This window comes from Pedobacter suwonensis, from assembly GCF_900111825.1.
Lineage (GTDB): Bacteria > Bacteroidota > Bacteroidia > Sphingobacteriales > Sphingobacteriaceae > Pedobacter > Pedobacter suwonensis.
In genome coordinates this window covers 234046-291716 of record NZ_FOJM01000004.1, presented here as the reverse complement: position 1 = coordinate 291716, position 57671 = coordinate 234046, and the positions used below count along the sequence as shown (strand labels likewise).

Below are 57671 nucleotides of genomic sequence, written 5' to 3'. Positions count from 1 at the left end.
TGCCTGAAAAATGCTAAAGGCGTATAAATGAAATTACCTTTGCCGTATTTAGCATAAAGGGTTGAACCCTGAAGTGGCTCCTCGCCCGTATCGTGCATTTCAAAAAGCGTTTCGTATCTGGGATCCCATTGGTCAGGGAAGTAAGCACCACGTTCCTGCACCCAGCCTTTAAAATCTTCAGCAGTGATTTTATTTGGATAGTTCAGTAATTTATGGTCAGGTTTTAAAAACTTAACCGCTGCATTTTCTTCGGTTACCCTTTTACCACTGATGCTAAATGGATAAATACCAAAATCCTGCAATGCCATATCCTGTGTGGTATTGTACTGCATGACAATGGTTCCGCCGTTTTCTACATAACTGCGTAAAGCAGTTTGCCAGTTTTTAATTCTCTTTTCGGTATTGATTACCCTTACGCCGGTTACCACGGCGTCATAGCTTGCCAGTTTGACCGGATTTAGGATATCTGCCTCTGTCAGCACATCAACCTGTAAACCGGCCTGTCTTAAAAATTCGGGAATAAGATCGCCAGCCCCTTCGATATAGCCAATTTTTTTCGCCAATACTTTGATGTCTCCCTTAATTAACCAGGTAGTAGCCGGAACAAAATACTGAAGGGTTGGTAAATGCGGGTATTGGATCAATACCTGCCCTTTTGAATATTCATTTGTTTCTGATGAAAAAACTGCTTCTAATTTATTCTGGCTGGTTTTAATTTTAACTAAATCTTCAACAGGGATAACGAAATTCATCGTGCTCAGCGTATTCTCGCCCAAGTTAATCCCCTGGAAGGTTTTTACAACCTGGTTCCCTATTTTAAAAGTAATTCTCCCGTAATTGATATTCTTGTTGGCCCTTAAGCGAAGGCCGACATTTAAAGCTTCTTTTTCTTTTGCAAAATAAACAGGTTCGCTAAAACTTAAGTCTAATGCAGGGACAATTCTCAGTGCTTCTACCACATCTCCCTTAACAGGATCTAATTTTTTATAGGATAAAGGCAAACTGACCGCGAATTTTTCAGATTCGATTTTCAGTGTCAACAATACATTAACCGGCGATTGCATTTCCGGAAGCCCAATCAACGTATCATTCGGCACGCTAAATGTTGCTGCGTTTTTTGCAGGCTTGGCCAGCCAATAAGGTTCAGTAGGCGCAGCATCTGCCGGAATCTGGATTTTTCGTTCAATGGTAATCAGCGAATCATTTGCCAGCGTTCTGTTTAAATGATCTGTCTGGTTTAGCCAGTTTACACTTTCTACCTTTACAGGAGTAGCCGATCTTGAAATTAAGTTTAAACGGAAATTATAACTGTTGCCGGCAATGGCTTCAGGCTGATTGGTTACCACCTCGCCCATAAACCCTGCACTGCTTAAGATGATCTTATCGATCGCAGCAAGTTTATCTTTTCTTAATGCTACATCCTGCAATTCGGCAATTTTTCTTCTTAGCATTAATAGTCCGTGCAGGCTTTTGTCCGGCTGGTTATAATTAAATGATAACAATATAATATCAATGAGTTCATCAATATCGCCTACGCCTTTATCAGACCAGTTCATGTTTAAGCCATCAAAAAGAATTCTTTTGGCAGGATCGCCCAAAACATTGACAAAATATTCTGAACGTACACCGGCCACAGATTGTGTTCCGGCTCCCTGGCTTTTATGCAAACTTCTGCTTAATCCAGCCAACTCTCCATACCCCATTCCCAATTGAGCATCGTATTGTCCAACGGATACCTTTAATTGATTTTCGGCTGTTGTATTAACTGCACCAAACCTGAAGGTATTCCATAACAATCTTTTGGGCTGCCAAACAGCAACGTATTTCAGCTGTTCGGGAAACATATTTTTATCGGCGGCCGCCTTAAATGCTTTTTCGGCAACAACTGCAGAAGCTGCATGTTGTCCATGTCCTGCAGCAGCAGTCGGCGGGAAACGGCAGATAATTACATCAGGCCTGAATTTTCTGATTACCCAAACCACATCTGCGGTAATGCTATCGGCATCCCACTGTTTAAAAGTATCAGTGGTATTCTTCGAGAAACCGAAATCAATGGCCCTGGTAAAAAACTGTTGTGCGCCGTCTAATCTACGGGCTTCCAAAAGTTCATGTGTTCTGATCAAGCCCAATGCTGCCCCTTGTTCGGTACCCAAAAGGTTCTGCCCACCGTCTCCCCTGGTTAGCGATAAATAAGCTGTTTCTACATTCTGATCGTTAATCAACCACGACAGCAAACCCGTATTTTCATCATCAGGATGGGCGGCCAGATACAAAACCTTGGGTAGGTGTTTTAAGGTTTTAAGTTCTCTGTAAATCTCGGAAGATTTTGATGGACGAACCTGTTGCGCCAAACAAAACATTACCGGTAAGCATAGGGTGAATATGGCAGTTAATCTTTTGAACATAGTATTTGTTTTGCAAAATTCAAATATGCTCAAAAAGCTTTTATTTTGTTGCCTAAGAAACGAAAAAGGTACAAATTAAGTCGAGGATCAGGAGCCTTAAGCCAAAGTTTAAAGTCAAAAGCCTTTTACCGCCACCCATAGCCTCTATTTCTACAACATAAAGCATCCGAATGGAACTTACAACCAAATAGCTTATTTTATCCCCTCATCATCTTTCGTTATTTTTATTACTTAATATTGCAGTATAATTTTAACCTATGAATGGGATGGTCCTCATCATTGATGATGAAAAGAAAATCTGCAGTTTACTTTCCAGGATTATAGAACTGGAAGGCTTTAAAACCTTACAGGCCAATACCGGAAAAGAAGGACTCAAACTTTTAAAAAGCAATGAAGTAAGTATTGTCATCAGCGATGTAAAACTTCCTGACGTAAATGGTGTTGCACTGGTTAAAGATATTAAAGCTATAAAATCCTATGTAGAAATTATTAACCTCACCGCTTACGGAACAATTGCTGATGGGGTTCTGGCCATTAAAAACGGGGCATTTGATTACCTTGTAAAAGGCGACGATAATGAGAAAATCATCCCGCTTTTATACAAAGCGATGGATAAGTCTAACCTTCAGCGCAGGGTTTCTGATCTTGAAAACAAAATCGCAAAGAAACATAGCTTTGAAACGATCATCGGGCAATCTAAAACATTAAAGGAAGCTATTGATCTGGCTAAAAAAGTAAGCAAAACCGATACTACCGTTTTGTTGCTTGGTGAAACGGGGACTGGAAAAGAGGTTTTTGCACAATCTATCCACTATGAAAGCCTTAGGTCGGCAAAACCCTTTGTGGCCTTAAACTGCAGCGGATTTAGTCCGGATTTATTGGAAAGTGAATTATTCGGATATAAAGCAGGAGCCTTTACGGGTGCAAATAAAGACAAAAAGGGATTATTGGAAGAAGCCAACGGCGGTACTTTATTGCTGGATGAAATTGGAGAAATGAACCTGGATTTGCAAGCTAAGCTATTACGCGTACTCGAAAGCCAGACTTTTATTAAAGTTGGCGATACCCAAACACAACAGGTAAACGTCCGGATTTTAGCCGCCACCAATAAAGATTTAAAAGCCGATGGCTTATCAGGAAAATTCCGGTCTGACCTGTATTATCGCCTTTCCGTTTTTACCATTACCTTGCCTCCGCTCCGAGAGCGTAAAGCCGATATCCCTGCATTGGCGACTTACTATCTGAAAGAATTTGCAGATAAGGTAAATCGGTCAGTACCAAAAATGGACGATAAAATTTTATCCGTATTGAGCAGCCATAGCTGGAAAGGAAATATACGCGAGTTAAAAAATATCATCGAGCGTTTGGTTATTTTATCAGATGACAATGTACTAAGCGCAACTGCCCTCCCACCTGAATTCTTTGATTTTACACCCGTAGCAAATGAATATAACCTGCAGCAAATAGAAAAACAGCACATTCAAAAAGTGCTGATCCACACCAAGGGCAACAAAACAGAAACATCCAGGTTATTGGGAATCGGTTTAACTACACTTTACCGTAAGATAGAGGAGTATCAGATTAAAGAGGTTTGAAGGTTCGAAGGTTGTAAATTTTTCTCGTGCTGTCAGAGTTTCTAGTGCTGTCAGATGTTAACATCTGACAGAAGGTACAATATTTTAGTTAGGAACTTGATAATTATTATTTAATTAAAGTACTTTCTTTTAGACGATCTATCCATGACCGATTCGTCATGCTGAACTTGTTTCAGCATCTTTTTAGTAAGAAAGACACTGAAATGAATTCAGGGTGACGGCCGCTTGATCCAAAAGCCGATATAAATTACCTAGAGAGAATTTCAGTGCTGTAAGATGTTACCATCTAACAAAAGGTACAATGTTTTAATTAGGGAGTTGAAAGTTTTAAAAGTTGGAAGGTTAAAAATCCATCTGCTAAAATTCAATTAGAACCATTTTTAAGTTAGCACAAGCATCGAAATTTGGAAAGTTGAAAGATTTGGGCACGAATGGTAGTGCCCATTATCACTCTTCCATCATCCATTTTACATCAGCCTTAAGCGCCAAACCTGATCCACTTATCACCTTCATGTCCGAAGATAAATGAACCCGGATGCAGCATTTCAGCAATATCTTCGATCAGGGAAACAGCATTTTCGGCGGTCCGTTCTCGTTCTACGTCGTCATTTAATAAAATAATACGGTTGTTTTTTACCGCAGGCCAGTTCGCATCCATTACAGATGGTACTTCGCGCATTAAATCATTGAGCATTTTGCCAGGCTGATAATAAATGATGAAAACAGCACTTAATATATCAGCTTCCAACATTCCGCCTGCCAAAGCAATCTCTTCTGAAAGCAGATAGACGGGAGAATTACTTGCATCGATACAGGCTACAGGCACTTTATCCATAAATTTAGTCTTATGTTCTACCAGATCTAAACGCTCCTGCAATTCTTCCTGTTTAGCTTCATCGAGGCCAATAAATAAATCGTTTAAAAAAGACATCTGCATTAAATTTATTAATTTGTGCAAAAATAACATTCCTGATCGCATGAGAGGCTCATTTAAATATATATTTTGGTTTTTTTATGTAATCATCTGCATTTCATGTAAGGAAAATGCTCATCATAGCGACAAGAAAGTATTCAATATCAATCTCGATCAGGGTTTAACTTCAATTGACCCGGCTTTTGCGCGAAACCAGAACGCCATCTGGATGACCAACCAGATTTTTAATGGTTTGGTACAGATTGATTCATCCCTGCAAACCCTGCCCTGCATAGCCAAAAGCTGGGCGGTTTCGGAAGATGCACTTACCTATACTTTTAATCTGCGTAGCGATGTTTACTTTCATGACGACCCCATTTTTAAAAACGGAAAAGGCCGAAAAGTAGTTGCCAGCGATTTTGTATATAGCTTTTATCGGTTGATTGATCCAAAAGTGGCTTCATCAGGCGGATGGATTTTTAGTGATAAGGTAAAGGACAAGGGCAATTTTATTGCACTGAACGATTCTACTTTTCAAATTAAACTGGTACGCCCTTTTCCGCCCTTTATGAGCTTACTTACTACCCAATATTGTTCTGTTGTTCCCAAAGAAGTAGTAGAGCATTATGGTAAAGATTTCAGGAGCCATCCGGTGGGTACCGGCCCATTTAAATTTAAATATTGGAAAGAGGGCGAGATACTGGTGCTGTTAAAAAACGAACATTATTTTGAAAAAGATGTGAAAGGAATATCATTACCCTACCTTGACGCCATCAAAGCCAGTTTCATTACCGATAAACAAAGTGGTTTTATGAGCTTCCTGAAAAAGGACCTGGATTTTTACTATAATGTAGATGGCAGTTACCGCGATGATATCCTGACCAAAAGCGGAAAAATGACCTCAAAGTATAAAGGAAAATTTACGCTTACCAAAAGCCCTTACCTATGCACCGAATATGTTGGTATTTTGGTTGACACTAATCTTTCGATTGTAAAGAAATCGCCATTACGTTTTAAAAAAGTCAGACAGGCCATTAATTATGCCATAGACCGTGACCGATTAATTAAGTACCTGAGAAATGGCATTGGTGTTTCGGCCACATCTGGTTTTATCCCTAAAGGCATGCCCGGTTTCGATAGCCTGGCCGTCCGTGGATATGCCTATAACCCAAAACTTGCGGCTAAACTATTGGTGGAAGCGGGTTTCCCTGAAGGGAAAGGGATGGAAGAGGTTACCTTAAATACCACTACAACCTATAAAGATCTGATCGAGTTTATTCAGGGCCAGCTTACCGCCGTCGGGATTAAAGTTAAAATAGATGTTAGCCCCAGCGCCAGCCTCAGGGATCTGATGTCTAAAAACAGCGTCAATTTTTTCCGTGGCTCCTGGCTGGCCGATTACGGCGATGGAGAGAATTTCCTTTCTATGTTCTACTCTAAAAACAAAGTGCCTTACGGACCAAATTATACTGCTTTTTACAACAAAGAATTTGATCAGCTTTTTGAGAAAAGCTATTATGAAAGCGATAATGAAAAACGTTTTGAGCTGTACCGAAAAATGGACCAGATGGTAATGGATTATGCTCCGGTTATCCCTTTATTCTACGATCAATCAGTGGTGATGCTACAGAACAATATCAGCGGTTATTCTTTTAATCCACTCAGCCTGATGATTTTAAAAAGGGTAAGGAAAATTTGAAAAAGGAAATGTATTTCTTAAAAATAGCTGTAAACATTCATTGATTTGATTGGAGTATAACCAGTTTTATTGTTAATAGCAACAATTATCTTTAATTTTGAGTATGGATGCATTAATAGTTTACCCGGAAAACAAGGAACAGCTTACTGCTTTGAAAGCAGTAATAAAAGCGATGAAAATCACTTTTGAACAAAAAAGTGAGGTAATTCCTCAGGCGGTAAAAGAAGGCATCAAAGAGTCTTTGCAACAAGCAGATTCAGGTGATTTAATACCATATAATGGCATCAGGGAAATGATAGGCAAATAATGGCTTTAAGTATTTTCTACACAAAAAGAGCAAAAGAAACAATTACCTTAGTTTATTTTTTCATACAACAGAAGTTTGGAGATCGTGTTGCTGATGAGTTTATCAAAAAAACGGAAAAACGATAAAATTAATTTCAGAACAACCATATATGTTTAAAGAATCCTCATTCGAAATAAACGTTAGGATTGGTCTGATTACAAAACAAACTTCAATCTTTTATCGCGTTACTAATGACTCAATACATATATTATTTTTTTGAAACAATCTGCAAGAGCCGCTAAGTATTTAAGCGAAAATGAAAAAGCTTCCCGTTTTTGATCCTATCTTGCAGACACATCGTTATGTGTGTCCAACCTTATTTTGCTGCCCTGTTTTAAACCTTTGAATAAAACACAAAAGTCTACTTTTCACCCATCAACTTCCTTTTAAGGAAATCAGCCGTTGCTTCGCTTACTTTCAAACCATTTGAAAATTTCATCCAGTGGTGGGTATCATCCGGAATGGCCAAAAACTCAAAATCAAACTTTTTATCTTCAAAACGTTTAACGAGATCGACACTTTGGTTAAAAGCAACATTGCGGTCGTCATCAGCGTGGATAATCAATGTGGGCGAAGTCCAGGTATTTACATAGCTTGCCGGTGATGATTGTTCGGCTACTTTTGCTGCAAGTGCCGCATCCGGAGCTGGTTTTCTTCCTTCCTGATCTGAAGTAGTAAACCGGTTATTTACACCATGGATATCTACACCTCCTGCGAATAGTTTAGAATCTTTGCCAAGGGCGAGCGCGGTGAGGTATCCGCCATAAGAACCACCATAAATCCCGATTTTATCTTTGTTGATACCAGGCTGTGCAGCCAGCCATTCGCCGGCGGCTTTAATATCCTGATATTCTGACGCACCCTGTGCGCCTGCTTTTAAGGGTTTATGAAAATCATAGCCATAGCCGATTCCTAAACGGTAGTTTACAGACAGCACAATAAAACCGATATTAACCAAATACTGATTTAACGCATAATCTATCGAATAGTAATCCATCGGATTCCAGCCTAAAAACATCTGCCTTTGCGGTCCGCCGTGTACATAAATAATCGCCGGTTGATTTTTACCCACTTTTTTTGGCGAAAACAACTGGCCATAAACACTATTACCATCTGCAGCTTTAAAACTCACATGTTTAGGAATCACCATATCTTTCAGTGGAAAATCATTTGGAATGAGGGATTCTCCAATGAGTTCCAGCGCTTTTCCCGTAGTAATCAACGCAGGTAATAGTGGTCTTTCAGCAGTTGAACTCAGACAAAAAACTGTTTGATTGTCGGCTGCAATAACAGGATAGGCTTCTATTCCTTTGCCTAAAGTTAAGGCCTGCATATTCGCCTGATTAACTGAAACTTTATAAATATGCCTCCTGTCCATGTCATCTGCATCTTCGCCCTTATTGGCGGCAAAAACCAATGTTTTTTTATCGGCACTTAATTTAATGTTCTCTACAGCGAAATTACCGGGCGTGAGCAGCATGCGTTTTGATCCGTCTGGATTGATGGCATACAGATGCGGCCAACCGTCCTCATAAGAGGTAAAAACAATTTTACCGTCGGCCCATAATAGGTTCGTGCCACCATCAATTGAAGGGAAAGAACCACGTAAAGTTTCGGGGGCTTTCCAGATCATTTTTCCCGCACCCGTATTTACGTTTACCGTCCATATGGCCCAGGGCTGATGTTTCTTGGTTAAAATGGAGTCGGTTTCCCCACCAACACCGGGCGTTCTGATAAAGGCAATATCATTTCCATCCGGCGACCATACCGGCGTATTATCTTTAGAAAATGAAGGCAATAGCCATTTAACAGGTGTTTGCTGATCAGTATAAATCCCTAAAAAGGAGTGATCGCTCCGGTTTGAAATAAAAGCTATTTTTTTTCCGTCGGGCGACCATTTATAGGCTCCGTTTATTCCTTTGGCGTAAAACAGGTTTTTAGCCGCTGATGTCCCATCAACAGGACTGACCATCACCTGACCGTTTTTGGCAAAAATAACCTGGTCGCTATTGGGCGAAATTACCGGATTGTCGCCTTCGCCTAAAGTAACTATATCACCTCCCTCAAAAGAAACACTAAATACCTGCACTTTAGGTGCAATTGGTGATGAGTTTGCATTAACCGGCCCACCATCTCTGCCTCCATGATCGCCTCCACGCACAAATACAATCCACTTTCCATCAGCAGAAACAGATAAACTGGTTAGTTCCTGCCCATCATCTTCCACATAATCTGTGATTTTTACTGCCTTATAATCAGGTGCTTTTGCGGTGTAAATATTTCTTTTTCCTTGTTCGTTCGCGGCCCAGGCAATTTTAGAACCCCTGGGTGAGGCGACTAGTTGTGTAGGAAAGGGATAAGATAAAACAGATTTTAAGCTAAAAGACTGTGCGGATATATTGGAGGTAAAGAATAGAACCAGAAGGAAAAACAGTGCTTTTTTCATTTATCATATAGTTTGGCGCTAAGCGTATGGGGCTTAGCGAATAATGTTGGCAAATAACATTTGGCGAAAAGTATATTAAACGCTCTCCACCAAACGCCATTCGCTTTATCTTACTGATCCCACCATAAACGAGTTGTTCTTGGAACATCTATAGGTACATTGTTGCCATTTTTACTTCTTTCGCCTTGCGTATAATCTAACCGGCGGATGAATGTAGGAAGTGCTGCATTAGCAGGCATACCAAAATCTTTGTACTGGTAATCGAAACGGCGTGCATCATTCCAAGCTTCCGGATTCAAATAAGTAGCAATGTACTTTTCTTTAAAAATGAGGTCTTTGGTTAAGGCAGCCGCACCAACACTCACTAAAGGGTTTGCCAGATAAGCATCACGATTTGCTGCAGTAACCTGAAACTTATCCATATTGGCACTTATACCTGCGAGATATGCTGCATAAGCTTTGGTTTTATCGGTATTGAAATAAGCTTCAGCCTCTATAAATTTCAATTCAGCAAACGTAACGATGAATATTGGCGAAGTATCGCTGGTCCATGGGGAGTTTCTCGAAATATAACATTCATCTTTTGTCGTATTAGCCCCAGGCAACCTGTTACCTGCACCGTTTATCGTTCCTATATAAATGTTATTGATGGTTTTATCGGTAATCTTTTCTATACGGGGATCAAAAACGCTAAATGTCTTACCATTTAATGCATCAATTAACTGTTCAGAAAGCCAGCCTCCCAATGATTGTTGTGAATTGGATAATGCGACATTTGCCCATGGATTACGCTCTTTAAAGGTAGCCATAATGGCATCATCTGTATTAGCTGTAAAAGAACTGCCCAATGCGGCCAACACAGCCGTAGGGTTATAGGCACTGGTTTTGCTAATCTTATTTAATAACCTGGCCTTTAAAGCATAAGCCATTTTTAACCAGTTTACTCTTTCTGTTGTGCTTTTACCATAAATTAAATCGCTGGTTGGCGCCAATTTAACAGTTGCATCTGTTTTGGCAAGTTCCAAAATAGCTTCATCTAAAAGTGCTATGGCCTGATTATAAACATCCTGTTGTTTATCGTACTTCGGTGTTAGGTTATTGATATTAAAGGCTTCCGAAAATGGTGCATCTCCCCAAAGATCATTCACCAATGTGAGGTTATAAGCAATAAGTACATCAGCTACGCCTTTATATTCGCTTGAGTTTTGAGCTACAGCTAACTTTTTCATTTCATTGGCATCGGCCATAGCAAAATAAAGGGCATCCCAGGTGGTGGTGAAATCGATGGCCTGATAAGTATCACCAGCACCATTCGCGGCAGGATTAGCCGTATACTGCACATAAGGGGCCGTAATGCTTCCGATGAGATAATTGTTATTTGCTGCCTTATAAGTTGATGTGGCCAGTAAAGTACTTAACGTAGCTGTTGGCACTTGGTTCGGATTGTCGGACAGTGAATCAAAATAACTTTTTTTACAGCTTTGCAAACCTAGTGCTGCAATTAAAGCTGAGTACAATGTATATTTTATAATTTTTTGCATCGTATTTTTTTTTAAAAACCAACATTAAGTGTGAACATGATTGTACGGGCCGATGGATAGGTAAAACCAGCAGAACCATCGTTATTACTACCAGCATCATAAGAGCTTGATTCAGGATCAACTCCGTAATATTTCGTCCACAGCCATAAATTATTTCCGGTAACTGATAGCGAAGCATTTTTGATCGTTTTTGCAGGCAACCAGTTTGTTGGTAAGCTATAGGTTAAACTGGCAGAGCGCAAACGTACCCAGGAGGCATCGCTTACAAAAGGTTCAGAAACGTTACGGTAGTAAATGCGGTAATATCCTTCGCCATAATCAACGCCGTCAGGCCCTATCCTTTGGCCCATGTATACCGGTTTTGTATTCGGCTGACCGTTGGCCAGGACACCATCAAATACTTTTACGGTTCTTCTGTCAGCAGTATAATCAGGTAATCCGAAAGCCGAATAAAAATCTTCCAGCCAGTTGTATTTTTCAAATCCCAAACGTGCATCAAACAATACATTTAAACTAAAATCTTTGTACCTGAAGGTATTGCCCATACCGATAATATATTTCGGTTGCGAGTTACCCAACAGTTTCTGCTTTCCTCCTGAAATGCTAGGGAAACCATTTGCACCGATCAGCAATGGAAGGCTTTTATCAAGCACAACCGGATCTTCTGGTGTATTGCCATAATAGCGGTTAAAATAACTACCGTAAATATTACCATAAGGTTGACCTTTAATCAACTTCATGGTTACCCCGGCATTGCCATACCCCCTTGCGGCACCGTATACAATTTCTGATATTCCGTTAGGCATGCTCAATACCATATTCCTATTTGCAGAAAAATTAACATTTACATCCCATCTGAAATCTTTTGATACAATGGGTTTACCATTCAATACCAGCTCCACTCCTCTGTTCCTGATATCGCCTGCATTGATCGATTTGGTTACATAACCGACGGCAGACGACACCTGTGTTTGGATAATCTGATCCTTGCTTAATGAATAATAGTATGTTAAATCAAAACCTAAACGGCTTTTAAAGAACGACATTTCCAAACCCGCTTCATAAGTATTGGTAAACTCCGGACGAAGCTCGGAATTACCAAGATTTGGAGCAATTGTTAAACCTCCGGTACCGGTTGGCAAAGAAGTATAAGGTGTATAGCCTGTAAAGGTAGAATATTCTGATGCATCCTTACCGATCCTGGCATAAGATAAGCGCAATTTGGCCTGACTAATGGCAGCGGGTAATTTAAACTGATCGGAAAATACATAACTTAAACTGGCAGAAGGATAAAAAAAGGACCTGCTTGCCTTAGGAAGCGTTGAGGTAATATCATTTCTTCCAGTAATGGTTAGGAAAAGGTAATTTTTATAATCGAAAGTGGCCTCTCCAAAATAACCTACCAATCTTTTTTGTTTTAGTGTTTGCGTAGGGGTTAACACACCAGCATTCGCTAAATTAAAGAAATTATATACCCCAAGGATACTGCCCAAAGTACCCACATCTTTCGACTTACGGTCGTAGACTTCTTGTCCAATCCTTAATGTTCCGGTGATATCGTCAGTTAGTTTTGTATTAAAAGTGGCAACAAAAGTGCTGTTGATGGTTCTGAATTTGGTGTTATACTCTCCATAAAAGCCCTGCGCATTATCATACATGGCTTCGGTGGCATACATTGGACCACGTGCGGTGCGAACGCGGTTATCACCATAGGTATCCACCCCTAAACGGTAAGAAAAATTAAGCCATTTGGCAGGATCGTAACTCAAACTTGCCCCACCAATAAAACGGTTAACATCACCTTTGAACCTATTATTTGCAGTACCCCAAATCGGGTTATTGGTTCCGAAATATTTTTGTGATCCATCCGGATTCTGATAATCGGCAACATCATAGCGTGGCGACCAGTAAGCAAGGCTTTCGCCAAATCGATCTGCGCTATAGGTATAACCACCCGAATTGGTAAAATTCATGTTTACTGATGCCTTAAATTTCGGACTGATGGTAAAGTCGGTATTCAATCTTCCAGAGAAATTTTTGTTATCGGTATTCGGCATCATCCCCTTTTGATAAAGCTGCGAAATGGAAGAGAAAAATTTTATAGCATCGCTTCCGCCGGTAACCGATAAAGAATTTTTTACCTGCTGACCGGTACCAAATGCGCGGTCGTAGTTATTGAATAATTGATCGGGATGTGTTGGATCGATTAATTTTGCCTCGGCAATAGTTGGTCCCCAGCCTGGTCCGATACCACCCGGTGGATTGGTATAAACCCCCAGAACGCCTTGGGTATATTCTGTTTGAACATCTGGCGATTTCAAAACCTCATCAAGGCCATAACTGCTATTAAAGTTTATACTAACACCATTTTGTTTCCCCCTTTTCGTGGTAATAACTACAACGCCATTGGCTCCCCTTAGGCCATAAAGTGCGGTGGCGGCGCCTCCTTTTAAAATATTGATGGTTTCAATATCTTCAGGATTAATATCTGATGCCCTGTTTGTTACTCCTCTAGAACCAAATGCTGTCCCATCAGGATTTGCACCAATAGTAGAGGTTGAGTTATCAATCTGTACCCCATCAATTACATATAAAGGATCTCCCGAAATGTTCGGATCAATGGAGTTTACTCCTCTTATTCGGATACTTGCCCCCTGGCCCGGACCACCACCTGTACTCGATATGGTTGCTCCTGCTACTTTACCCTGCAATGCATTAAGCAGATTGGGTTGGTGATTATAGTTTAAATCAGTACTGCCTACAGTTTGTGCGGCATAACCTAACGATTTTGCCTGCCGGGTGATACCTAAAGCAGTAGAAATGGTTACTTCCTGTAACTCTTGCGCATCAGAAGCCAGCACTGCATTAACCGTGGTTTTACTGCCAACGGTAATTTCCTGGGTTTTATATCCGATTAAACTAATTAAGAGTACCGAGCTTGGCGAAGGTGCCTGAATGGTAAAAGCGCCATTACTATCAGTTGAGGTACCTGTTGCAGTTCCCTTAATTTTTATACTTACTCCGGGTAACGGACCTCCGTCATCAGATGAAGTGATTTTGCCTGTTATGGTTTTTACCTGGGCCAAAGTAGGTAATCCAATAAGTAAGATGCAGAGAAAAACAAGCGAGGTAAAGAGTTTTTTCATATGTGGATTATTTAGGATAGTGATTGCTAGTTAATTGCAATATAGGTTTTTAACCAAATAAAAATGCATTAAAACAGACAGCAATACCTAATTTAAAGTATTTTTTACATTACAAATTGCCGTACCTCGCACAAACAAGTAGAATACGCATTCAAAAACAGTAAAAACTCACTTAGAAATGATAAATAAGTTAATAAACACCTAAATAGAATTTTAAAAACCAACAATACGGCAGTATAGACATAATTTGATCAATCACTCGGCTAAACTGTCGAAAAACCATAGCGTATTCATGTGGCGTAGGATATTAATTTATCTACGCATCATCATTGAAATAATTATCAGTTATTACACCGCCTGATCAACCTCAGATCCTTTAAACCATATGCCAATAGCCCTGTTTGAAAGCTGGTAGCTTCCCTTTAAAGGCAAAAAAGTCTTTCCGAATTAACGGAAAGACTTTAATATATATTTGGATTGAAATTTTTATTGCTGAACGCCACCACCCATCGCACCGCCTTGTTGCTGGTCTTGCTTGATATCGTCGTTTTTGATCTTTTTCTTCTCTGTAAATTTAAGTTTACCGAATGAATAACTAAAGTTGACACCAAAAGAACGTAACGGATAATAAATATTAGTGCTTTGATATAGCGTACTAACTTTATCACCATTAGTAGTAACAGAGTTATTAACTGTTTTAATGTGTAAATCTCTTGTAAACGGATTCAAGGTATTGATACCAATTGATCCTTTTTTATTCAGGATATCTTTTTTGAAAGATGCCCCGTAAAACACCATTGCATCTGTTTTACCTTGATAAGTTCTTCTTGGCGAATTTACTACACCAAACAATTCAAAATTGTAGCCTTTACCAAATCCATATGCTGAACGGCCAAATATGTTATAATTCAAGAATGTTCCTGTACTTACTCCCGTAACATTATTACTCACCTCATATGTGTTTACACCAAGATTGGTCATTAAAGTCCATTTTGGTTTAGGATTGTAAGATGCAAAAACATTGGCACCATAAGTTTGGGCCACACCTACGTTGATAAAACTTGTTAAAGTTTTATCAACTCCATTTTCTTTAAAAGAACTAATTGAACTCTCAATAACGCCACCGGTACGGCGATAAAATACCGAAGCATTAATTACCGAACCTTTAATAAAGGTAGAGTACCCTAACTCCAAATTATCGCTCAACTCAGGACTTAAATCAGGTTGTCCTTCTCTAACATTAAAAGGATCGCTCTCGTTACGGAACGGATTTAAGTAAGATAAACTTGGTCTTTGTACCCTGCGGTTATAACTTAATTTCAAGGTTGCATTTCCTTTAAGTGTTTGCGAAATGATTGCACTGGGAAACAGGTTAAAATAATCATTTTTCTGTATGCCAGCTTTTTCATTGTTAAAACTAATACTGGTATACTCTGATCTCAAACCACCTTTAAAATTTAATTTTTTACTTAATTTGAAGCTGATCACACCGTAAGCCGATGCTACATTTTGGTCGTAATCGAAATCACTTTCACTTTCATTGCTGAATTCACTGCTAATATTCCTGAAAATACCTTTAACACCCACCTCTAAAATGGTCGATTTGGTGAATGGATAGGTATAATCGGTCTGTGCAGTATACTCTTTGTTTTTACCTGTATTGTTATTATTAATCGGCTTAAATGTAGAACCTAATATTTCGTTCTGAAATGCTGTAGTATTTCTTCCGGTTGATAACTGACCGGAAACGGTAAATTCCTCGCCTTCTTTTTTGGTGGTATGTTTATAATCTACGTTCCAGTCAAAATTACTGAAACCCATATCCATGTTACTTTTATTAACAGACGGCACACCATTAATGATGTAATCTGCGCTACCTGGTCCTCCGTTCGAAAAATTATTATATTTTAGGTTAGAACTTAGGTTGTTGTAAGCATTAAAATCATAATCTACACCAACACTTCCATTATAACCATTTCGACTCCATTTCGAGTACCCATCCTGTAAAATATTGTTGTATGTTGTTTTGGTTAAACTGTCTATACGGGTATTGTTTTCAAACTGTACCCTTGATTTTTGCGCATAAGCTAAATTTGTACCCAAGCTGGTATTAATGCTCAATCGGCCAGTTTTAGCTGTTAAGTTAAATGCACCATTATTTTGGCGTGTTCCTGCAGAAGCGTTTACGGTTCCACTTACCCCTTGTGCATTCGATTTTTTGGTAATGATATTGATGATACCACCTGATCCTTCAGCGTCATATTTGGCCGATGGACTGGTAATGACTTCTACACTTTTAATCTGCTCAGCAGGAATCATTTTTAAGGCATCAGAAACACTACTGGCCATCGTACCAGAAGGTTTACCGTTAATTAAAACGCGTACTGCACCGCCGCGAAGCTGAACATTTCCATCAACATCTACAGATAACATGGGTACCTTACGCATTACATCTGTTGCATCACCACCGGCATTTGTTCCGTCAGCCTCTGCATTATAAACCATTCTGTCGATTTTATTTTCGATAACCGCCTTTGTACCCTGCACCTGAACATCTGCCAAAGTATTTTCTGTTCCCACGATATAAATCGTCCCGATATTGTTATCCGGTTTTGATGGCGTGGTGGTAACCAGAACAGATTTTGTTTTATAGCCCATAAAACCAATCATCAGCTTATAGGAATCTGGAGAAACATTTTGTAAGGTAAGTTTTCCTTTTTCGTCGGTTACGCCACCGTTTACCGATTTATTGTTTTTCACACTAATCAAAGAAACCGTTGCGTAATCAATTGGCTTTTTAGTTAATGAATCGAGTATAGTGGCCGTGATCCGTCCGGTAACTGTTGATTTTTTGGGTGCTCCACCAAGTCCGCCAGTAGGAAACTGGGCATGTGCACTAAAAAATATACCAAGGATAAAGCTTAATAGTAAAAGTTTTTTCATTTCAAGAGTTTGTCTTTTTTAATTAGTCTGCGCAAATTGCATTTTGTTACAATAATACGCTATACTTTTTGCACCAACTCTATCAATTACCCGGCGAAGGCCACACTTTTATCGGCAAAAAAACATGGAAGAAGTAAAATGTGTAATGGAAGATGAGAATTTCACTTCTCCATCTTACATCCTCCATTTCACATCATCCTTACCTCGAAATATTGTTAGGTCTGGAATAAACCATTTGCATCACATTAATATTCCGCATGGCAAAAGCAGCTTCACAATAATTCAGGTAATAGTTCCACTTGCGGATAAAGGTTTCATCAAAACCCAATGCTTTTACTTTATTCAGGTTTTTGTTAAATTCGACAAACCATAAATGAAGTGTACGGGCATAATCCAAACCCATATCTTTTAAATCAACCATGGTTAAATCACCGGTTTCATTTACAGCTTTGTTAATGGCTGCTACCGAAGGTAAAAGCGAACCCGGAAAAATATGCTTCTGAATCCAATCTACTCCATTTCTCAATTTATCGTACCTACAATCAGGAGACGTAATGACCTGAAATGCAAAAATCCCATCAGGTTTTAATAATTGCTGGCATTTTTCAAAATAGGTTTCCAAATATTGATGTCCTACAGCCTCCAGCATTTCGATTGATACGATTTTGTCAAAAACACCTTCAATTTTGCGGTAGTCCTGGATAATGATCGAAACTTTACCGGCCAATCCCTCTTCATGCACGCGTTCCATCGCTAATTTCTGTTGTTCCTTAGAAATGGTTACCGAAGTAACTTTACAGCCGTAGTTTTTGGCCAAGAAAATGGCATTACCACCCCAGCCACTTCCTATTTCCAATACATGATCGGTCGACTTGATTTTTAACTGCCTCGCCAGGCGATCGTATTTGGCATATTGCGAGTCTTCTAAACTTAAATCATCGGGGTTAAAGTAACCACTCGAATAAGTCATGGTTTTATCCAGGAAAGTGGCGAAGAAATCATTATTCAGATCGTAATGCTCTGAAATATTTTTCTGCGATCCGGCCAAAGTATTCGCCCTGCGCACGTGGTAGATTTTGTTTACCCATTTAAAAATATTCAGCGCTATGGAATTTACCTTACTTCCGGTTACTGAGGGTGCATTTTCAATATTCAGGATGACCCATTTAATTACGTTGGTAATATTTGTGGTATCCCAAAGGCCGGAGGTATAGCCTTCACCAAAACCGATATCGCCATAAAGTGCGATGGATTTAAAGAAATGAGGGTGATTTACCTGTATGTGCGCTTCTATTTGATGTTCACCATTTCCAAAAACAAGTGTTTCGCCACCTGGCAATGAAAGTTCCAATCTGCCCAAGGTCATTTTAGAAAGTGCATTCAATACTGCTCTTTCGAAAAAGCCCTTTGATGTTCTGGCGGCGGTAAGCGTATTCATAGTGTCTGATCTATTTAATTTGTGGTTTGTAGGGTTTATATACGTTACGTTGCAATTCAGGGTTTTCGGCTTTTGGATGAAAAGGTATTTTTTTAATCCAAAGTTTGAAGGCCTGCCAGTGGATCATGCCCATGATCTGCAATGGAATGAAGGGGATAGAAAAAAAATAACGAAGCAAAGCCGTGTTGGTTAATGACTTCTTTTCTCCTGTCAAAGTACTGATAAAAAAGCGATTGCCCTGCTTATCTATATCGTCAATTTTGATATCAAGTTTATCAGCCGGAACCCTCAACTTAAAATCGAAAGCATCGTCGTGGTCAATAAACGGTGAAACATAAAAATATTTAGTAGTGATTTTGGTAAAGGTATCCCCATGCAATTCGTCTTTTCCAAAGAAAAAAAGTTTCATTTCCCGGTAAGTGTTGCTGATTTCGGCCACACAACAAACCGGATTGCCCTGCTCGTCAAAGCAATAATAAAAGGAAACAGGATTGAAGTTGTAACCCAGCACATTGAGGTTGGTAAGCAGTTTTATTTTAAGTCTGCTACCATCAATACCATTTTCCTTTAAATAACTTTCTACATGCTGACGTGCGTTTTTGGTTTGATCGGGATTTTCCTTTGGTAACTGAAGGTGCTCCGAATCACGAAAAGAAAAAAGGTTAAATTTATTCCTGCTGAACCAGCGCAACTTTTTATCCAACAGATCCAATTCATCCAGGTCGATATAAAACATATACACGCTATACCAAAAGGAATGTTTTTTGGGCGCCAGGCGGTGGTGCATGACTTTTGCGGTGTAGATAGATGAGTTGATTTGCATTAATATTACAATTTACAAAATTTATGATGATTTATCATTCTTAACGTGCTGTCATTCTGAGCGCAGCGAAGAATTTTTTATAATAGATCGTTAAAAAGAAAAGTCGTCATCTCGACTGGAGTGCAGCGAAATGGAGAGATCTATCTGGCAAGATTTCTCGACTGCGTTGCACTCCAGTCGAAATGACGTATTTTAAGAGATATCCGTTACATCATCCCACACAAATCCACCGCACTCTTATAAGCATCTTCATGAAAACCATATTTAAAATAACTTCCGCAATAATAAACAGGACCGGTTTCATTTAGCCTGTGCAAATGCTCCTGCGCCTGCATTGCCGGAACATCAAACAATGGATGATGGTAGTCAATTTCTTTGATAATCCTATCTCGATTTAACGTTTCGGTGGGATTAATGGAAACAAAGTAATTCTGCTTTTCAGAAACACCTTGTAAATTGTTCATCCAATAAATAGTACTTGGCAATAACTTATCACCTTGCTGTTCTACACGGTAATTCCAGCTGCTCCAGGCCAGTTTGGCTTCAGGCATCTGCTTCTCATCAGTATGCACAACAGCTTTGTTTAACTGGTATTTAAAGTTGGAAAGCAATTCAGATTCCAGCGCTGTTTTATCTTTTACGATCTCAAAAGTCTGGTCGGCATGGCTGGCCATAATTACTTTATCGAATTCCAATTTCTCACCTTTTTGGTTTTCTACTTCAACTTTACCATTCTCCAACCGTTTTACCGCTACAATTTTGGTATTGATCTTAATTCTGTCGCGAAACGGGGCAATCAGTTTTTCACGGTAAGCCTGACTACCGTTTTGCAATGTATACCATTGATGCTGGGTATTCAAACCTAAAAAACCATGATTTTTGAAGAAACGGATCAAGGTGACTGCCGGAAAATCCAGAATCTGTTCCATCGGTGCGCTCCATACCGCAGCACTCATTGGGATGAGGTATTGCCAGAGCATATCGCCACTGTAGCCAAATTCCTTAAAAAACTGCCCGATCGAATAATCCTGGTATTCAGGCTTATCTAAAATTTCTACACTTTGTTTGTTGAAACGGTTAATCTGCATCAACATTTTTAAATACGGAATATTGAATAAATTCTTCCGCTGGGCAAAAAGATGATTCAAGCTTGAGCCGCTATATTCTAACTTTTTGGGGAGAAACTGCACGCTAAAAGACATATCTGTCTTCATTACGGGTGCGTCAATCTCTGCAAACATCTCTGTCAGGTTTGGATAAGTCTGATAGTTAAAAACCATAAAGCCGCTATCCAGATAAATGGGTTTACCATCCTCTTCAAGCGTTATCGTATTGGTATGTCCGCCAATATAATCTGCTTCTTCGAAAATCGTAAGATCATATTGATGTTGCAGTTTATGGGCACAACCCATGCCTGCTATTCCTGAGCCAATAATGGCGAGTGTTTTCATTGTGATAGATTTGATTAATCGTCATGCTGAATTTATTTCAGCATCATTTAGAAAGACCCTGAATCAAGTTCAGGGTGACGTATCTGCATTAAACCTTTTCAAACAAATAATGGCATACCATCCATTCGTTTCCCTTGTTGTAATTAAAAAGTTCTGCGCATGACATGTAAAATAACCTCCAATATACCCACCATTTCACCGCCTGATCTTTCCCGTAAGTCGTTTCGAAAATTGGCATGATTTCCTTCTTATGCTTATCCATATTGCTTAACCAGGCTTCAGCCGTTTTGCCATAATTAGTTCCATTTACCACCCAATGTTTATCAATTTTAAGGTCGTCGTTAAAGTAGAAGAACAAATGGTTGGATGGCATAATCCCGCCGGTGAAAAAGTATTTGCTCATCCAGTCGGTTTCGTCAATCACTTCAAATTTGTAAGCCAGGGTTTTGTGCGTAAAAATATGTACGAACAGCTTTCCATCAGGTTTCATAAATGAGGCCACCTTGTTAAGCAAAAATTTATAGTTGCGCATGTGCTCAAACATTTCAACCGAAACCACCCGGTCAAATGTATCGGCAATGGTAAACGTATTCATATCGGCAGTTAAAACCGTTAGGTTTTGGATTCCGCGTTGCTTCGCCGTTTCATCAATGAAGATTTTTTGTGTAGCAGAGTTAGATACCACGGTAAATGTGCTTTCAGGATATTTAGCTGCCATATACAGCGACAGCGACCCCCAGCCACAGCCCAATTCTAAAACATTCTGTCTGTTTTGTAAATCGGCCCTTTTACAGGTTAATGCCAGCATATCTTCTTCCGAAGTATCAATATCCTTAACGCCAGGTTTCCAGTAACCACTACTGTATTTTAAGTTTTTGCCTAAACAGTACTGAAAAAATTCGGTTGGAAGCTCGTAATGCTGTTCATTCGCATCAGCAGTATTTACCGCAATAGGCGATTGCTTCAGCTCTGCAACCAGGTCCATAAATTTTTCCTGCTGCAATTCTTCATTGCCCAGCGTTTCATCATCCAGGCGCTGTTTGCACAATTTTCTAATGCCTATACGCAAGGCCGTATCCGGAAGTTTGTCGTTTTCTAAAAGTTTATCGTACCACATTTTGAGGTTGGAAGGTTAAAGGTTGTAAGGTTGAAGGTTTACGTGTAATAAAAATGTATGATTTAAGGTTTAGGTTAATGTACGATGTGAAACGGTTGATGGATTTGCAGTTTGCATGGACCTTATCCATATCACATTTTCCATTTTACCTCTTTTTACTCCACGGAAAAAAAGCGCTCGTTGTTTCCTGATATCTTTTATAAGCTATAGGTTTGCTCCTTAGGTTTTGTTCTTCGTTATTCGGAACGCCGGTAACCCTCGTTAATAAGTACAAAATCACCGCCGGGCTAATAATAGCCAGAATTCCCCATGGCGATGCCAGCGCAAAAATGAAATAAGCTATCCAGGTTAGCCATTCAAAAAAATAGTTCGGGTGACGGCTATAGTACCACAAACCGGTGTCGCATACTTTGCCTTTATTAAGCGGATCTTTTTTAAAGGCCGCAAGTTGTCTGTCGGCAATCATTTCTCCAAAAAATGCGATTACCCAAACCAATGCACCTGCATACTCAAAAAAGGAAATAGCCTGCGAATGATTGGCGGTGATGATAAAAAATGGAATGGCCAGTATGACATTTGATATGGCCTGAAATTGAAAAAAGACAAAGAAATTTCGATCGGCTTTGTCTCCCCATTCTTTACGCAACTGTACATACCTTCCTTCTTCTTCATCCAGATGACCAATAACACGTTGCCAAAGATGAACACCTAAACGTAACTCAGCCAGTAGAAACATCCCACAGATTAAAATCTTCCGGGGTTCGTAGCCCTCAGATAAAAAAAATGTAATGACGGTGATTACGGGAAAATTCAGTGCCCAAAAAACATCAACCACACCTGCGTTTTTGATTTTCTTCGCCCAACTCCAAACCATAGCCATGATAAAACAGCAGGCTATAAGCGAAAGGAGTGCGATAAATAAAAGATGTCCTGTTTGGAGCGGCATAAGTTTAAAGTAAAAAGGTTTAAGGCAAAAAAGCCAGTTAGCTTTGCTAAGAAAAACCGTTAAGCCATTCTGCAACCTAAATCTTACACCTCACGTTTTAAAAGTAATTCCTTAACACCATCACCATCTTTTAGTTTAAATAAATACACTAAAACATAAGCCAGGGTTGCAATGCTGCCTAAACATACGAACAAAATAGCAATAGAGATTTTAAGAATAATGCTTTTTTCTTTATAAAACATCCAAAGTGTAATAATAAAGATGTTGGCATAAAAATCCCAGAGGGTAGCACGCATCCACGGAATGCTGCCCAGGAAATTCCATTGTTCGAAAAGGTTACTTTCTAACGAAGTGCTGATTACTTTATAACACATAAAAACCAACAGTGCGGAGAAAATAAATTTGAGGAGGTTGATCATATGATAGTTAAGTTTTGAAACAGATTGGAATATATACGTTAAGATAGGCAAAAAAGATTTTATGGTAAAACCCTTGCCTTTACCCTTCGACTCCGCTACCATTGACAGGCTCCATTAACACGACGGTCATTGCGAGGAGGAACGACGAAGCAATCTTTCATACCATTAATCCTTGCCATAAAAGATTCCTTCGTCGGCTGAAAAAGCCTTCTCGTAATGACGATAATCAGAGGAAATTTTATTTACTATTAAGTTATCCTGCCATTTATTTTTATTTCATAAATTATACCCCAGGGTTGATCAAGCGCAGGATATGCTCCGTGTTTCCGTGACAAAAAATAAATACGTTTTTATGAGAAAGCAAGATTCTGTTCGTTTCGGTTAACATAGTCCTGCCATTTCCAGTCCGTACTGCAAGCGGGTGCTTCAATCTTTGTGGGGTGCTATAATACTTTGTGCTGGTATGTTTTTCATAGCTTGCAGATGCTTCGTACCTCAGCATGACAGTGTATTTGAAAGTTACTGCCAACAAAAAGGATTTTCACTGCTGTCAGGTTTAATTAACAGACAGCAGTGGAAAAAGAAATCTTTAATGGTCTGTGAGACACAGACCATGGAATATCGAATATAGGCTTTAAACCTTTCTGATTTTGATAATCTTCATCCAGTGCAATACTTTCATTACCGGATAGGTTGGATCAAACTCCCACCATTTAGTAGCAAAATTTGGACTATTTGGTTTTTTGTGGTGGTTGTTCTGAAAAAGCTCGCCCATCAATAAAAAATCCCAGGGTAAGGAGTTTTTACTATGATCCTCATTATCATGGTTTGAATAACCATACTTATGTCCACACCAGTTTACAATTGCCCCATGTAATGGGCCCATTAAAAAATGGATCGGTAACAGTAAATACATCCACCAGTAATTGGCAAAAGCAATGTAAAAACCGATATAAAACAACCCACATGCAATTCTCCAGGCCCATGAATTTCCGATCTTATCAACCAATGGCCATTCAGGATAATTTCCCTGGAAAGCTGGTTCAGGCTGTATTTTATATTTCAGGTAATTCATGTACATGTTCTTTGTTGCAATCATCATCCCGAAAACATCTTTAAAAAAATGTGGAGAATGTGGATCCTTTTCGGTATCACTATAGGCATGGTGCATCCTATGCAGGATGGCATAAGCCCGCGGGTTTAAAAATGATGAACCTTGCGAGATCAGTAATACCAGATAGAAAAACCGCTCCCAAAAACGCTCCATTTTAAACATCTTATGTGAAGAGTAACGGTGAAGGAAAAAGGTTTGGCTAAACAGGGATAAAAACCAATGGCAAAGAAAAAAAATGAGGATAATCATGTATGAGTGTGTATACTATATAAACGTAGCTTTAAGACCTTTAGTTTTCATACCGTACAAAAACTATACTGGCCTAAACGTTTAGAGAAACATTATCCTGTTCTGAAACGTGGAACAGGATAATGTTTTATTATTTTATTATCTACCGAAATCGTCTTGAACGCGTACGATATCGCTTTCGTCTGATGGGTTTGAAGCATCGGTATGTTGCCAAATCTCAGCAACTACTCCCCAATCTTCTAAACCGATTAAACGGTGGCGTTCACCTTGTTGTAATTTAATCTGATCTTTTGGTGCGTATTTTTTTACTTCACCTTCTTCATCAGTCTGGCTGGTTTTGATGCCGACCGTGCCGGTAACCACTTGCCAGATTTCTGCTCTGCGGTGGTGATATTGCCATGACAGGCGTGTATTTGGCGCAACGATTAAGATTTTCGGACTTAATTTACCACCAATTTTAAGGTCTTCAACATTTAATCCATCAAAATAAGTATCTGCAAATTGTTGTGCCTGCGCTTCATCTATTACAAAGAAACCACCCCAAGGACGGGTTTCATCGCGATTTACTACATTAAAACCTTCAATTTTTAAACGTTGCGCTACGCTTTCGAATATTTCTTTTTTGTCGTTTGTCATGGATTAAATATTAACTTTCAAATGGTTGTCGAGGTGCACAGGAATTTTTGATCTCCTGTGTGGTTCTATAATTTGCTGCAAAAATAAGCCTAATTAATTAAAAAAAATCCTTTCAGCCTTTTTATTTTTTACTCATTTTAACGATTGCCATAAGCGCAACCATTCGCTGGTTATATGGTTTGGTTTAATAGTCTACCCCTCCAAGCAAAAAACAGGTATCCGAATATCGGACACCCGTTTCTGTTGAAAATTATTGATGGTCAGTGTTACGGCGACCATCCTATAACTGCTAATAACCTGGATTTGGCGTCAGGTTAGGATTATTCTTGATTTCAGGAGTAGGGATCGGGAACAGCAAATGTTTGGTTTGCAATGGTTGGTTTACACTTTTATTAATGTGTCCGACAAAATTATCAAAACCATTGGTGGTTTCATTGTACACTTTACGCAAACGGACCATATCAAACCAGATAATCCCCTCGTAACATAACTCGTGCCAGCGTTCTCTCCACACCGCTTCTTCAAACTGTGTTTGGTTCAAACCCACAAGATCAGTCAGTTGGGCCCTCTTACGTATGGCATTTACCGCAGCATAGGCAGCAACATTCGGGCTACCATCTGCCCTGTTCTGTGCTTCGGCATAAATCAACAAGGTTTCTGCATAACGAATCTGTGGAATATTCAGATCACTTCTGCTGGTACCTTCTACGCCTAGTGTTCCGTTAGCAATCAGATCGAAGTGTTTAAAAATATATGGCTTACCACGGTTAATCAACGGCATTTTAAATCCATCTGTATAATAATCGGTAAAGAAATAACCTTCCCGGTTTTTAGCCCTTAAATCTCCCGCCTCATACGAACCATAAAAACTTGTAGTCGGAATAGCCGTTCCAATTCCATCAATTTTAGAAACCAATGGCTGGTGCAAAGGTAAATAAGATGACTGTAAGGGGTTCCCCGATCCGGCAGCATCATTGTACTGGATTCCAAACAAATGCTCTACTTTATTGTCATTCTTTGCATCATGCAGCGCTCCGTAATTGGTAAACAAGCCAAGTGATGATGGATTTCCTGCTGAATAATCAATTACCTCTTTGGCTTTATCCGCAGCTAATCTATAATAAGCTGCTCCTTTGTTAAGGGGTTGCCCGGCCATGGTCAGATATACTTTTGCCAGTTCAGTTTTAATTGCTGCTGTAGAAACACGTCCGCTGGCATCCGTATAAGGCAAGCCGGCGGCTTCTGCAGCAACCAGGTCATCAACAATCAATTTGTAAACCTGTTCCTGTGGTGTACGGGAAGGCGCAAAATTAGGATCATTAGGACTGGTAACTGGCTTAGTAATTAAAGGCACGTCGCCCCATAAACGCACCAGGTAAAAATAGGCCCAGGCACGGACAAACGCAGCCTCTCCCAAAATTCTTTTTTTCTGCGCATTATCCATTGGATTAATACCCGGAACTTTATCTAACACCAGATTAGCTTGTGCTATTACTTTATAAAGTCCGTTCCAGTTTTGGTTAACATGCAGATTTGTACCGTCATAAATGAGTGAATACAAATTGTTCAGATCGGAGTTTTGTGCAGTTTCGGTTGACTGTATGCCCGTTGGCGCATCAAGCATCTGCCAGTTGTTGGAATAAATACCCGCACCATTCCCTATAAACCGAAGCTCTGCATAAACAGCAGCAATACCTGCTTCTGCGTGTTCGGGCAAAGTATAAAAACTATTTGGTGAAAGATTGGTGGGATCTGTTTCATCTAAAAATTTCTTACATCCCGAATTCCCGATGATAGCGCCGCTCAGCAAAAACAAAACAGCGATATTTCTTATGTTGATTTTCATGTTAATATCCTTTCTTTTTTAATATTTATAATCCAATGTTTAAGCCTACCATGAAAGTAGTTGGCTTTGGATAATCGAAAAATGTCTGACCTTGTGCAAATGCATTTCCGTAGGTAGTTACCTCAGGGTCGTTACCCGTGTACTTGGTTGCCAGGAAGAAATTCTGAACAGATGTATAAACACGTAGTTTGCTTAAGCGTAATTTTTCAACAAGTGCTTTATCAAAAGTATAACCCAGCAACAGGTTTTTGCCGCGGATGAAAGAGCCATCTTCCAACCAGTGCGTATCTACATTGGTTACATATCCCGCAGCCTGATCCCTGATGGCGGCGATCGGTGTATTTTGATTCTGCGGAGTCCAGGCATTTAATACGCTGGCAAAACTATTGGCCTGTACCTGTCTGTCTTCACCCGAGTGATGGGTCATATTCAACACATCATTGCCATAAGAGTATTGCAGTTCCACAATCAGTTCTAAGTTTTTATAGCGAAATGAGTTACCAAAGGATCCCCAGCCTTTTGGCATTCCGTTGCCAATAATCTGGCGATCGGCATCGGTAATGGCATGATCACCGTTTACATCCAAATATTTGATGTCGCCCGGAAGCAAGGTTTTACCACCACGGTAACTCACAAATTTAGCTGCTTCTGCCCTTTCGGCCTCGCTCCAGGTGCCTAAACGTACCAGCCCCCAGAATGATCCTACCGGCTCACCTACCCTGATAATACCCGTTTGATTGGTGAAATTTGGGTTACCCACACCAAAAATATCATCAGGAGTGGCTAAAGAAAGTACCTTGTTGCGGTTAAGGGAAATATTAAAACTGGTTTTCCAGGTAAAATTATCAGTTTGTACGTTTACCGTATTGATCCCTAAATCTAAACCTTTGTTCTGCATCGATCCGATATTTTTTCTGATCACCGCGTATCCTGTGGTACGCGGAACCGGGGCATCCAATAACATATCGGTTGTTTTTCTATAATAAAGATCGGCTTCTAAATTAATGCGGTTGTTAAACAAGCCTAACTCTAAACCTGCATCAACCTGTGCTGTTTTTTCCCAAACCAGGTCTGGATTGGCCAACCGGCCAATACCGATACCCGTTACCCTGCTATCGTTAATAATAGCGGCATTATTCACCAATGTAGCCAACGACTGATAGGCTGGCAGTTCTGAGTTACCGCTTAAACCATAACTGGTTCTTAGTTTTAAGTTAGAGATGGTTTTGTTTCCCTTAAGAAAATCTTCATCTGAGGCTTTCCAGGCCAATGCTGCCGAAGGGAAAAAGGCGAATTTATGGTTCTCTCCGAATTTGGATGATCCATCTACCCTGCCTGTAAAAGTAACCAGGTATTTATCTTTAAAGGCATAGTTTAACCTGCCAAAATAAGAATTAAAGGCCGATCTGTTACGACTGGAGCCTACTGTAATCGATTTACTTCCGGAGCCCATGTTATTGTTTCCATAAAAATCGGTTACAAAATTCTCAGCATGACTGGTATTGCTAAAGAAGTTGGTCGCTTGCCACGAGATCCCTAATAATGCATTAATGGCATGCGATTCGGCAAAACGTTTGTTATAGGTTAAATAGTTTTCCAATGACCAGAAGGTTTCTCGATCGTTGGTTACGTTCGCTGTTCCATTCTGCCCGTCAGAGATACCGTATAATTGTTTGGCATTGTATTCATTAATGTTACGGCTCACAATATTGGCTCCTAATTGGGTACGGAACTCTAAATCTTTGCTAAAGCTAATGGTAGAATAAATACTTCCCAAAGCCGTTTGGGTAACCATGCCATATTTTTGATCGGTTAAAATATGTACCGGATTGGAGCCTCCTTCTGCCCATGGAATCAGTTTATTATCGCCCCATTTGCCATCAGCCAGTTTAATGGGTAGAAAAGGGAATGCTTCTGTAATCATACGCACTGAATTTAGGCCGCCCGTTCCCTGATCGACAATGTTTTCATCTTGATTATTGTAGCTCAAATTACCGCCTACCTTTAACCAGGGTTTAATTTTACTATCGAAATTAAACCGGCCCGAATAACGTTTTAAATAAGAGTTTAGTAAAAGTCCCTGGTCATTGCGATAACCCGCAAAAACACCATAAGTATTATTTTCGTTTCCACCGGTAAAACCCAGCTGATGATTTTGCGAAAGTTTGTTCTGGGTAGATTCTTTTAACCAATCCGTATTATATAATGGATTTCCATTGCTATCAAAAAACTGAGGTAAAGCAATTCTGGCAGCCTTGGGAACAGGCGTAGAGGCATAACTTCCTGCTGCCCAACCTACGGGATCGTAAACTTTGATATTTTCATAAGCGAGGTCCTGCACTTTTACATACTCAAAAGCATCAAGCATCTTAACATGGTGTGCGGCTAGGGTATTTATGCCAAAATCTGCATCATAGGTAATGCGCTGGGCATTTGCAGTTCCTTTTTTAGTGGTAATTAAAATTACCCCGTTTGCTCCTCTTGCGCCGTATATGGCCGTAGAAGAAGCATCTTTTAGCACCTCTACTGAAGCGATATCGCTTGGATTGATGTAATCAATGGCATTACTATTCTGTGTTTGCGAGCCCACCGGCAAAGCCACGCCATCTACCACATAAAGAGGATTGTTACTCGTATTGATTGAACTAAATCCACGGATTTTGATATTGGTTTGTCCGCCAGGCCGGCCTGAGTTGGTATTTACCTGTACCCCGGAGATACGGCCGGCTAATGCCTGGTTGAGGGATGAAGACGGACGTTCCTGAAGTTCACTTGCTTTAACCACACCAACAGACCCCGTCAGGTCGGTTTTTTTCACCGATCCATAACCAATTACCACCACCTCATCTAACTTATTGGCTTCAGCAGGTGTCATTTTAACGCTGATGTTGGCTTCGCTCCCTACTGTAACATCCTTATTTTGATAGCCAACATAAGAAAAACGGATCACATCGTTTACATTGGCCTCAATGCTGAATTTACCTGTGTCATCAGTTACTGCAGTTTTACCTGACGAAAGGTTTTTGATGCCAACTCCAGGGATAGGCATATTTTTTTCGTCTAATACGATGCCTGTAATTACTTTTCGATTTTGAATATGTACCAGAGACAAGTTAGGGCCGGAAAACCCCTTGGGTTTTTCAACAACCGGATTCATCGAAAAAGCAGGACTATTCAGCAGAAAAAGCGCAGAAAGCCCCGAAATCTTGAGTAGATTGATTTTCATTCGTTTAGGTTTAGTAAATGGTTAGTTAATAGTGTAAAATTTCTACTGCTAGCAGCTAAAACGCTTTATCAATTCTTTCAATCAGACGGCTTAAGTAAGCAATTTTGTAATAGGAGCTCCCATATAAATGGATTAAAACTACACAAAAGCAAACTACACAGACATATACTGCGCACAGGGTACAATAACGCCATCAGCTCATCGTTATATTCGGTTATTCATAAATCGTTTTATGTATTCAATAATAAGTATTTTATTAAGAAATCAAGAATATTGTTTCGGACACTAGAAATACATTATCGTATAAATTAAATTACGGTATAATTACTTTGACAAAAGCTGAAATTTTTGACTGAATATTTCAGGTGAATGAGAAACCACTGCATCTTAAACAATTAAACCTCAAATATTTAGGCGTATTCTTAAGAATTTGATAAAAAAAATTAGCTTATTGAGTAAAGTCTATTATTTTTTTTGAAGAGAAGTATCAACATAGACAATGTTGCGACCGGATAGGCAATGTATATAAACTAGAAAGCCTCATATTTCTATGAGGCCAATTATTTTGTTTTATTTGCATCCACAGAATAAAACTAAACCAAACAAACTAATGAGACTATAAGACAAATGAGTTTGGGAATTGTTTTAATTATTTTTTAAATTTTTAAAAATCTAATTCTAAATATGTTTCTTTAGATCTATACTTAGGAATTTTCGTCATCATATCGTATTTTGCCAAAGATGTGTACTTTCGCCAGAAGTTATATTTCCTTCCGTTGGTTAATACATGTATACGACCACCCAAATTATTACACTTAATTTGGTTTTCGATAAGATCAGCCTCACTAACAAGTTCCGTATCTAATAATTTTTTGTGTGTGATCATGTGTGGTGCAATTTTTAAGCTATACCGCCAAGGCTCGGTAAAAACATATCTGATTTCTTGCTCGCGGGTTTTAACATTGTAAAATTCAACCTGACTAAAACACGCTTTTTCCTGTTCGGTGAGACCTAAATTGCTACTTTCCCATAAATATGGTGTAAGTACCCGAAGCGATTGCTTTTTAATTTCATAGCCATATCTTCCTTTACGGCGCTTTTTCCTTTTAAATGTTTTATCGTGATGGTATTCAACCGTATTGATCTTCGCAAGTAATGTTGCATAAAATTCAGCCCTTGTGCTCACTGCAATATCAGATCTGAGTACAAAATATCTTTTCCAACCACTTTGATAAGGTTTTTCAAGAAGGACCTTGGGCAGCGCTCTTATTTGCTTACAAAGTTCGGATCTTCTTTTACTTAATTTTATTAATTGTTTGTCACGGTCTGTCTTTACCAACCGTTTTTTCTGCCGTGAAGTCCTAATTCTACACGGCAATTCGTATGTGTCCATCGGACTTCCATTAAATTTTCTTTAAAAATGAATGAGGGTCGCTATTCATCCTTGATTAAGGATATACCCCTTCTTCTGAAAATTAAAATATTGTATAATATAAACTGAACAGCCATTGAGGCATTCAATCAAATTAAAAACAAATTACAGCAAATTATCGCCTGTCAGGCAATTTGTGAAGGGGATGATATGTAGATATATCCTGTCATAATTCCTAAACATTAAAAAGATATTCATCAGGAATATGACAAAGCTAATAAATTTTCGAGATTTTAAAGAAAAGAAAAAACTCAAAACTGTTTTTTACATCATTAAAATGCCCCGGAAAGTATCTAACTTTTTAGGGGCATAGCAAAAATTCTTTAGAGCCTGTTTAAAATTTAAAGCAAATATTACAAAGCATTTTGCTGTTACGCTAAGCGCAATTGGATTACTTTTATTAATGTGTTGAAGCGTCTTCGACTACGCTCAGACTGACATACAATTAATTTGATTTTGTTTCTAAACAGGCTCTTAAACTTTGATTTCTAATTAATCAGATCAAAGCGATCTAAATTCATTACTTTATTCCAGGTGGCCACAAAGTCTTTCACAAATTTTTCTTGTGCATCAGCACTTGCGTAAACCTCTGCAATAGCCCTTAATTCGGCATTGGAACCAAATACCAGATCAGCGCGGGTTGCGGTCCATTTTGGCTGACCGGTTGAACGGCTGCTTCCCATATATAGCTCTTTATCCTCTGCAATAGCTTTCCATGCGGTTTCCATATCTAATAAATTGATAAAGAAATCGTTGGTCAACTGACCTGGTTTTGTAGTTAGCACACCGTTTTTAGATCCATCGAAATTAGTATCCAATGCACGCAATCCACCTACCAATACCGTTAATTCAGGCGCGGTTAAAGTAAGCAACTGGGCTTTATCAATCAGGAATTCTTCAGTAGGAACAGGTGATTTAACTTTACGGTAGTTCCGGAAACCGTCTGCCGCTGGCTCTAGATAACCGAATGATTCGATGTCAGTTTGTGCCTGCGAAGCATCCATCCGGCCAGGTGTAAATGGTACTAAAATTGAATGTCCGGCATCAGCAGCTGCTTTTTCTACTGCAGCAACGCCTGCCAACACGATTAAGTCGGCCAAGGAGACTTTTTTACCATCAAACTGCGCCGCATTAAATTCATTTTGAATCCCTTCCAATACATTCAATACTTTTTGCAACTGCGGCGGATTATTAACAGCCCAGTCTTTTTGTGGTGCCAAACGGATCCTTGCGCCATTTGCCCCGCCACGTTTATCGGAACCACGGAAGGTAGAAGCTGAAGCCCATGCCGTAGAAACCAGTTCTGAAACGCTCAAGCCTGAAGCCAATACTTTTGCTTTTAATGCAGCTACATCACTTTCACTGATTAACACATGGTCAACAGCGGGTATCGGATCCTGCCATAACAATTTTTCCTGTGGTACTTCTGGACCGAGGTAACGAGCCACCGGCCCCATATCACGATGGGTTAATTTAAACCATGCTCTTGCAAATGCATCTGCAAACTGATCTGGATTTTCTAAGAAACGTCTTGATATTTTTTCATATGCAGGGTCGAATCTCAAAGCAAGATCAGTGGTTAGCATCGTTGGCAGGTGTTTTTTTGATCCATCAAAGGCATCTGGAATAATGGCATCTGCATTGATCGCTTTCCATTGGTGTGCACCGGCAGGACTTTTCGTTAATTCCCACTCAAATCCAAAAAGGTTTTCGAAAAAATTATTGCTCCATTGCGTTGGTGTAGTGGTCCAGATTACTTCCAGTCCACTCGTAATCGCATCAGCACCTTTCCCAGAACCATAACTGTTGTTCCATCCAAAACCCTGGTTTTCGATATCAGCGGCCTCAGGCTCTTTACCTACATGATCTGCAGAAGCAGCTCCATGGGTTTTACCGAAGGTATGGCCGCCTGCAATTAAGGCCACAGTCTCTTCATCATCCATCGCCATGCGACCAAAAGTATCGCGGATATCTTTGGCTGCGAGAATCGGATCCGGATTTCCATCCGGTCCTTCAGGATTTACATATATTAAACCCATCTGCACCGCTGCAAGGGGTTTTTCTAAGTTACGGGAGTGTATATCGCCATCAGCATCATCATCTGTAACCACCACGCCGTGTACCTTATCTGCGCCATCAGAACCATGCCCATAACGGAGATCGCCACCTAACCAGGTGGTTTCTGAACCCCAATATACCGATTCATCAGCTTCCCAAACATCCTCACGACCACCAGCAAAGCCAAATGTTTTAAAACCCATCGATTCTAAGGCAACATTACCGGTTAAAATCATCAAATCTGCCCAGGAAATTTTGCGCCCGTATTTTTGTTTAATTGGCCAAAGCAACCTACGCGCTTTATCAAGACTTACATTATCCGGCCAGCTGTTCAGCGGCGCGAAACGTTGCAAGCCGGCACCAGCACCACCACGGCCATCGCCTACCCTATAGGTTCCGGCGCTGTGCCAGGCCATGCGGATAAACAAACCACCATAGTGACCGAAATCTGCCGGCCACCAATCCTGCGAATCGGTCATCAGTGCATGAAGATCTGCCTTTAAAGCTGCCAGATCTAGACTTTTAAAAGCCTCAGCATAATTAAATCCATCATCCATTGGGTTAGATAAGCTGGAATGCTGACGTAAAATACTCAAATTTAACTGTTTAGGCCACCAATCGCCATTTCTGGTGCCACCGCCTGCTACATTACTCTTCATGCTGCCGTTATGGAACGGGCATTTGCTGATATCGTTCGATTCTTTTTCCATTATGTATAATATTTTGTTAGTGAAAATCTGATCTGTTATTAAAAATTAACCAATGATTAAAATTAGAGAATTGAAATAACTAATCACAATCATTTAATTCTATAATGAAATAGTTAGAATCTATTAAGCTGATAGATCAGGGATTTACAGGAGATGCAAAGACATGGTGCCATAAAATTTAGGCCGATGTTGATCTTAAAATAAAATGCTCTTTGTAAGGTTTGAGATTTTAAATGATATCTTCCAAATAAGATCAAGCCATTCAAAACCTCTGAATTACTTAATAATTTAATTGTCCATTATTTGTATATATTATCTTTACAAAAACAAAAGCCTTTTGTTGGTTTTAAATTAAACTTAATATTCCTTTCATTTTTAAATCTTCTCCAAAAGATTTGTTTTGACTAATTCGTACGCTTCATTGATATTGTATTCAATTCCGCTTCTCAGCAATCCATTCATATCGCCGGTGAAATCTGCATCTTCAATTTTCTTTTCCATATTTTCCAGAAACTCTTTTTGCGCAACAGTATTCCCTTCCTCATTCATATAATGTTTAAATGCTTCAATCACTTTTTCGATATTACATCTGCATTAATCAACGCATACCACAGATCGAATAAGTCACGTCCTTTCTTACGTTGGTATAATGCTCGAAGTTTAGTCGCCAATAATTCATCCAATCCATAAGTCGGTACAAATGCTTCTCCGTTATCCCATTCGGAATCTAATTTTACAGGAATATCCTGTAAGCCATACACTGAAAAATGCTCTCTGGTATTGACTTCTATTTTTAGTTTTATCGGTACATCATCTTCTGAAAGAATACTGTACACAATGGTATTGTTATGTTCTTTCTGTTTGATTTTGGGCTTTCCTAAAAAAGACAGCTGTTCACGTATTCTGTCAATGATTGCTCCAAATGGTTCGGCTTTTACCTGTACCAAATCAATATCTTCTGAATACCTTGCCGCTGGAGATAAAAATAATTTATGCAATGCCATGCCTCCTCTAAAAGCCAAACGCTCTTTAACAAATTCATCACTGAATAAAGCAATCAATGCTCGATGTATAATCAAATCCTGTTCTACCTGATAGTTTTCTTGCCAGGGAGCCTGCTTTCGCCACGCTGTTATGTAAGACTGTGGTATCATATATCTGCTTCTATTTCTACGTTAGGAACAATTTTCCATTTATTACCAGTTATCATATTTTCAGGTTTCTTTCTTTGTGGTCTGAGTAATACAGGGTAATGCCGGATAGATTCCAAGTATTTGTGTAAAGCGTTACTCAATTCATTTTCATCCAATACACATTCCAACACATATCCTAATCGCTGAACGACCGATATTTCATCATACAACTTTGCAGTTTCTACTAATTTTTCAGGATTTATGCTCTCTTTCAATTCTTCAATCACGGTAGCTACCCGATTAAATCCCCCCACTTCATTATAATAACTTACCAAATCCAAAGCGGTCAATTCTGGTGATGAAATATTGATGTATCCTGTATCTACTTTTCTCTTTATAATGCTTTCTTTGCTCCAGAATTTCTTAATGTAAAAATGAATACCCACTTTATCATTTTTGATAGATCTCAAAGCAATACCTTCTGTAATAATCGAATAGTCTTGAGGTTGCTGGTGGGCTGCTCCGTGATAAGCTGCCGCATTCAATAGTGCGACATAATAATCCCGATTTAAAAACTTCATCAAATCATTTACATACAAACTGGTCGGGATAATACCTTTGGCTCTGTATTCTGGTGGAACAATGACATAAAATCCTCTTCGAACCATTACTACCGACTCCTGATTTTTGAGCCGTTGTAACGTTTTCTTCAAGGCATTTTCAGATACGCCAAATTGACTATGCAAACCTTCCGTAGCAAAGCTATACTTACCGTTTGCCCTTTGTTCATCAATAAATGATTCTAAATATTTGTATTTTTCTGCCATTATTTTAGTAAATGATTGCGATATGGGTTTTATTGCAACCCTTTATGCAATAACAAACTTACATTTTTGTATTATCGGAACCAAGCTTTTAGTTAGCTATTTTATTGATATTTAAGTTATAATTTGCAATAAGACCCTAATTACATCCCTTTTCGCAATCAAAAACTCATCAATGATTTAAGTTATATATAATAAGCAATAACAGAAACACTTTAAGATGTTCATCTTGAACAAAACTGGTATATAGAGAAAAACTCTAAAAAAGAACACTCAGAAGAAACTCCTAAGAGAATTCGGTTAATGAAGACGCTTTTGGTGGTTTGAGATAATAGCAGGGAATGTTTTGAGAGAATATCAGTCAATAATGAAGAAAGAATGGGAAGGAATGTACACTGAAGAGTCCGATTTCCCCATCATCTTAAATGATTAAATTTAATAAAATGATGATTATCAATTAATTGAATAAATAATTCATTTTTTAATAGAACACCTTGATTTTTAGAATCTTGACGATTAAAAACTGTGCATCAACTACATATGTGAATTAAAAAACGGGATAATACTGCTATTATCCCGTCTTGTGGAGCCGAAGGGAGTCGAACCCTTGTCCAGTTGTGAGATAAATTATACCTTCTACATGCTTATTTTTCAGTTAATTTTCGGGAAATAAACGGGCTGAAAACCGACCTTATTTATATCCTTAGATACTTTGTCTCACTTTAAGTCGTATCTCCTTAAAGCCAGCTTTGTTGTTTCGATGCCCCAGATTCTAACCCAACAATGCAGCAGTTAGAGGGACAAAAGCTAAGCTAGTTCTAAACTAGGCAGCTAAGGCGTAAGTATTTTCGCCAACTAAAATTTGATCGTTCACTTTAAGTGCTCTCCGAACAACGCACTGCATGCTAACATAACTTTCGCCACCCCGTCAAATCCAAGAACGGCCCCAGAGAAAATTTTTCCGGTACAAATACCAGACCACAAATATACGAAAAACTGTGTTAAATCACAATTTCCTTCATTTACCTATCAGGTTATGCTCCAGATCAACATGGATTTGATTGTTACCGAAACCCGAAAGGCATCACCACAACGGCAACAATAAAACCCATCTTCCTCAAATAAAAAAGAAATACGATCATCTACCTGCAAAGCGAATCAGGAAAATTCACAGCGACCACCATCTTTTTGTCTTTAAATTTTGGGCGTTGGTCGATTGGCTCCCCAGACTGGTATAATGCCCTGATTTACGCTGAAACGTTTGCCGGGTCTGCACGTCTTATAATCAGAACAATCAATAAAAACATTATAAAAACTTAAAATTTAAAGCATATGAAAACTTTACTTAAAACATTATTCGCATCATCTTTAGCATTGGTATTATCAACTTCAGCAGTAGTATCAGCTCATGCAACTGAAACCATTAAACCAGTTCATGCTTCAAAAGTGTTGAACTTCAAACGCATTAAAGTAAAAGGAAATGTAGAGCTGACCATTATACAGGGAAAACGTACAGGCATTAGCTATGCGGATGAAAACAGCGGAGAAGTTAAGGTGATGCAAAGCGGAGATGGTTTAGAAATTTCCGCTGCAGACAATAACACTGCGAAACTGACCATTTATGTAAATGATATTTACCGAATCCAAGCCATGGATAATGCTAAAGTAAAAACACAAGGTAAAATCAATGCGCAATACCTGCAGGTTTTTTTAAGCGGAAATGCATCCTTAGACTTAAACTCACAAACTGAAGGATTGTATACAGTGATTGAAGATCATGCTGACTTAACCTTAAGCGGCTCAACCGGCGACCATATGCTGGTAATGGGCAAAGAACAAAAGTTAACGATGGACAAATTTGTTGCCGCTAATACCAAAACCAGTTTAAACACTGAAAATTCACTTGCCTTGCTTGGTAAATAAAGAAAAGGAATTATACTTGATTCAGGCGGTTCGTTTACGGGCCGCCTTTTTTTATTGGTTAAGAAAGCCGAGAACCGGGTTTAGCGCTGCAAAAGATTGGCTAACCATTTACCTGAATGGCATTAAACATTTCTGCTATAAAACTAAACAATCTGCGCAACCCCAAATAGATATATCCATTATCTTTAAGCAATCTGCTTAACGCTTCATCTACAGGGCCAGGTGGACTACACAACTTAATCAACCAAATATGATGAAATTCAGATTTATGATAATTGCTTTGGGAACAAGCCTTAGCTTTGGTATATGCCAGGCTCAAAACAATCCTGAGGCGATTAAAGATGACTTCAAACCTGCTGTAACCAATCAGCCGGGCCAGGAGTTTCCACAAGTTAATTCGCAAGGCTACGCCAGGTTTCGCATCAAAGCGCCGCAGGCCGATAGTATTAGGGTAAGCCTAGGTTTGGGAGGACAAGGCGGAACCAAACTCACCAAAACGGCCGACGGTTTTTTTATCGGCACCACTGCCGGGGCAATGGACGAGGGTTTCCACTATTATCACCTGACCATTGATGGCGGCGTATTTAATGATCCTGGCTCAATGAATTATTTTGGCTCAACGCGCTGGGAAAGTGGAATTGAAATCCCGGCCAGGGACGAAGATTTTTACGCCAATAAAAATGTAGCCCATGGAAATGTGCAGCAAATACTTTTTCCATCAAAGAGTACCAACTCTTCACGCAGGGCATATGTTTACACGCCACCAGGTTATGGTAAAGATAAACAACGCTTTCCGGTACTGTATCTGCAACATGGATGGGGCGAAGACGAAACGGCCTGGAGTAATCAGGGCCGCGCGAATCTGATTATGGACAACCTGATTGCAAAAGGAAAAATTAAGCCGTTTATCATTGTGATGACCTATGGAATGACCAATGAAACTAAATGGGGACGTATGAAAGATTTTAAGATTGATGGCTTTCAAACCTTATTAACGGAAGAGCTGATCCCATATATCGACACCAACTTTTCAACGATAAAAACCTCAAATGGCCGTGCCATGGCCGGACTATCCATGGGCGGTATGGAAACGCATACCATTACGCTTAACAAACCGGAACTTTTTGGCTACTATGCATTGTTGAGTGGCGGAACATTCACCCCTGCCGAACTGAAAGACAAACCAAAACCGCGATTGATTTTCATAAGCTGTGGAAGCAAGGAACGTCCTGAAGGTGTAAAAAATGCTGTAGCAGCGTTAAAAGAAGCAGGCTACAATGCCGTTTCCTATGTTTCGGAAAATACAGGTCACGAATTCCAGACCTGGCGCCGAAGCCTTCGTGAGCTTGCTCCGCTATTGTTTAAATAGATTATTCTGGTAACCTGCATAAAAGTCAACTCGTGAAGAATCGTCATTGCGAGAAGTCTTTTGCAGCCGACGAAGCAATCTTTATAGTAAGGATAATAGCATGACAGATTGCTTTGTCGTTCCTCCCCGCAATGATGATATTTTTTTGGAATCTGTCAACAGTAGCATGGTAAAAGTGCTTTTATTAACAGGTTAAATGGTCTTCGACTACGCGCAAACTGACAGATCAAATAAATTTATTTAATTTTTTAACAGCTGCTAATTATCAAACATGAAAGCCAAAAATATTATTGTCCTTTTTACCTGCTGTTTAGCTAGTCATTTTTGTTTAGCTCAGACTGAACAGACATCTGATTTAAAAACATTCAGACCGGCTGAAAGCAATCAGCCCGGCAAATTATTTCCGCAGGTAAATAGGGAAGGCAAAGTAAGGGCAAGCTTATATGCACCACATGCATCTAAAGTCCAGTTGGACCTGGGTGGGAAAAAATATGAGATGACAAAAAATGAAGCTGGCCTTTGGATGGGTGAATCAGACCCACAGGACGAAGGGTTTCATTATTATCAGCTTAATGTAGATGGGGCATCCATTCCGGATCCCAACAGCCGTTATTTTTACGGTGCGGGAAGGTTGGGCAGCGGCATAGAAGTTCCGGCTGATGATGAAGCATTTTATGCCTTGCAAAAGGTACCACATGGTCTGGTGAGCGAAAATATTTACTACTCTGATTTAACAAAAACCTGGAGAAGGTGTTTCATCTACACACCTGCAGGTTATTACGAAAACAACAAATCGCGTTTCCCTGTACTTTACCTTCAACACGGAAGCTTTGAGGATGAAACGGGCTGGGTTAACCAGGGAAAAGCAAATTTAATCCTGGATAATTTAATTGCACAAAATAAGGCGAAACCGATGATCATTGTTACGGATAATGGTTACGCGCTTAAGCCAGGAGATAAAGAGACGGCTCAAAAAGGACAGGGTATTTCAATTTTTGAAGATGTACTGATTAAAGAAGTCATCCCCATGATTGATCAACGTTTCCGCACCCTGGCTGATCGTGAACACCGCGCTATCGCAGGGCTTTCAATGGGGGCAAACCAAACGATGCGTATCGTCATGAAAAATCTGGACAAGTTTGCTTATTATGGCGGCTTTAGCGGTACCTCAAATTACCCCAGCACGGATGCAGTCGATCCGAATGTATTTATGGATGGAAAGTTTAAAAATGGTACTGAAGTAAACCATAAACTCAAGCTGCTTTGGCTCGGACTGGGTACCAAAGAACCTGCCCCTTTCCCTAAATCCGTTGGCGCATTTAAGGCAATGTTAGACCAGCAGGGAATTAAGTATACTTATTATGAGTCTCCGAAAACAGCGCATGAATGGCTTACCTGGAGACGCAGCCTGCAAAATTTTGCGCCTTTGTTATTTAGGTAGGGTGTTAAATAATTAATATACACATGCTACTTTTGGCGCTGAATAGCGATTGATACCCAGTCTGTTTTAAATATTCGGCTGGACATTAATTTTTCATATGTTAATTCAAATAACCATGAAAATGTTTAAATTTTTCATAACCAATATAAATTGTCTTTTGTTGTCACATTAAGGATAATTTATTTAATAAAAATCAATATGAATAACAGGGATTTTAATTAATTATAGGCGTGAAGAATCGTCATTGCTGAGAAGGCTTTTTCAGCCGACGAAGCAATCTTTATAACCTGAACTCGATAATTATTTAATTAAAATACTGCCTTATAAACGACCCGTCCCTGGCCGATTCGTCATGCTGAACTTGTTTCAGCATCTTTTTAGCAGGAAAGACCCTGAAATGAATTACCTTCGGTGAGCTCGCTAAGGCTCGGTTCAGGGTGACGGCCTCTTAATCAAATAACCGATATAAGCTAACGAGAGACAATATTAATAATCGAACTCAGGTTTATAGTAAGGCTTATTAGTATGATAGATTGCTTCGTCGTTCCTCCTCGCAATGACGACCATTCTATTGGTATCCATCAATAGTAACGAAATCGATTGCTTTTATTAATGCGTTGAAATAGTCTGCTACGCTCAAACTGACACACGAATTAATTTTATATAACTTTTAAACAGACTCTATCTTAATATCTTATTTTCTATCGGCCCGAGATAACTATATGGCAGTTTATCTTTATAGATGATTATTTTTTCCAGAACAACTGCGGGATCAACCATCCATATTTTTACGGTGTGCCTGCCAGTATTTTTAAAAGAATGTGAAGAAGTAAGCGTTCTGGCATTATCCTTTACCGCGTTTGCCCAACTGGCATCAGATCCTGAGGCACTGGGCTTAGCTATAATCGTCAGGATTTGAGGTGCTGCGCCATCTACAGAAATTCCAACCCTTAATCCTTCGGGCGAGAAATTTACCGTTGGTCCTACCACCAAATCAATTTTAGCCTCACCGCTTTCTGCAAAGAAAACAGGATATTCTAACACAGGCGTACCAGGCTGCTCAAGCGAAGCAGAGGTGACCGGAAAAACCGACATACCAGATTTTCCTCTTCCATAACCCGGTATGGCTTCCCAGCTGATCCCATTTCCGGATACTTTTTTACTGGCCAGGAAAGCCTCAAATGCAATTGGCGCACCTAAACTGGCAAAGGTTCCTTTTGCTTCTGCCAATTGCTTTGGTGTTGCCTTATTGGCTTTCACATTAATGACGACAGTGGTCGTGTCACCAGATATCTGGATTTTACCTTCGTGTTTTCCACTGTTTAGTTTGGTCCAGTCGATATCAACGAATACACGGTAATCATTTGTACCGGGAACACTTTCCTTTTTCAAACGGATCCACTGATCGGCTTTTAACTGGAAATTGATCGCTGCAGCCCCCTTTGCAAAAACTTCAAAGTAAGACTCCGATTTATTTAAAGATTCGAATGCCGGAAGCGTTGGCGCCGGAGCGGCTGAGGGCCAGCTATCAAATGAACCATCTATGGCAACACCAAAGCCCGATGCTGAAGGCACCTGGATTTCGTCTGTTTTCGGCATGATATTTTTCTTCGGATCGTTCCAACTCGTATACCCAATTCTTACCTGGTCCATCATATGGTTCCATTTGCCGCCAGCTAATTGATGGTTATACTCATCGCTAAGCTGTTGATCCTGTTTAAAAAGATCGAGCGCAAGGTTGCGTTGAAGATTGGCCGCAGCTCTCCCCTGCTTAAAATAAAGTCTGTTTTTACCAACCGCAATGTATAAATCGGTAACCGTTTTCATCGCCTGGATGGGATAATAGACCAATTGATAAAATGCATCTTTATATTGCTGAGGCAATTGCTCATTCACCTGTGCTGCCCTGCTGTTTAATGCGCTCCATTCCATACTTACACGTTGCGCTTCGTTGAAGTTTGCCAAACTAAAAGTTTCAGGACTCAGTAGTTCAGGTTTGCGCCTGGTGGTATATTTGGAGTAGAGGCGCACTAAATCTGCAATTTCTTTTGCCTGGCCGGTTCCAAATTCGCGTGTTGCCCAGTGTTCAAGAAAACCTGCCAGCTTTTCACGGCTCATCGCGTTGGGGTTCCAGGCCATACGTAAAAAGAACTCGATGGGAATCTCCATGGGTTTCAGGTCGCCAACATTTACCACCCAAACACGGTCGGCGCCATACTGAGAAGCCAGATTCATTTGCTCCCATACTTTTGGCAGGGAAGTGGTATTTAGCCATTTATAATTTCTGGGTGCGCCAACATAATCGAAATGATAGTAGATTCCTGATCCACCGCTCCGTTTGCGCTCCTGCGCAGTGGGCAAATGCCTTAAGTTGCCCCAGTTGTCATCGGCCCACAATAAGGTAATATCATCAGGAACTTTCATTCCGAAATCGTAATAATCTTTAACTTCTTTATATATGGCCCAAAGCTGTGGAATCTTTTCTACAGGCTGATCCATATTTTCTGTAAGAATTTTGCGTTGATCCGTAATAATATTCTCCAGCAACTTCACATTGGATGCCATATCTCCACCTTCAACCATGGGTTCGTCTCCATCTCCACGCATGCCCATCGTAACCAGGCTTTCGTAGTTTTTGTTTCTTTTAATTCCCTCCTGCCAGAAAACGTTTAACCCCTGAGGGTTTGTTGCATAATTCCAGGCGCCAACCCCATGTTTTTTCCATTCCTGTTGCGCGCGGATCATCGGTTCATGATGGGAAGTGCCCATAACAATACCATATTCGTCGGCCAGACGTGGATTTTCAGGATCATCTTCATTAAATGCATTACTCCACATGGCTGGCCACAGGTAATTTCCACGCAGACGAAGCAGCAGCTCAAACATATGGGTATACATTTTACTGTTCATCCCGTCAAACTTCTCTTTGGCCCAACCTGTCATGGCCGGGGCTTCATCATTAATAAATATCCCCCGGTATTTTACCGCAGGTTCACCAGAACTGTAAGTCCCGGAAAGCGCAAATGCACTTTGGCGGGGTTTGGGCGGAACATCGGCCCACCAATACCATGGCGATACGCCTAATTGTTCTGATACTTCGTATATGCCATATATGGTTCCCCTTTTGTCGCTCCCTGCAATAACCAATGCCTGATTGACGCCGGGAAACGGATTTTTAACAGTTGATATAACAAAACTCTCCCATTTGCCAGAAATGGTAGAACTGCTCAGCTTACCTGATGAGACCAACTGATCAATGAGTTTGCTTTTACCAAGGGTTCCGATTATAATAGCAGACTTGCCAGCAGGACTCATGCTTTTTAATTCCGGCTTAAGGCCCGATACGCGGAAAAAATCCTGACTTAAATCGCCAATTGCCCTTATTACGCCTTTATAATCATTCCCATCATAAAAAATATTTGTTGCGGTTCCTTTTTCTATCAATGCAAAATCTTCTTTATTCTTTCTGGTTTCTTGAATAAATTGCTTTTCCAAACCTAAACTTGCCTGGGCTTTAGTATAATTAATCCAAAAAGAGAAAAGGATAAGGAACGTAAAAAAAATATGGCTTTTTTTAAAAAAATTTACTGGCATTAGGGAAAGAAATTAGGTTCTTGATTGATCTTTATTTTTTTTAAGCTAGCCGGTATTTAAGCTATTGAAGTAACAGGTTAGCAAGTGGGATTTTTATTTCGGAATAGTGATTTTATTTGCCCAAAATCTTCTGGTGGCAAAAAAAGGCAGGCACTTTTATAAAAAACGAATGAGCGACATCAATTGACGCCGCCCACCCAACTAAACCAAAGTATTATTAATATCCAGGATTCTGGTACGCTTTCTTTTCATCTGCACTCATCTGCATTCCGTCTATTTGCGCCTGAGGGATAGGACGTAAATATAAGTTAGGCGTAATGGTACGGGTTACGGTTTGTGGCGTGTGATCGCCGTATGCAGTTCCTGCGATGGTATAGGTAGCAGCAAGCTCACTCCATTTCTGGGTACGGATCAGATCGTACCTGCGGTAACCTTCAGCATAATACTCTCTTGAACGTTCGGCCAAAATATAATTGATATCTATTGTAGCCGGGGTAGCCGCAACCATCGCTGCACTATTATCTGCAACTTTAGCCACATTTCCGTTGTTATCGAAACGCCATTTACCAGCTCTTGCACGAATTACATTAATGAGTTCGCGGGCGCTTTTGCCAGCTTTGGTTGTTGCTCCTTTCACCGCTGCTTCGGCTGCAACAAAATAAAGCTCGGAAAATTTAGCTACCGGAAACGGGCGCGTACTACCTGCGTTTGGTTGTCCTAAACCAGTGCCATTATCGGTACGGTAAGGACCTAATTTCCAAAGCCCAGGGTAAACAATTCTGCTGATTCCGCCAGGAGCAATTACATAATCAGCTCTTCCAGGCAGAATACCTGCGCCTACACCACTTATGCCAGCACCTGTCGGATAAGCGATTGTAGCATCATCTGTATTTAGAAAACTTAGTACAGCATCTCCCGGAACTACAGATAATCCGTTTGCGTTAACCAATGATGCGGGTGCACTTGAAGGTGGGTTGTAACCCTTAGGCCAGTTACCCCTGTAAACCGTGGTGAAAGTACCATCATATCTCGAATCGAGTGTTTTATCGGCAAAGGTATTTTTCAATACTTCAATGGTTGGTGCCATACGGTTCCATGGACGGCCTAAGTGCTGTTCTGCCTCGCGCTGAACGGAACTGATACCTCCGCTACGGATATTGGTGTAATTCCAGGTCATCATCCAACCTGCAAAATTATCTGGCGCACCACCGCTTCCAAACGTTAGGCTACCACCGTTAAATTTTTCGCTTGTTTGCGTATGGTCGGCATATAATAATGTTTCCTTGTTACGGTCATTCACCGCCCAGTTAACATCATAATAGGTATCCATCAGCCCAAATGTACCTGGATTTTCGATTGCTGCAGTAGCAATATCGTAAGCCTGCTGAAAATAATAATTAGCATCATGCCCATCAGGGTCAGTCCTTGCAGATGCAGGATAGGTTGGAATATTATTTGGATTTTGTAACCACCATGCATAAGTTAAATAAGCTTTTGATAAGAATAGCTGTGCAGCTACCTTAGTAACACCACCGGTAACCCTTCCTGTTGCAGGCAGGTCCGCAATAGCTTTTATAAGATCGGGAAATACCGCTTTTGTATATACAACCGGTACCGTATTTCGTACGGAAGTTCTAACCGGATTGGTGTTAAATCTCAATTCGCCGGCACCCAGGTCAAGCGGAACGCCACCGAAAGTTTGTACCAAAAGAAAATAGTCGAAGGCGCGGAAAAATCTGGCTTCGGCCACCAAGGCATTTGATATCCCTGCTGCACTGGCATTTTCGATGATACCACTGGCATTGTTGATGTTTGGAAAGGCTTCACTCCACAATATACTGCTCGGAAAACTAGTTGATAAGATGGAACCCACTCCGGAGCAGTCCATATCTTTAAAGTTTCCGTCAGCATCTTTGCCCCAGGTAGCCTCATCGGTTCCGGTGATTAAAGAATTGTAAAAATAAGCCTGCCCATAAATATTTCTTAAGTGGGCATACATAGAAGTTAGTCCACCGTTTACGCCTGTTACCGTTTTAAAATAATCGGGCGTAAAAGTGCTGCGTGGTTCTTCTTCCAAAATTTTAGAACAACCTGAAAAGATCACCATCAGTAACCAAACAGCTGCGACGGTTTTTAATTGTATATTTTTCATATCCTGTTTATGCTAAAATGTTAAATTAAGACCTGCAACGTAATTGCGGGTTGAAGGTGTATTGGTACCAATTGTTAAAATTCTTCGCTGATAAGAATTTACTGCCTGGTTTTCATCTCCATATGAATTTGTTTCCGGATCCATACCCGACTCCCTATGGTAAGGAGAGAACATGACGAAAGGATTTTGTACGGTTAGATACGCGCGAAGCCTTACATTTGAATTTTTGATCAGGTCCCTGTTAAAATCATAACCAAGAGAAATCGTCCGTATTTTAAGGAATGAAGCATCAAAATACCCCAATGTGCTTCCGTATTTAGGGTTATCGCCACTGGCTATCCCTCCTGGTTTAGGATACTTGGCATCTGTGTTATCAGGTGTCCAATAATCTACCTTAACATTATTTCTACGACCAGTTAGTAAGTTCAGGTAGCCTGCTGAGCCATAAAGCGTACTCACCAATGTTCCGCCGCTTTTGAAAAGCCCGACTACATTCAGGTCAAATCCCTTGTAGGCAACGCGTGTATTAAAACCACCGGTAAATTTTGGGTCAATATCGATAATTTGTCTGTCTGCAGCGCCTATGGCCCTGGTTGGAACTCCGTTTGCATTATAGTCTCCGGTGTACTTCACTTTAATCATCCCTACGTTTCCACCTGGTTCAAGCACATTTAGGTAAGGATCACCTGCCTGCCATAATCCGATTTTTTCATAGTCATAAATGGCATTGATATTATGACCAACAAACCATGCATTTCCTTCATCGCGGGTCTGTCCGGATGCCAAGGCGGTTAGTTTGTTCCTGTTTGCGGTAATATTGAAGCCTACATCCCAGGTCCATCCACCTTGATTTTCAAGGATCACCCCATTAACACTCAGCTCCCAGCCTTTATTCTGGGTTTGGCCGATATTTGCGGTATAGCTGCCTACCCCCGCAGTTGACGGTAAGGCCACGCTAAGCAAAATATCTTTAGTTTTGGTGTCATAGTATTCAAATGTTCCGGAAATGCGGTTTTTTAAGATTGAAAAATCCAATCCATAGTTCCAGGTTTCAGAATATTCCCATCCTAAACCAGGACTTGGAAGCTGAGACACATAATATCCGGTTGCATAAGTATTATCGCCAAAATTATATGGGCGGGTACTCAACAGTCCGAGCGTTTGATATGGAGCAACGGCTTGATTGGAAGTTTGTCCGTAACCAACACGTATTTTTAATTTATCAATTACGGAAATGTTTTTCATAAAAGATTCATTCATCATGTTCCATCCTACAGAAACCGCAGGATAGGTATGCCACTTGTGGCCCGGCGCCAAACGCGATGACGCGTCAGACCGAAGGGTGGCACTTAATAAGTACTTATTATCGTATGAGTACATGATCCTTCCCATGTAAGAAATCAAACCGGTAAGGGTATAGTTACCGTTGCCAATTGTGATTTCGCCATTGGCTTGTCCCAGGTTATAAAACTGAAAAGCTTCAGCAGGAATATCCCTGGCACTCATAGAAGAAGAATTGAATTTATTTTGTTCCGCAGAATATAAAGCAACCGCATTGAAAGTATGTTTTCCAAAACTGCGATCGTAGGTCAGTAAATTCTCCAATGTCCAGTGGTAGGTTTGCGCGTTACTTACTCCGGCAGTAGAAGGTGTAGTGGCTGTAGTACTGCCCACCCCAACACCAGTAAAGTTACCATTGTTGCTCTGGATAAAATCCAATCCCAGGTTGGCACGGTACTTCAATCCTTCAACCCATGGAATTTTAACCTCGCCATATAATGAATTATAGGTAGCAAAACCACGCGTTTCATTTAACCATTTGTCATGCAAATCCTTTACAATACCATTGGTATAAACAAAAGCTTCATCTTGAGGCATTCTAACGGTGCGTTTTAAACTACCATCTGCATTATAAGGATTTGAGATCGGCGTGTTACTCAAGTTGCCATAAATACCAACCTGATTACCCTCACTGATATTATAGTTATTGTTGGTGGTAAATCCAACACGAAAAAGCTTGCCGATTTGCTGATCAAGCGATGCTTTCATCGAATACCTGGTGTATTGCTGCGTTGGAATTAAACTCTGGTTTTTATAATACCCGCCACCAAAGCTATAGTTGCTGGTTGCAGAACCACCGGTTACACCTAAATCATGACTTGTTACAATAGCACTTTTATTATAAAAGAGGTCCTGCCAATCGGTATTTACATCATTGGATTCATCCACACCAAGCGTTGTAAATAGCCCTGAGGCTTTCCTCAATGCAACAAATTCTGGTCCGTTCATCATCGGATATTTTGCAAACAAGGTTTGCAAACCGGTATACGTATTGTAAGAGATCTTAGCTGGCGCTCCAACCTGCCCCCTGTTGGTCGTTAATAAAATTACACCATTGGCACCTCTGGAGCCGTAGATAGCCGTTGCAGATGCATCTTTCAAAATATCGATACTTTTAATATCGTTAGGGTTGATATCGCCGATTGAGCCTGGAAATGGAATCCCATCCAACACCACAAGCGGATCATTACTTGCCGAAAGTGAACGCTGACCACGGATCAGTATCTGCATGGTTGCGCCTGGTTTGGTTGAAGTTTGGGAAATATTAACACCTGCCAAACGTCCCTGAATAGCCTGAGCAATATTGGGTGCCGGCACTTCACGGATTTTTTCTCCGCCAATAGAGGCTACAGAACCTGTAACAGCTTCTTTGCGTTGAGTACCATAACCTACTACAACCACCTGGCCCAACTCTGCCGCGCTCGGCTGAAGGGTTACATTTATGGTGCTCTGACCTTTCACCGGAACCTCTTTAGTGGTATAACCTACATAGGAAAATACTAAAACGGGGTCTGCCCCGGTAGTGGTGATGGAAAAACTTCCATTACCCTGCGATGAAGTACTGGTATTGGTTCCTTTTAAAACAACACCAACACCTGGCAGTCGATTACCTTGTTCATCCACAACCTTGCCTTTTACCACAGTTTGTGCCTGTGCAATAAAAGCTGAAAATATCAGTGTTGCCAATAACATCACTTTGGGGAGATACCTGAAAAATTTCCAGCGCGACGTTACACAAAATTGTAAAATTTCACTTCTCATAATTTATGGTTTATAATGGTTAAAGAATAAGAAAGACAGCTCCATCGATCGAAAGAATCAACAAGTGTAATGTCAAATTCACTCGCCAAAAATCAGGGGACGACACCTTGTCTGGTCAGTTCTTACTTATGCTGTGATAAAGTTATTTACATTGCCCATCCGGTCCTGATTTGAATGTGCATATTAATAGAATAAATGTTCAAATTGAGAGGGCGATATTACGACCATATAAGACACAAAAATCAAATACAAAAGCAAATCACTTATAAGACAAAAATTTGCTAACGAAGTGAACCCTCGTGTTTAAGCATTGGAAAATCGATTTAAAAACCGCCTTTAGACGTTAATAAAGCCAGTTTTAATCCAAAAAAAGATCTAATTACACTTGTTTAAAAAGTAGACTTAACCTTTAATTAAGCGTGATAAAATCCAGAAAAATGGCTAATAAAAGGTTACAAATAGGAGAAAAAGGATAAAAAATCAATCTTATGCAATCGGTTGAATTTTTATTTTTATTTTAAAAAAACAGATAACTAAATAACCATATTATTACTATATTCATCAAATTTATTCTACAATCACACAGACCTATATAATGGTCGTCCTCTCGACCGAAGCCACGCGAAGTGGAGAGATCTTTGTACTAAACTATTAAAATCAGATTTAAAAGATTTTGCTTCGCAGAGCCTTCGGGTTCTCCACTGCGGTCGAAATAACGATTTTTTCTATGAGAGGTTTTTTAGCAACCTGGTGCCATTAGTCATTCACATTAATTTATAAAATAAATTATCCCGCAGTACGACAGCAAGATGCTATGCATATTTCTGATAAAAATTTAAATAGGCTAATTCTTAAAGTTCATAGCCACGCTAAGGCCAGAAACAAAAGAATTTCTACAACTAAAGCTAATCTTTGCTATCGTTCCGGGTAGAAATTTTCAGTTATACATATGCTATTTATTCACTTCCGCTTCAAAAGGTGAAGCCGGCAAACCGGCTTTATTGTATAAATTAGCGCGATCTGGATTATCTGCCCACGCATAGCGAACAAAGGCTGGCTTTGAAACCATGGGGCTCGAAAGTACAACGGCGTCTCCTGTAATCCTGGCCCGGGCCCAGTAAAAAACCTTATCTTCTCCTGCAAGGGCGAAACCGATCAGTTTGTCGGCTCCCTTTATCATTAACCCAGGTGAACTGTGGTCAAAATTTATGGCCAATTCAGATCCATTTAACTGATTTGATTTATAAATAGGTCCTGAATAGGTAATCTGCTGATCGTGGTAAGCTAAATGTTCAGCCCATAGTGCCAAACGTTCACCCACGTCTTTTTTATCGAGCGGATGGATATCATTCCATTCGCCGGCATCAATGGTTACCGCCATTCCCGTATTGGGTACAGAAAGTGCCTCCAGCTGACTTTGCCTAAACTGTGCCCAATTACTTTCTTCGGGCAAGTAGTTGGCTTCCATAAAATTAGGAAGCTGTGCATAAATAAAAGGCAGATCCCCCTGCTTCCATTTATTACGCCAGTCTTTTATTAGCGCAGGCAATAATTGCCTATATGCTTTCGGATTTCCGGTATTCGTTTCTCCCTGATACCAAACAAAACCTTTTATTGCAAATTTTACAGCGGGTGAAACCATTGTATTAAATAATCCGGTTGGCTCGTTCTGTGCAACCAAAGGCATTTCGGCATCGGCGCGGAAACCCTGGTTTTGCTTTGGTTGGGCATAGCCCACTTCAAAACTCCATTCTCCACGTAAGTCTATTTTTTTATCGGGCGTTAACAAAGAATAATTTTTATCGGGTACAAAGCCGCCTTTGCCACTGTTGCTGATGACTTTAACAATGAGAATATTCTTTCCTGCTTTTAACAGTCCTGCCGGAACAACATACCTGCGGGGTGGATATTGATAGGTGGTATTGCCGATAAATTGGCCATTGAGGAATACCGAATCTGCATCGATAATGCGGCCCATATAAAGTTTCGCCTGCTTTCCGCTCATTTCTGCAGGGATTTGCAGTTCTTTTCTGAAATAAAGAATTCCGTTGATGTTCCGTATTCCCTGATCTGCCCAGTAACCTGGCATCCAAAATTTTCGCCAGCCGCTGGCATCAAAATCCGGATCAATCCATTTTACAGGGCCTGATAATCCTTCATCAACTATTGTAGCTGATGTTGATGGCCTGGCTAAGTTCTTCTCTTTAAGTTTTTTCTGGTAATTGGCCATAAAAGCTGAATCCCTGAAATTATTTATTTTTCTGAGTTGTTCAGGATTCGTCGAAAATGCATCACGACTCATCCAGGCCTCAATAGGAGTACCGCCAACACTCGAATTGATGATGCCAATAGGAACTTTGTATTTTTGGAAGAGCGTTTTGGCAAAAAAATAACTGGTTCCCCCAAAACTTAAAATATCCGCTCCTGTAGCTGGAACCCATTTTCCGGGAGGAAGATCGGCAGATTCTCCTGACAGGTTTGCTTTGGTTGGAACGAAAAAATTTCTGATCATTGGAAAATGGTCCTTTTCAATCACCTGCGGATAAGCTTCTTTTAAACGCTCCATGGGTAAGGCCATATTAGACTGCCCTGAACAAAACCAAACATCCCCCAGCATAATATCTTCCAGGATTATTGTATTTTCACCTTTGATCATCATTTTAAAAGGGCCGCCAGCTTTCATTTTGCCCATTTTAACAGCCCATGAGCCCTGATCATCGGTAATAGTCTTGTATGTTTTTCCGTTAAAACTGACGGTTATTTTTTCTTTTGCTGCCGCCCAGCCCCAGATCGTTAGATTGGTTTCGCGCTGGAGCACCATATGGCTGGATACCAATTGTGGTAAAGTAATTTCGGCAGAAGCCGGAAAACTGAAAAGCAGTAGCCATACCCAGCTGCATAAAATGAATTTTGTTCTCATATTCTAATCAATTTCCAAAACTATCTAACCACGCCTAGCTTTTTTTTGCCATTTGAGTATAATACAGCCAATAATGTTCAAAATTGTTTATCCCGGCAGAAGTAGATCCACATCATATCTTTAAACGAGTTGGCCTAGTTAACCTTGATATGGAAATAATCAAAATCTGCGTGCCCGCCAATTTGTTCGGTTGCATAATTGAAAAGACCAAAGCGATAACCCATAAAGTGCGGAATGGTGTAAGCCATTTTTAGTTTTTCGCCAACGGTATTCCATGATTTACCATCTAAACTGTAAGCGAAAGAAGCCAGGTCATGACGATCCGTAAAATCACAACTTACCCTTAAATAAATTTTTTGCTGTTTCAACGGAATTTTGATGCTTTCGGTCGGCTGCGTATCATTTACTGTATTCACTACGATAAATAAGCCTTCTTTTAAAGATTTAACGCCAATCCAGCCATACTTTTTCTGAAGCAGTAGCATCCCGGTGCAATCGCCCACCTTCATATTTTTCAGATCGATGCTGGTTTCGGCTGAACTTCTAGGCCCTACGGTTCTTTGGGTAAGCGTATTTCTGGCAGAGAGCACAGAGGTATCAATCCTGGAGGTTTGAATGGTTAAATAACCTTTCCTTTTGGTGAGCGACCAATTGGCATGATCCGGATTATGATTCCATTGCCAAACTTTTTTAAGCCCCTTCTCTTCTCCTTTAACGTCAAAATCATCAGAATCTATAATACCAGGAATCAGGCTTTGGTTTTTAGCCAGCTGAAGTGTATCCGGAACTTTCGAATTTACGCCCAGAACCGGCCAGCCCTGTTCCCATTTTACCGGCACAAGATAAGGAATCCGCCCTACTGCACCATAATCGCGAAAAAGGTACGAAAACCACTGTCCTTCAGGGGTACTGATCAACCCACCCTGTGCAACACCTTTGTCCTGAAGGCCGATTTTTCCTGTGTATGGCCCCATGAGTTTGTCGGCCTTATGGATAATTACCGTACGCATACTGTTTCTTGGCCAGGTAATATTAAACAGATAATACTGGTCTTTTACCTTGAAAAGTTGAGAACCTTCAGCAGGCAAACCAGGATTGTTACCAGCCACCTGAGTGGCATTTTCTATCAATACCTGAGGGCTCGTACCAGTTTTTATGCCGGATAAATCGGCATTTAACTCGGCAAGCATAATTTTGCCTGCGCCATAAACCATAAACACCCGGCCATTTTCAAAAAACAGGGAATGATCGTGAAGTGCAGGACTAAAGGCAGACCTTTTCCAGGGACCTTTTTCAATATCTGTAGTAGAATAGATGTAGGTTTTGTTGGTAGTACCAGAAAAAGTACTTACATAAAACCGGCCTTCATGATAACGTAAACTACTTGCCCATGATCCTCTTCCATAATCATTTTTGCCGTTAGTTAAATTTAGCTGGTCAGTATTTGCAAGGGTATCATATACATAAGTTACCATCTTCCAGTTGACCAGGTCTGCAGACTTCATAATCGGAAGACCCGGACTCATGTGCATGGTGGTACTACTCATGTAATAGGTTTTTCCAACGCGAATGATGGATGGATCGGGTACATCGGCAAAGATGATGGGATTTGTAGCAGACTGACTATGGGCTGTAAAACAAGACAATCCACTTAAAAGTACAACACACAGATAAAATACAAGGTTTTTCATAACTGGGGTAAAATGATTTATTAAATATAGTTATATTAAAGAACTAGAAAATATCGTCATTGCGAGGAGGAACGACGAAGCAATCTCTGCTGGGGGTGATTCTTGCTATAAAAGATTGCTTCGTCGGCTAAAAAGCCTTCTCGCAATGACGATTTTTGACGAAAACTATATCATTAATTCTCTCCTCACTGGTATATCTCAAAAGATATCGTCATTCCCAACCAAGTCGGAAATGACGATTCTTCGGGGAGAGCTATATCGTTAATGCTTTTGCATAAAAACTATGAATGGCAAAAAGCTTATTTGCCTTTAAGGGCTTCTGCAACACCTACGTAAGCAGGTTTACGCACAAAACCTCCTGTCCACAGTCCAATTGGCTCATCAGGTCTCCAAAATGAACTGGCTGGGCTATCTAACGGACTCCAGATGGTAATGCCATAACGTTGAGCAGGCGGAATAATCTCAAAATACTTATCAATCACATATTTATACATATCTGCCTGTGCTTTGTATTCTTCTTGTGTCACAGCAGCTGTCTTTTTATTCGAAACGCCAAGGTCGAGTTCCGATATCTTGATCAATTTGCCCGTAGCCGCCAGCAGTTTGAACATTTCGACTATTTTCGTTTTATCGTTTTCGGTACCCATGTGCATTTGTGTACCAATACCGTCCACTTTGGCACCTTTGCTCTCAATATATTTTACATACTCAATTAGTCCCCTGCATTTATCAAGGCTAGTTTCTAAACCGTAATCGTTTATAAAATGAATATCAGTTGCATTACCATATTGGCGTGCAAGTTTAAAGGCAGTCACAGCATAATCTTTGCCCAAATAATCCTGCCAATAAAATTCATCAGCAGCTATATTCGTTTTACCCACACCTGTCTTCAACAGTGATGGGTCCGGCCAGTCAGACATTGGCTCATTAACCACATCCCATGCTTTTACGCTGGCTTTACTAACGGCGAGCATTCCGGCGATCCATTTATCAAGTGCAGCTGTTAAAATAGCTTTTTTCTCATCAGCTGTTTTTTCAATGATCTTATCGCCCCCATTTGGATTTACCCTGTTAATGGAGATTTTATCCATAGAAATTTTGCCGGCATAGGCACCGAAGCTAAAAACCAAACGTGTTCTGTCACCGGCGGTAATGGTTTTTTCCAATTGTACAAGTTTCCAATCCGTTGAAATATTAAAAGAGCCAAAATCATCTGCTCCATAACTTTTGGTTTCCTGTGCTGCTACTGAGGCTGCTCCGGCAACACTGCCTTTAACATAAAAGCTGAGTTTATAGGTTGAAGCGTTTTGAAATGGAGTAGTGAAATCCATGGCCGTCTGTGCCTCCCAGGAATTAACAACCTTAGGATTAGACATATTGAGTGCATAGCCCGTGCCGCTATAGCCATCACCCTTTGCCGAAACTTCCCTAACAGAACTATTTCCCCAGCCAAACCAACCTGAAATATTTCCCGATTCAAAGTCACCATTGCTAATCAGGTTGTCCTCAAGTGCCGGTCCGCTGGTTCCTTTAATAACTGTAGGTGCAATTAAACTATTAAGGTACTTGGCATTTTGATTGGCATGCCAGCAAAGCGTATGCCCATACACTTCCATATTTGAATTTTTAGCATTTTCCAGTAATTTCTTCGTATTATCAAAATCCATACTGCCATCATCTTTCACAATGGCGCCGTGTTTCATTTCATAACCGATTACAATCTGGTTGAAATTACTGTTCGCCAGGCGATACAACACCCCTTTGTTATTGTATTCGGTAAGTGATGTGGCTACCCCCAGTTTAAAATTCGGATTGGCAGACCAGTTGAAATAAGATTTTAATGCATTATAAGAATCAAGCTGCTCCTGTGCGGCTATTGATGCAGGTTTTTCAACAGAAAAATCAAGTGCTTCATGCTTCTTGCATGATACCGATAAAACCGGAATACCGATGATTAAGGCAATTTTATAAATATTTTTCATCTTGATTAACATTTTATTTTTTAACCGGATTAAAGGTTTCCATGGTTACGCCGCGGTTACGCATCACGAGTGTATCAGTAGTGGCTACAGACATGTCCGTAAGGTCAATGTTGTAATTCAGATAAAGGGCATCCCGATCGGTATTTCCCCAGCTGTTCTTTTCTCCCCGCTTGATAAATTTACCATTTCCGCTGGCTGTAAACGTGTTATCGGCAGCAGATACTGTACAGTTGCCTGAATCATCGAAAGTAAGCAGCAATTTGCAGGTGATATTCCTGTTATCTTTATCTTTAAATACGGCATTAAACGTATTAGACTTTAAGGAAGTAGTTACCACCTGATTTACCTCATCGCTTTCAACAAATGTCATGTGTCTGCTAACGGTTTTATTTAAACTGGTATTGCCGTTTTTACCGGTAATTACATCTTTACCTCGGCGCAGGTAATAGCCATGCCAAGGGTTGATGTATTTAATGGCATATAAGGTATAGTTCTTGGCTTCCAAAATCTTATCAGCATTTTGCACTGAAGTCATCCGAAGCGGAATAACGTACGTATTTTTCAGCGCAAGCGGGTCGGCAAAAAATGCATCGGTAAGCTGTACCTGCACCCCACCGGTAATTTTACCTTTAGGTATGGTGATGGAACCACCCTGAATACTGTAGTAGTTTGCAGGCATGGCCACCACGTTTCCGGCGCCGCCAAAGGTAAGGTTGCTGGCCAAAGAATTATCTACGGCCACACCAATACTTACATCATTTTTAACTTCATACACGCCACCTGTGGTTGCCATGATTTCGCAACGGTGCTGGTTGTCAAGAGAAGTATCATATAAATCTTCACCAAGGGTAATGGTACGAACAGGGCTCTGGTAGGCAAAATATACAGTTTGGGTTCCGTAATCAGGAAATTCCCACTCCTGGTTTTTGCATGCTCCTAAAAACACGGCCATTGCCAGCAAAAATTGGATTTTCTTTTTCATTTTCTTTAAATTTTAATCCTGGTATTAAGAACTACCAGCCTGCGTTCTGGATAAGGTTA

At 40.1% G+C, this 57671-nt stretch carries 35 protein-coding genes and 1 other RNA gene (2 of these 36 only partly in view); 6 read left to right on the top strand and 30 right to left on the bottom strand.

Going from position 1 to position 57671, the window contains the following annotated elements; all coding sequences use genetic code 11:
• Nucleotides 1-2405, bottom strand: partial view of a PIG-L family deacetylase gene (locus tag BM107_RS07325; protein WP_090981784.1) — the 5' portion only. It extends 64 nt beyond the left edge of the window; only the first 2405 of its 2469 coding nucleotides appear in the window; the start codon lies at nucleotides 2403-2405; its stop codon lies off the left edge, out of view.
• 257 nt (nucleotides 2406-2662) lie between these two features.
• Between BM107_RS07325 and BM107_RS07320 the strand changes: the two genes are divergently transcribed.
• Nucleotides 2663-4000, top strand: a complete 1338-nt coding sequence (locus BM107_RS07320) for a sigma-54-dependent transcriptional regulator (protein ID WP_090981782.1) — start codon at nucleotides 2663-2665, stop codon at nucleotides 3998-4000.
• 478 nt (nucleotides 4001-4478) lie between these two features.
• Here the strand turns inward: BM107_RS07320 and BM107_RS07315 are convergent, their stop codons facing one another.
• On the bottom strand, nucleotides 4479-4931 hold the full coding sequence (locus tag BM107_RS07315; RefSeq protein ID WP_090981836.1) for a substrate-binding domain-containing protein: 453 nt from the start codon (nucleotides 4929-4931) through the stop codon (nucleotides 4479-4481).
• 46 nt (nucleotides 4932-4977) lie between these two features.
• Here BM107_RS07315 and BM107_RS07310 point away from each other — a divergent pair, with 46 nt between their 5' ends.
• Both BM107_RS07310 and BM107_RS07305 read left to right on the top strand, forming a co-directional pair.
• Entirely contained in the window at nucleotides 4978-6612 is a 1635-nt protein-coding gene (locus tag BM107_RS07310; protein WP_090981780.1) for an ABC transporter substrate-binding protein, read from the top strand.
• A gap of 103 nt (nucleotides 6613-6715) precedes the next feature.
• Nucleotides 6716-6919, top strand: a complete 204-nt coding sequence (locus BM107_RS07305; RefSeq protein WP_090981778.1) for a DUF2683 family protein — start codon at nucleotides 6716-6718, stop codon at nucleotides 6917-6919.
• Between the two features lie 400 nt (nucleotides 6920-7319).
• Here the strand turns inward: BM107_RS07305 and BM107_RS07300 are convergent, their stop codons facing one another.
• The 20 genes from BM107_RS07300 to ssrA all read right to left on the bottom strand — a co-directional run bounded on the left by BM107_RS07300 (nucleotide 7320) and on the right by ssrA (nucleotide 37404).
• A complete protein-coding gene (locus tag BM107_RS07300; protein ID WP_090981776.1) occupies nucleotides 7320-9404 on the bottom strand; it encodes a S9 family peptidase in 2085 nt (694 codons plus the stop codon).
• 110 nt (nucleotides 9405-9514) lie between these two features.
• Complete coding sequence (locus BM107_RS07295; protein WP_090981774.1) at nucleotides 9515-10945, bottom strand: SusD/RagB family nutrient-binding outer membrane lipoprotein; 1431 nt, start codon at nucleotides 10943-10945, stop codon at nucleotides 9515-9517.
• An 11-nt stretch (nucleotides 10946-10956) separates the two neighbouring features.
• Nucleotides 10957-14091, bottom strand: coding sequence for a SusC/RagA family TonB-linked outer membrane protein (locus BM107_RS07290; protein ID WP_166672322.1), 3135 nt, complete (start codon nucleotides 14089-14091; stop codon nucleotides 10957-10959).
• Nucleotides 14092-14577: 486 nt separating this feature from the next.
• The gene (locus BM107_RS07285) at nucleotides 14578-17034 is read right to left on the bottom strand and encodes a TonB-dependent receptor (RefSeq protein WP_090981771.1); all 2457 of its coding nucleotides are present in this window, start codon (nucleotides 17032-17034) and stop codon (nucleotides 14578-14580) included.
• 199 nt (nucleotides 17035-17233) lie between these two features.
• Complete coding sequence (locus BM107_RS07280) at nucleotides 17234-18472, bottom strand: SAM-dependent methyltransferase (protein ID WP_090981769.1); 1239 nt, start codon at nucleotides 18470-18472, stop codon at nucleotides 17234-17236.
• Between the two features lie 10 nt (nucleotides 18473-18482).
• Nucleotides 18483-19295 carry a DUF1365 domain-containing protein gene (locus BM107_RS07275; RefSeq protein WP_090981767.1) on the bottom strand — a complete coding sequence of 271 codons (813 nt, stop codon included), beginning with the start codon at nucleotides 19293-19295 and terminating at the stop codon, nucleotides 18483-18485.
• Nucleotides 19296-19501: 206 nt separating this feature from the next.
• Entirely contained in the window at nucleotides 19502-20746 is a 1245-nt protein-coding gene (locus BM107_RS07270) for an NAD(P)/FAD-dependent oxidoreductase (protein ID WP_090981765.1), read from the bottom strand.
• Nucleotides 20747-20834: 88 nt separating this feature from the next.
• On the bottom strand, nucleotides 20835-21863 hold the full coding sequence (locus BM107_RS07265; protein ID WP_090981763.1) for an SAM-dependent methyltransferase: 1029 nt from the start codon (nucleotides 21861-21863) through the stop codon (nucleotides 20835-20837).
• Between the two features lie 145 nt (nucleotides 21864-22008).
• On the bottom strand, nucleotides 22009-22809 hold the full coding sequence (locus BM107_RS07260) for a DUF1295 domain-containing protein (RefSeq protein WP_134204059.1): 801 nt from the start codon (nucleotides 22807-22809) through the stop codon (nucleotides 22009-22011).
• 83 nt (nucleotides 22810-22892) lie between these two features.
• A complete protein-coding gene (locus BM107_RS07255; RefSeq protein WP_159435210.1) occupies nucleotides 22893-23228 on the bottom strand; it encodes a DUF1475 family protein in 336 nt (111 codons plus the stop codon).
• 634 nt (nucleotides 23229-23862) lie between these two features.
• Nucleotides 23863-24591 carry an acyl-CoA desaturase gene (locus BM107_RS07250; RefSeq protein WP_090981758.1) on the bottom strand — a complete coding sequence of 243 codons (729 nt, stop codon included), beginning with the start codon at nucleotides 24589-24591 and terminating at the stop codon, nucleotides 23863-23865.
• Nucleotides 24592-24729: 138 nt separating this feature from the next.
• Nucleotides 24730-25227 (bottom strand): cupin domain-containing protein, encoded by a 498-nt coding sequence (locus tag BM107_RS07245; RefSeq protein WP_025142534.1) that lies wholly within the window; start codon nucleotides 25225-25227, stop codon nucleotides 24730-24732.
• 289 nt (nucleotides 25228-25516) lie between these two features.
• Nucleotides 25517-27073: a RagB/SusD family nutrient uptake outer membrane protein gene (locus BM107_RS07240; RefSeq protein WP_090981756.1), complete on the bottom strand. Its 1557-nt coding sequence runs from the start codon at nucleotides 27071-27073 to the stop codon at nucleotides 25517-25519.
• 25 nt (nucleotides 27074-27098) lie between these two features.
• Nucleotides 27099-30299 (bottom strand): SusC/RagA family TonB-linked outer membrane protein, encoded by a 3201-nt coding sequence (locus BM107_RS07235; RefSeq protein ID WP_090981754.1) that lies wholly within the window; start codon nucleotides 30297-30299, stop codon nucleotides 27099-27101.
• Nucleotides 30300-30963: 664 nt separating this feature from the next.
• Complete coding sequence (locus BM107_RS07230) at nucleotides 30964-31692, bottom strand: hypothetical protein (RefSeq protein ID WP_090981753.1); 729 nt, start codon at nucleotides 31690-31692, stop codon at nucleotides 30964-30966.
• Between the two features lie 527 nt (nucleotides 31693-32219).
• Nucleotides 32220-34499 carry a catalase/peroxidase HPI gene (gene katG / locus BM107_RS07225; RefSeq protein WP_090981751.1) on the bottom strand — a complete coding sequence of 760 codons (2280 nt, stop codon included), beginning with the start codon at nucleotides 34497-34499 and terminating at the stop codon, nucleotides 32220-32222.
• A 375-nt stretch (nucleotides 34500-34874) separates the two neighbouring features.
• Nucleotides 34875-35048, bottom strand: coding sequence for a hypothetical protein (locus BM107_RS24920; protein ID WP_208864351.1), 174 nt, complete (start codon nucleotides 35046-35048; stop codon nucleotides 34875-34877).
• Nucleotides 35049-35068: 20 nt separating this feature from the next.
• Nucleotides 35069-35653, bottom strand: coding sequence for a nucleotidyl transferase AbiEii/AbiGii toxin family protein (locus tag BM107_RS07220; protein ID WP_208864350.1), 585 nt, complete (start codon nucleotides 35651-35653; stop codon nucleotides 35069-35071).
• Nucleotides 35650-36459 carry a type IV toxin-antitoxin system AbiEi family antitoxin domain-containing protein gene (locus tag BM107_RS07215; RefSeq protein WP_090981749.1) on the bottom strand — a complete coding sequence of 270 codons (810 nt, stop codon included), beginning with the start codon at nucleotides 36457-36459 and terminating at the stop codon, nucleotides 35650-35652. The genes BM107_RS07220 and BM107_RS07215 overlap by 4 nt, the downstream gene beginning before the upstream one ends.
• A 578-nt stretch (nucleotides 36460-37037) precedes the next feature.
• Nucleotides 37038-37404: a transfer-messenger RNA gene (gene ssrA / locus BM107_RS07210) on the bottom strand.
• Between the two features lie 384 nt (nucleotides 37405-37788).
• On the opposite strand from ssrA, the gene BM107_RS07205 reads away from it, so the two are divergent.
• The 3 genes from BM107_RS07205 (at nucleotide 37789) to BM107_RS07190 (ending at nucleotide 41189) form a co-directional block, all read left to right on the top strand.
• On the top strand, nucleotides 37789-38379 hold the full coding sequence (locus tag BM107_RS07205) for a GIN domain-containing protein (protein ID WP_090981746.1): 591 nt from the start codon (nucleotides 37789-37791) through the stop codon (nucleotides 38377-38379).
• A gap of 250 nt (nucleotides 38380-38629) precedes the next feature.
• Nucleotides 38630-39748 (top strand): alpha/beta hydrolase-fold protein, encoded by a 1119-nt coding sequence (locus BM107_RS07195; RefSeq protein WP_244278754.1) that lies wholly within the window; start codon nucleotides 38630-38632, stop codon nucleotides 39746-39748.
• A 271-nt stretch (nucleotides 39749-40019) separates the two neighbouring features.
• Nucleotides 40020-41189, top strand: coding sequence for an alpha/beta hydrolase-fold protein (locus BM107_RS07190; RefSeq protein ID WP_090981740.1), 1170 nt, complete (start codon nucleotides 40020-40022; stop codon nucleotides 41187-41189).
• Nucleotides 41190-41870: 681 nt separating this feature from the next.
• Here BM107_RS07190 and BM107_RS07185 read toward each other — a convergent pair.
• The 8 genes from BM107_RS07185 to BM107_RS07150 all read right to left on the bottom strand — a co-directional run.
• Nucleotides 41871-44783, bottom strand: coding sequence for a glycosyl hydrolase 115 family protein (locus BM107_RS07185; RefSeq protein ID WP_090981738.1), 2913 nt, complete (start codon nucleotides 44781-44783; stop codon nucleotides 41871-41873).
• Nucleotides 44784-45000: 217 nt separating this feature from the next.
• Nucleotides 45001-46935: a RagB/SusD family nutrient uptake outer membrane protein gene (locus tag BM107_RS07180; protein WP_090981736.1), complete on the bottom strand. Its 1935-nt coding sequence runs from the start codon at nucleotides 46933-46935 to the stop codon at nucleotides 45001-45003.
• A gap of 12 nt (nucleotides 46936-46947) precedes the next feature.
• A complete protein-coding gene (locus BM107_RS07175; protein ID WP_090981734.1) occupies nucleotides 46948-50037 on the bottom strand; it encodes a SusC/RagA family TonB-linked outer membrane protein in 3090 nt (1029 codons plus the stop codon).
• Between the two features lie 952 nt (nucleotides 50038-50989).
• Nucleotides 50990-52957: a sialate O-acetylesterase gene (locus BM107_RS07170; RefSeq protein ID WP_090981732.1), complete on the bottom strand. Its 1968-nt coding sequence runs from the start codon at nucleotides 52955-52957 to the stop codon at nucleotides 50990-50992.
• A gap of 134 nt (nucleotides 52958-53091) precedes the next feature.
• The gene (locus BM107_RS07165) at nucleotides 53092-54648 is read right to left on the bottom strand and encodes a glycoside hydrolase family 43 protein (protein WP_090981730.1); all 1557 of its coding nucleotides are present in this window, start codon (nucleotides 54646-54648) and stop codon (nucleotides 53092-53094) included.
• A gap of 299 nt (nucleotides 54649-54947) precedes the next feature.
• Entirely contained in the window at nucleotides 54948-56630 is a 1683-nt protein-coding gene (locus BM107_RS07160; RefSeq protein WP_159435209.1) for an endo-1,4-beta-xylanase, read from the bottom strand.
• A gap of 13 nt (nucleotides 56631-56643) precedes the next feature.
• Nucleotides 56644-57612, bottom strand: coding sequence for a DUF5627 domain-containing protein (locus BM107_RS07155; RefSeq protein WP_090981725.1), 969 nt, complete (start codon nucleotides 57610-57612; stop codon nucleotides 56644-56646).
• Between the two features lie 31 nt (nucleotides 57613-57643).
• Nucleotides 57644-57671, bottom strand: partial view of a RagB/SusD family nutrient uptake outer membrane protein gene (locus BM107_RS07150; protein WP_090981723.1) — the end only. The gene runs 1733 nt beyond the window's last position; the window shows 28 of its 1761 coding nt (coding positions 1734-1761); its start codon lies off the right edge, out of view — the gene reads right to left on this strand; its stop codon occupies nucleotides 57644-57646.

Excerpts from the sequence above, each read along its gene's own strand:
- BM107_RS07320 (WP_090981782.1), top strand. The coding sequence starts at position 2,663 with ATGAATGGGATGGTCCTCATCATTGATGATGAAAAGAAAATCTGCAGT.
- BM107_RS07315 (WP_090981836.1), bottom strand. The coding sequence starts at position 4,931 with ATGTCTTTTTTAAACGATTTATTTATTGGCCTCGATGAAGCTAAACAG.
- BM107_RS07310 (WP_090981780.1), top strand. The coding sequence starts at position 4,978 with ATGAGAGGCTCATTTAAATATATATTTTGGTTTTTTTATGTAATCATC.
- BM107_RS07305 (WP_090981778.1), top strand. The coding sequence starts at position 6,716 with ATGGATGCATTAATAGTTTACCCGGAAAACAAGGAACAGCTTACTGCT.
- BM107_RS07300 (WP_090981776.1), bottom strand. The coding sequence starts at position 9,404 with ATGAAAAAAGCACTGTTTTTCCTTCTGGTTCTATTCTTTACCTCCAAT.
- BM107_RS07295 (WP_090981774.1), bottom strand. The coding sequence starts at position 10,945 with ATGCAAAAAATTATAAAATATACATTGTACTCAGCTTTAATTGCAGCA.
- BM107_RS07290 (WP_166672322.1), bottom strand. The coding sequence starts at position 14,091 with ATGAAAAAACTCTTTACCTCGCTTGTTTTTCTCTGCATCTTACTTATT.
- BM107_RS07285 (WP_090981771.1), bottom strand. The coding sequence starts at position 17,034 with ATGAAAAAACTTTTACTATTAAGCTTTATCCTTGGTATATTTTTTAGT.
- BM107_RS07280 (WP_090981769.1), bottom strand. The coding sequence starts at position 18,472 with ATGAATACGCTTACCGCCGCCAGAACATCAAAGGGCTTTTTCGAAAGA.
- BM107_RS07275 (WP_090981767.1), bottom strand. The coding sequence starts at position 19,295 with ATGCAAATCAACTCATCTATCTACACCGCAAAAGTCATGCACCACCGC.
- BM107_RS07270 (WP_090981765.1), bottom strand. The coding sequence starts at position 20,746 with ATGAAAACACTCGCCATTATTGGCTCAGGAATAGCAGGCATGGGTTGT.
- BM107_RS07265 (WP_090981763.1), bottom strand. The coding sequence starts at position 21,863 with ATGTGGTACGATAAACTTTTAGAAAACGACAAACTTCCGGATACGGCC.
- BM107_RS07260 (WP_134204059.1), bottom strand. The coding sequence starts at position 22,809 with ATGCCGCTCCAAACAGGACATCTTTTATTTATCGCACTCCTTTCGCTT.
- BM107_RS07255 (WP_159435210.1), bottom strand. The coding sequence starts at position 23,228 with ATGATCAACCTCCTCAAATTTATTTTCTCCGCACTGTTGGTTTTTATG.
- BM107_RS07250 (WP_090981758.1), bottom strand. The coding sequence starts at position 24,591 with ATGATTATCCTCATTTTTTTTCTTTGCCATTGGTTTTTATCCCTGTTT.
- BM107_RS07245 (WP_025142534.1), bottom strand. The coding sequence starts at position 25,227 with ATGACAAACGACAAAAAAGAAATATTCGAAAGCGTAGCGCAACGTTTA.
- BM107_RS07240 (WP_090981756.1), bottom strand. The coding sequence starts at position 27,073 with ATGAAAATCAACATAAGAAATATCGCTGTTTTGTTTTTGCTGAGCGGC.
- BM107_RS07235 (WP_090981754.1), bottom strand. The coding sequence starts at position 30,299 with ATGAAAATCAATCTACTCAAGATTTCGGGGCTTTCTGCGCTTTTTCTG.
- BM107_RS07230 (WP_090981753.1), bottom strand. The coding sequence starts at position 31,692 with ATGGACACATACGAATTGCCGTGTAGAATTAGGACTTCACGGCAGAAA.
- katG (WP_090981751.1), bottom strand. The coding sequence starts at position 34,499 with ATGGAAAAAGAATCGAACGATATCAGCAAATGCCCGTTCCATAACGGC.
- BM107_RS24920 (WP_208864351.1), bottom strand. The coding sequence starts at position 35,048 with ATGAATGAGGAAGGGAATACTGTTGCGCAAAAAGAGTTTCTGGAAAAT.
- BM107_RS07220 (WP_208864350.1), bottom strand. The coding sequence starts at position 35,653 with ATGATACCACAGTCTTACATAACAGCGTGGCGAAAGCAGGCTCCCTGG.
- BM107_RS07215 (WP_090981749.1), bottom strand. The coding sequence starts at position 36,459 with ATGGCAGAAAAATACAAATATTTAGAATCATTTATTGATGAACAAAGG.
- BM107_RS07205 (WP_090981746.1), top strand. The coding sequence starts at position 37,789 with ATGAAAACTTTACTTAAAACATTATTCGCATCATCTTTAGCATTGGTA.
- BM107_RS07195 (WP_244278754.1), top strand. The coding sequence starts at position 38,630 with ATGATGAAATTCAGATTTATGATAATTGCTTTGGGAACAAGCCTTAGC.
- BM107_RS07190 (WP_090981740.1), top strand. The coding sequence starts at position 40,020 with ATGAAAGCCAAAAATATTATTGTCCTTTTTACCTGCTGTTTAGCTAGT.
- BM107_RS07185 (WP_090981738.1), bottom strand. The coding sequence starts at position 44,783 with ATGCCAGTAAATTTTTTTAAAAAAAGCCATATTTTTTTTACGTTCCTT.
- BM107_RS07180 (WP_090981736.1), bottom strand. The coding sequence starts at position 46,935 with ATGAAAAATATACAATTAAAAACCGTCGCAGCTGTTTGGTTACTGATG.
- BM107_RS07175 (WP_090981734.1), bottom strand. The coding sequence starts at position 50,037 with ATGAGAAGTGAAATTTTACAATTTTGTGTAACGTCGCGCTGGAAATTT.
- BM107_RS07170 (WP_090981732.1), bottom strand. The coding sequence starts at position 52,957 with ATGAGAACAAAATTCATTTTATGCAGCTGGGTATGGCTACTGCTTTTC.
- BM107_RS07165 (WP_090981730.1), bottom strand. The coding sequence starts at position 54,648 with ATGAAAAACCTTGTATTTTATCTGTGTGTTGTACTTTTAAGTGGATTG.
- BM107_RS07160 (WP_159435209.1), bottom strand. The coding sequence starts at position 56,630 with ATGAAAAATATTTATAAAATTGCCTTAATCATCGGTATTCCGGTTTTA.
- BM107_RS07155 (WP_090981725.1), bottom strand. The coding sequence starts at position 57,612 with ATGAAAAAGAAAATCCAATTTTTGCTGGCAATGGCCGTGTTTTTAGGA.